A 48,814-nucleotide genomic window follows, 5' to 3' on the forward strand; every position below is an offset into this window, starting at 1 on the left:
GTTTTCCACTTCCGCAGCAACCGTAGCGGGCGGAACAACGGCAGCGATCGGAAGCACAATCGTAAGAAAGGACGGGACTCATGATCTTCCGTAGCATCGAGGCCGGCCTGAATAGCAATGTCGGGTGCAAAAGAAAAAACAACCAAGACAACGCTCTCGCCAGCCGTGGCGTATATGTCGTATGCGATGGCATGGGCGGCGGCAAAGGCGGCGAGCGGGCCAGCGCACAGGTGGCGGCATGTTTCTCGCAGCTTGCCGAACAGCCGTCGCGCAACCGTACGTCCATCGAACATGCGTTGAGCCAATCGCAGCAACAGGTGCTCGAACTTGGCCAGGAGCTTGGCGGCATCGCCGGAACCACCATCACCGGCGTGGTGCTGCCGACTCGCGTTGAAGATAGCGTGCATGAACAAGCCATCGATGAGTACTGCTACATCATCAATGTCGGAGATTCACGCACCTACCATATGCGCGCCGATGCGGAAGGCCATTGGATGGCGGAGTCGCTGACCCGGATCACACGTGACCATTCCGAACGGCAGAACGCCATCGACACCGGCGAAATGCTACCGGACGAGGCGAACCGATGCATACCGCGCAATATCATCACCCAATGCGTCGGCGCTCCTGACGGCATTCAGCCGGACTGGTATGCGGCGCGCTCCACGGGACGTTTCATCATCTGCTCGGATGGCCTGCACGCGCAGATCGATCGGGAACTGCTCGCCGATGTGGCGGCCGCATATGGCGATCCGCAAGTCGCCGCGGATATGCTGGTGCAGTCCGCGCTCGACGCGGGCGGCAACGACAACGTCACCGTGATTGTGCTTGATATATGCGGCAAATCATCGGATTATTCGGCAAATGACGATTGGAACGTCAGCAAAATCGACGATCACGAGGATATCGGCGATTTACAGGAAAGCACATTGCAAACGTTACGTGCCGTCCAATAATGCGCATGTTCCCGCAATGACAATCGTCAATAATCGGATTTGTCACGTTATATCAGCGTATTCAATACAATATTTACAGAACACGAGATAAGGAGATCATGATGGTCGATTTCGATGCCGCGGTGGCGGCCGTGCAGGATCCGAACGCAGATCCCGTGTTTCTGGCGAAAATCGCTTACGAAAATCCGGAATTCGGCGCGAATGTGGTTGCCAATCCGCGTGCGTACCCAGGCCTGAAGCGTTGGGTCGCCCAGTTCGGCGACGAACGCGCACGACAGCAGCTGGTCGCGATGGGGTGGCCGGTTCCACAGGACGGAATCATGCAGCAGGAGGCCGAGACAGCTTCTGAACAGACGCAATACCAGATGCCAAGCGAACGGGCGCAATACCAGCAGCCGCAGCAATCATCGGAAGTGCAATATCAGGCGCAGTACCAGCCGCCGGCAACCCAGCAATGCCAGCCTGAGCCGTTTGCGGCAACACCTGCATCGAATATGGCGAACGATGCTTCGACGGAATACGTCGACCCATATACCAACCCCGCAGACCTGTCTGAAGTGGCTGATTTTTCGCCGATTCAGCCGCAAGAGCCAGTCGCGTCGAATGCTGGTTTCACCGCAGAATTGGCCATGACCACGGAAGATCAGATGCTGATGGCTGAAATCGCAAGCAAAGCTCCGGAGCTGCACCCCTTCCTTGCGCGCAATCCGCATATCTACCCGGATCTGCTCAACTGGCTTGCCAGTCTCAATGATTCCGCCATCAACGCAGCCATCCGTCTGCGACGGTAACCCTTGGTAGAACTTGGCAAAAGCCCGACGAAAGCCGCCAAACAAGGCCTAATAAGGCCTAATAAAAGCCGCTTGCATTGGTAAGCTTTCGTACCATAATATGTTCGTTGCGCCGTCATCCTCATTTATGGATTGACGACGCAACATGTATCGCGGCGCGAAGGAAATCAGCGCTGTTCGAAAGTGAAGAACTGGTCTCCGATACGCACCGTGCAAGGCGCGTCAAGCTTCATCGGCTTGCGTTCGACCTTGATCTCCTCATTGCCTTGAATGATGTACGTGCCGTTGAGCGAACCGTAATCCTCGATCCACAATACGCCATCCTGATCGAAGCTGATCGCCGCATGATTGCGTGAGATGGTGCGCGTCGGATCCTCCAACTTCACGAATTTCGCACCTTCCGGCACTTCAGCGGAAGGCTTGCGTCCCAGCAGCACACCCATATCGACGATCACTTCCTGGCCGGTCTGCTCGTTGTAAAGCACATACTCCAGCCTCGGCTGCTTCATGGTGAATGCCGAAGAGAGCACCGTGCCATCCCAGTCGATGTCATCATCGTCATTGACCGGTTCGACGTCGGACGGTTCCAGCGCTGCGGCAGCCTGTTCCACCGGCTGTATGTTCGCCGCATACGATTCCGCGGATTCCTGCACATTTTCCAATGCTTGGAATGCTTGGGATTCCGGTGATTCGTATGTTGGCTGCGACTGCGCAGCCTCCGCCATGGCGGGCTCAACGAGAGAAGACATTACTGTGGCATCATCGTCATACCAACCTGGTTCAGGTGGAGGCGGATATGGAAGAAAGCTCATACCTTCATTGTAATTTGCCATGCGATTTTGCGATGAAGATATCCGCTCTGCAATACGTACGGTTCCGCAATAGGCTGACTGTTGTCGTAGGGATCGCAGCAACTGCAGTTCCGCATTAAAAATAGTTCCGCATTAAAAAAAATGGGGATCAGCTGTTTCCAGCCAATCCCCATTCATGTATTGAGATGATTTCAGACGTTATGCCATTCCATCATCGCTTTTCGGATCACAGGGTGTCGCCCAAATCCATCTGACCGCCATTGTCGTCCAGGAAGTCATCCGGATTGAAGTCGTCGCCGAGCTTCAGATCTCCGAAGTCGATGTTCGAGAAGTCGACTTCGGACAGATCGGCGTCGCCGAAGGCGGCATCGGACTCGTCGCCACCCAAACCGAAGTTCGGGTAGATGGTGTCGCGAATGGCCTTGTCAGGCTCGACCACGGCGTTACGGTAACGGGCAAGGCCGGTACCTGCCGGGATGAGCTTACCGATGATGACGTTCTCCTTGAGGCCCTTGAGGTCATCGACCTTCTGGCTCAGAGCGGCTTCGGTAAGCACGCGGGTGGTCTCCTGGAAGGAAGCCGCGGACAGCCAGGAATCGGTTGCCAGCGAGGCCTTGGTGATGCCCATCAGCTCCGGACGACCGGCAGCAGGCTTGCCACCTTCCTTCACGGCCTTCATATTGGCGGCCTTGAAGCGGGCCTGATCCACCAGTTCACCCGGAAGAAGGTCGGTATCGCCGGAATCGATCACCGTGATACGACGCAGCATCTGGTGCACGATGACCTCGATGTGCTTATCGTGGATATCCACGCCCTGGGAGCGGTACACGGTGTGCACTTCCTCCACAATGTTCACCTGGGCAGCACGCGGGCCGAGGATGCGCAGGATCTTCTTAGGATCGACGGAGCCTTCGATCAGCTGGGTGCCGGCTTCGACATGATCGCCGTCCTTGACCATCATCGGGGCGCGACGGGTCACCGGGTAGGCGATCGGCTCGACGGAATCGTCGTCCGGCTTCAGGATGACCTGACGGCCGCGCTCGGTGTCTTCCACCTTGACCACGCCAGCGAACTCTGCGATCGGGGCCTCACCCTTCGGAGTACGGGCTTCGAAAAGCTCGGTAACACGAGGGAGACCCTGGGTGATATCGGATGCGGAAGCAACGCCACCGGAGTGGAAGGAACGCAACGTCAGCTGGGTACCAGGCTCGCCGATGGACTGTGCGGCCACGATGCCAACGGCCTCGCCGACATCCACCAGCTTGTTGGTGGCCAGCGACCAGCCATAGCACTTGGCGCACACGCCGCGCTTGGATTCGCAGGTAAGCACGGAACGGGCCTTGACCTCTTCCACGTCGTGGGCAACAAGATCGTTGAGCACGTCCATGGACAGCGCGTCACCGGCCTTGTACAGCACGGTCTCGCCGTCGGCGGGATCGATCACGTCGGTTGCGAGCAGACGGGAGTACGGACCGCCATCGGCGGCCTTGACCAGATGCAGGTTGCCTTCAGCATCACGCTCGCCGACCTTCATCGTCAGGCCACGCTTGGTGCCGCAATCCTCTTCGCGCACGATTACGTCCTGGGAAACGTCCACCAGACGACGGGTCAGGTAGCCAGACTCTGCGGTACGCAGTGCGGTATCGGCCAGACCCTTACGTGCACCGTGCTGGGAGATGAAGTATTCCAGCACGGACAGGCCGTCACGGTAGTTGGACTTCACCGGTCGAGGAATGATCTCGCCCTTCGGGTTAGCCACGAGGCCTCGCATGCCTGCGATCTGGTTGATCTGCATCATGTTTCCTCGTGCACCGGACTGCACGATGATAGCCAGGTTGTTCTTGGAGTCGAAGTGTTCCTCGACCGCCTCAGAAACCTCGCTGGTGCACTTGGTCCACAGGTCGATGAGTTCCTGACGGCGCTCCTCTTCGGTGAGCATACCGATTTCGTAGTTCTCGTTGACCTTGTCGGCTTCGGCTTCGTACTTCTCGATGTACTCGTCGCGCTCGGACGGCTGGATAACGTCGGAGAACGCGAAGGACACACCGGACCACGGTGCGCGGGTGAAGCCCATATCCTTCAGCGCGTCCAGCGTTGCCGCCACCTGTGCGGTGGAGTAACGGGTTGCGATGTCGTCGACGATCTTGCTCAGACGCTTCTTCGGAGCCTGATCGTTCACGAACGGGTAATCCACCGGCAGCGTGCTGTTGAACAGAATACGGCCATAGGAGGTTGCGAAAAGCACGGAACCATCATGGAAGCGCTCTTCCTTCACCACGGCCGGGCTGCCCGGTTCCGGATCGACGACTTCGATTTCGCTCGGCTCCCAGCCCTTCGGCAGCACAAAGTCTTCCGGAAGGCGGATAAGCACCTTGGCCTGCATGTCGATCTCATGCTTGTCGAGGGCCATTTCGGCCTCTTCCAGCGAGGAGAACACGCGGCCCTGGCCCTTGGCACCGTCGATGACGGTGGTCAGGTAGTACAGACCGAGGATCATATCTTGGCTCGGCATGGTCACGGTGTGGCCGTCAGCCGGCTTCAGAATATTGTCGGAAGCCATCATCAGGGAGCGTGCTTCAGCCTGGGCTTCAGCGGACAGCGGCAGGTGGACTGCCATCTGATCGCCATCGAAGTCGGCGTTGAATGCGGCGCAGGCAAGCGGCGGCAGGTGGATGGCCTTGCCTTCCACCAGAATCGGCTCGAATGCCTGAATACCCAGACGGTGCAACGTAGGTGCACGGTTCAGGAGCACCGGATGCTCGGCGATGACCTCTTCGAGCACGCCCCACACTTCGGAGTCGCCGCGGTCCACGAGACGCTTGGCGCTCTTCATGTTCTGGGCATAGTTGAGATCGACAAGGCGCTTGATGACGAACGGCTTGAACAGCTCGAGGGCCATCGGCTTCGGCAGACCGCACTGGTGCATGCGCAGGGACGGACCGACCACGATCACGGAACGGCCGGAATAATCCACACGCTTACCGAGCAGGTTCTGACGGAAACGACCCTGCTTACCCTTGAGCATGTCGCTCAGGGACTTCAGCGGACGGTTGGAGGCGCCGGTGACCGGGCGGCCACGACGACCGTTGTCGAACAGGGAATCGACGGCTTCCTGCAGCATGCGCTTTTCGTTGTTGAGCATGATTTCAGGAGCGCCGAGCTCGATCAGTCGCTTCAGACGGTTGTTACGGTTGATCACACGACGGTAGAGGTCGTTGAGATCGGAAGTGGCGAAACGGCCACCGTCGAGCTGCACCATCGGGCGCAGATCCGGCGGAATGACCGGAATCACGTCGAGCACCATGGCCTCCGGCTTGTTGCCGGTGGTCAGGAAGGCGTTGACGACCTTCAGTCGCTTCAGGGCGCGGGCCTTGCGTTGGCCGGTACCGGTGTCGATTTCCTCGCGCAGCTGCTTGGAAGCGGCTTCAAGATCGAAGTCCTGCAGGCGCTTCTTAATGGCTTCGGCGCCCATGCAGCCTTCGAAGTAATCGCCGTAGCGGTCTTCCATCTCACGCCACAGGTCGACGTCGCCTTCCATGTCGCCCGGCTTCAGGTTCTTGAAGCGGTCGAACACGGCGCTCAGACGCTGGATCTGCTCGTCGAAACGAACGCGGATGGCGGCCATTTCACGCTCGGCGCTGTTGCGCAGCTTGGCGCGTGCGGAGCCCTTGGCTTCGCCTTCGGCCTCAAGTTCAGCCAGATCGGCTTCGACCTTCTTGGCACGCTCTTCGATTTCCGCGTTGCGGCGCTTCTCCAAGTTGGCGATATCGTTGTCGAACTCGTCCTGCAGACCCGGAAGATCCTCATGACGCTGTTCCTCATCGACGCTGGTGACCATGTAGGCGGCGAAGTAGATGACCTTTTCCAGATCCTTCGGAGCGATGTCCAGCAGGTAGCCCAAACGGGACGGAACACCCTTGAAGAACCAGATGTGGGTCACCGGAGCGGCAAGCTCGATATGGCCCATGCGCTCACGACGAACACGGCTCTTGGTGACTTCCACACCGCAGCGTTCGCAGACGATGCCCTTGAAGCGCACGCGCTTGTACTTGCCGCAGGCGCATTCCCAGTCGCGGGTAGGTCCGAAGATCTGCTCGCCGAACAGGCCGTCTTTCTCCGGCTTCAGGGTACGGTAGTTGATGGTTTCAGGCTTCTTGACCTCGCCGTGGCTCCAGTTACGGATGTCGTCGGCGGTGGCCAGGCCAATCCTCAGTTTGTCAAATGCGTTGACGTCCAGCACTCTATTGTCCTGTCTATCGATTCTTAATGCTTAATCACGTTTCATCAGGCTGGTCGCGCCGCGCTGTCAGGCAACGCGGCCAGCCTTGGGATCACTGGAATTCAGGTTCTTCCACAACCTGGTCTTCCTTGGCGGCCGCGTCAGGACGTGCGCCAATGTTGAAGCCCAAATCGTCGGAGGAAGTAGACGGATCGTCGTCCTCGTCCTTCATGTCGATGGCCACGCCTTCGGCGTTGAGCACTTCGACGTTCAGCGACAGGGACTGCATTTCCTTAAGCAGCACCTTGAAGGATTCCGGAATGCCTGCCGGCGGCAGGTTGTCGCCCTTCACGATGGCGCCGTAGACACGCACGCGGCCGTCGACGTCATCGGACTTGGTGGTCATCATTTCATGCAGCGTGTAGGCGGCGCCATAGGCCTCGAGGGCCCACACTTCCATCTCGCCGAAACGCTGGCCACCGAACTGAGCCTTACCGCCCAACGGCTGCTGGGTGATCATGGAGTACGGGCCAGTGGAACGCGCGTGGATCTTGTCGTCGACCAGGTGGTGCAGCTTCAGCATGTACATGTAGCCAACGGAGATCGGCTTCGGATACGGTTCGCCGGTACGGCCGTCGAACAGCACAGCCTTGCCGTCGTCGCCGACCAGCTTGTTGCCGTCACGATCCGGAAGGGTGCAGGACAGCAGGCCCTTGATGGTTTCCGGACGAACGCCGTCGAACACCGGAGTTGCCACCGGAGTGCCCGGCTCGCCCTTTTCGGCGCCCTGCGGAATGTACTTCTTCCAAGCGGCTTCGGCATCCGGATCAAGGGAGATGTCCCAGCCGGCGTGCGCGATCCAGCCCAAGTGCAGTTCCAGCACCTGGCCAAGGTTCATTCGAGAAGGCACGCCCAGCGGGTTCAGCATGATGTCGACCGGAGTACCGTCGGCAAGGAACGGCATATCCTCTTCCGGCAGAATGCGGGAGATAACACCCTTGTTGCCGTGGCGGCCAGACAGCTTGTCGCCCTGGGTGATCTTACGATGCTGCGCGATGTAGACGCGGATCATCTGGTTCACGCCGTTCGGCAGCTCGTCGCCGTCTTCCTCGGCATCCTCGCGAGTGATCTCCTTGACGGCGATCACCGTACCGGTTTCGCCGTGAGGCACGCGCAGCGAGGTGTCACGCACCTCGCGGCTCTTCTCGCCGAAGATGGCGCGGAGCAGACGCTCTTCCGGAGTCAGCTCGGTCTCGCCCTTCGGGGTGACCTTGCCCACCAGAATGTCGCCGGCTTCGACCTCGGCACCGATGCGAATGATGCCACGCTCGTCGAGGTTGGCCACCGCGTCCTCGCCGACGTTCGGCAGATCGCGGGTGATCTCTTCGGCACCCAGCTTGGTTTCGCGGGCGTCGATCTCATATTCCTCGATGTGGATGGAGCTCAGGGTGTCGTCCTGCACGAGACGCTGGGAGATGATCACAGCATCCTCGTAGTTGTAGCCGTTCCACGGCATGAAGGCGATGAGCAGGTTCTTGCCCAGTGCCATTTCGCCCTTCTGGGTGGCCGGACCATCGGCAAGCACGGTACCGGCTTCCACACGTTCGCCGTCGTGGATCAGCGGAACCTGGTTGTAGCAGGTGGTCTGGTTGGAACGCAGGAACTTGGCCAGCTTGTAGGAGCTGGTGGTGCCGTCGTCGTTCATCACACGGATGATGTCGGCGGAAACATACGTCACCACACCCGGCTTCTCAGCCAGAATGACATCGCCGGAATCGACGGCCGCACGCCATTCGGCACCGGTGCCCACCAGCGGGCGCTCGGATTCGATCAGCGGCACTGCCTGACGCTGCATGTTGGTACCCATCAGCGCTCGGTGGCCCTCATCGTGCTCCAGGAACGGAATCAGGGAGGCGCCGACGGAAACCATCTGACGCGGGGAAACGTCCATGTAGTCAACGGAGCTGACGGGCACATCGACTGCTTCCTCTTCGCCGACTCGGGCAAGAGCCTGCTTCTTGACGAAGTTGCCGTTCTCGTCGAGTTCCTGGTTGGCCTGTGCGATCACGTGCTCGGCATCGCGGTCTGCGGTCATGTATTCGACCTCGTCGGTCACATGGCCGTTGATGACCTTACGGTACGGGGTCTCGATGAAGCCGAACGGATTGATGCGGCCGAAGGTTGCCAGAGAACCGATAAGACCGATGTTCGGACCTTCAGGAGATTCGATCGGGCACATACGGCCGAAGTGGGACGGGTGCACGTCTCGCACTTCCATGGATGCGCGGTCACGAGACAGACCGCCAGGGCCCAGAGCGGACAGACGACGCTTGTTGGTGACGCCTGCCAACGGGTTGTTCTGATCCATGAACTGCGACAGCTGGGAAGTTCCGAAGAACTCCTTGATGGTGGCGTTCACCGGACGAATGTTGATCAGGGACTGCGGGGTGATGGCCTCCGGATCCTGGGTGGTCATACGTTCGCGGACCACACGCTCCATACGGCTCAGACCGGTACGCAGCTGGTTCTGGATCAGTTCGCCGACCTGGCGGATACGACGGTTGCCGAAATGATCGATATCGTCGACGTCCACGCGCAGATCCACATCCTGGCCGTCACGCTTGCCCGGGAACTTGGTGTCGCCGGCATGCAGGGTGACCAGGTACTTGATGGTGGAGATGATGTCTTCGCGAGACAGGCTGCGATCGTTGACATCCTTTTCCAGACCAAGCTTGCGGTTGATCTTGTAACGGCCAACGCGGGCCAGATCGTAACGCTTGGTGTTGAAGTAGAAGGAATCCAGCAGGTTGCGGCCAGCTTCCGGCGTCGGGGTGTCGGCCGGGCGGATCTTGCGGTACAGATCGGTCAGAGCCTCGTCCTGGGTCTGCACGGTCTCCTTGGCAAGCGCGTCCATAACCAGCGGGTAATCCCTGAACGCATCGGCGATCTCATCCTTGGTCATGCCGATGGCCATGAGGAACACGATGGCGGACTGCTTGCGCTTGCGGTCCACGCGCACGCCAAGCACGTCACGCTTGTCGATCTCGAACTCAAGCCATGCGCCACGGCTCGGGATGATCTTCGCGCCGAAGACTTCCTTGTCGGAAGTGCGATCCTGGCTGCGGTCGAAGTACACGCCCGGAGAACGCACCAGCTGAGACACGATCACTCGCTCGGTACCACCGATGATGAAGGTGCCGTGCGGGGTCTGCAGCGGGAAATCGCCCATGAACACGGTCTGGGACTTGATTTCGCCGGTGTCGCCGTTTTCGAATTCAGCGTTCACATACAGCGGCGCGGAGTAGGTGTAATCCTTCTCCTTGCACTCCTGCACGGTGTGGCGCGGTTCTTCGAAATACGGATCGGAGAAGGTCAGGCTCATGGTCTGAGCGAAGTTCTCGATCGGGGAGATCTCCTGGAAGACCTCATCAAGACCGGAGGTGTGGGGCACGGTGTTGGTGCCGTTCGCCAGATCCTCCTCGACACGCTTCTGCCAGCGCTCGTTGCCGATGAGCCAGTCGAAGCTGTCAGTCTGTACACCCAACAGGTAGGGTACATCAATGGGCTCGCGGATGGAGCCGAAGTTCACACGGTCCGACGCCTTGTGCAGATCAATATCGTGCTGGTCGGCGCGTGCGATGATGGTGGTGGTGTTCGTCGTAGCCTCAGCCAATGGACGTTCCTTATCGCTCGCTAAATCGTTTCGATATGTTTCCCCGGAAGCGCTCCCATTGGCCACCATATGCCTAGTACGCGGGCGCTTCTTCCTTGTCAGCGTGCCCGCTATATGACACGCATGTACGCAAAGTCATGAGAATAACATATCCTATAGATTTTTATTCAATAGTGACGCCGACCGGATCGGACTTCGCTTTGGGATGCCCTTCAATCGAAAGCTGCGCCGAATACACGCCACGATCCACCTTCGGCAGGGTGGATTGATCCTCCACGCATTCCCTGCCAGTACGCGTTCCCGGCCAGGTGATCGTCTGTTTGACCTCGTCGCCCTTCGCCAACAGACGATAGTCGGTGTCAACGGGGCACACATTCGACTTCCAAACCACATCATCGCCCGATTTGATCGTCAACACCACGCTGGAAGCCGACACATCAACCAAGCAACCAACCTTGCTGGAACCGTCATATTTGACGTCCGTAGTGAAATCCATCGAATCGCCCACACCGAAACTTGACGCCGCAGGAGTCAACGAAAGCGCGACATTGGACGCATCGCAATCCGGCACCCCGCTTTTCTTCTCCTTGGTCGGGGACGGCACTTCCTTACGGGAAATCGCATACACGTCCGCATGATGAATCTCACGATTCACCGCGACAATCCCCCTCGACAGGGAGTACAGGCAAAACACCAGAAAAGAAATCAGCACTATCGCAGCGATGCCGACGACGATGCGACGGCGACGAAATATCGCCTGCTGTTTTTTCGAACGTTTCTTGCCGGATTTCGAGGACGTCTTCTGTGCCATGATTTCACAGTCTAGCGTGCGCACATCCAAAGAACGTCGGCATTCTTCCTTTCATACCGGAAGACGCACATCCGCATTCGGCAGGATTTCGATAAGACCATCCTCATCCAACGATGCGATGCACCGATCAAGCTGGATATGGTCATCCCACAGTCGTTCAAGCGACTTGCGATTAAGGGCGGTCGCACCTTCCGGCAGATTGCGCAGCGCATTCAGCACCAGCCCACGCACCTGACGATCCGTACCTTGGAAACGTTGACGCGGCCGCGTGCGACGTTCCCCCAATCCCGGACGACCATTATGCAAAAACACGCAATGTCCCGAAACAGGGCACGCCTCGCACAACGGAGCCTTTGCCGTGCAGACGGTCGCGCCCAATTCCATAACGGACTGATTCCACACCACTGAAGGACGGTCGAACCGTCTGCATTTTGAGGCATCATCCTGCGGCAACATCTGCTTCGCCAACGCACGTTCCGCAGGTCTTGCGGCGCCGCCAAGCGACTCCTCGCCAAGAAAAACCCTCGAAAGCACCCTGCGAATATTCGTATCCACCACCGCGATGCGCTCACCAAACGCGAAACTCATCACCGCGCTGGCCGTATAATCGCCGATACCCGGCAATGCCAGCAACTCATCGTACGTACGCGGCAGCTTGTTATCGTAATCGGAAGCGACCACGCGGGCGCATTCCTGCAATCGCAAGGCGCGTCTCGGATAGCCGAGCCTGCCCCAAGCCGTGATCACATCCGCTTTCGCGGCATCGGCAAGCGCGACCGCATCAGGCCAGCGTTCCATCCAATCGTTCCAATACGGTACCACACGGCTCATCTGCGTCTGCTGGCTCATCACTTCGGAGACAAGCACGCCCCACGCAGTAGTGCGGCCGAAACGCCATGGCAGGTCACGCGCCGAAGCATGCCACCATTCGGCAAGCGCGTCCGCCACAGCTTCGGCGTTTTCAATTTCGGTATTAGGCTCGTTCGTGTCGTTCATCGTACCTATTCTTGCATTCATGACGAACGAAGAGCATACCAATGACGCGCAAGGCGCAACCGCAGAGGAAGCCAAAGTCGAGAAAATGTTCGAATACGGCTACCGCAAGTCGAATTATGGGCCGGACGAACTCGTGACCGACGCGCACGGCAATCCGATTTCCGTGGTCGACGCGATGCTGTCAGCCGAAGACGCGGCCAAAGCCGAAACCTCCACGCCCCACTTGTGCTACTACTCCCCCCGCATTCCGGGCAATACCGGTTCGGCAATCCGCCTGTGCGCGGTGACCGGCACGATCCTGCATTTGGTGGAGCCGCTCGGATTCAATCTGCGCGATACGAAACTGCGCCGTGCCGGACTGGACTACCACGACATGGCCCACGTGGTATTGCACCCGAATTTTGAGAATCTGGTGGAATCCATGCCGAATTCGCGCATCATCGCGTTCACCGCGCACGCCACCAAACTGTATACCGACATCGAATACAAGCCGACTGACATTCTGCTGTTCGGCCCGGAGCCAGGCAATATTCCCGATCCGATGGATATTATGGCCGGTCCGCACGTGGCCGAACAGGTGCGTCTGCCGATGCGTCCAAGCCTGCGTTCCCTGAACCTCACCAACTGCGCATCCATCGCCATCTACGAAGCCTGGCGCCAACTAGGCTTCGCCGGCGGCCAGTAATCCCTCCCCTGCCTGCCAACTTTCGTTTCAATTCATTACCTTATGGATATTGGGGACGCAGTAGGGCGGGATATTCCATTCGTGACACACTCAAGGCCGTTCGGCCAAGCCTACGGTCCCGAACGGAATATCCCGCCCTACTGCTTGCTATGGCACACAAACCAACGTTGTTGCAAACAAAAAGCAAGCGTCAACCTAATCTGATGTGAAGCGCAACATAAGCGGGGAGCCGGCATGTTCTGTTTCAGACCGTAAAGACTTGGCCTGAGCGGCCCGGAGCGTGTCGGGAATAGAATATGCCGGCTCCCCGCGACCTTCCGCAACCAACGCAACCACTGCGAAAGATGCGTAGGGAAGGGAGAAGCTAGTTTTTGAAGCTGTGGATTGGGGCGGGGATGCGGCCGCCTCGGGTCACGAAGGCTTCGCAGCTGGTCTGGTTGACTGGAATGATCGGCGCATAGCCCATCAGGCCGCCGAAGTTGGCCATCTCCCCTACGCCTTTGCCTTCGACCGGAATCACGCGCACGGCCGTGGTTTTCTGGTTGACCATGCCGATCGCAGCCTCGTCGGCGATGATGCCGGAAATGGTGGATGCGGTGGTGTCTCCCGGAATGGCGATCATGTCAAGGCCGACGGAGCATACGCAGGTCATGGCTTCGAGCTTTTCGATCTTCAGGCAGCCGTTGGTTGCCGCGTCGATCATGTTCTTGTCTTCGGAGACGGGGATGAACGCGCCGGAAAGTCCGCCGACGTAGGAGGACGCCATGATGCCGCCCTTCTTCACCTGATCGTTCAGCATGGCGAGCGCTGCGGTGGTGCCCGGTGCGCCAACCTGTTCGAGGCCGATCTTCTCAAGCACTTCGCCGACGGAGTCGCCTACGGCCGGGGTTGGCGCGAGGGAAAGGTCGATGATGCCGAATGGAATGCCGAGGCGACGGGATGCCTCCTGTGCCACCAGCTGGCCGACACGCGTGATCTTGAACGCGGTGCGCTTGATGGTTTCACATAGGAATTCGAAGTTTTTGCCCTTGGCTTCGTCGAGCGCGCGGGAAACCACGCCGGGGCCGGAAACGCCGACGTTGATGACCGCATCGCCTTCGGTTACGCCATGGAAGCCGCCTGCCATGAACGGGTTGTCGTCGGGGGCATTGCAGAATGCCACGAATTTCACGCATCCGTATGAATCGTTATCTGCGGTGGCGTGCGCGATGTCTTTGATGATGTGGCCGAGCAGTTCGACGGAGTTCATGTCGATACCGGTTTTGGTGGATCCCACGTTGACGGACGAGCAGACGATGTCGGTTTCGCTCAGCGCTTTCGGCAGGGAGCGGATGAGCAGCTCTTCGGCGGGGGTCATGGACTTGGATACGAGCGCGGAGTAGCCGCCGATCAGGTCGACGCCGACCTTCTTCGCCGCATGGTCAAGCGCATGCGCGATTTTCACGAAATCGTCCGACGTTTTACACGAGCTTGCGCCGACCAGGGAAATCGGGGTGACGGTGATGCGCTTATTGACGATCGGAATGCCGTAGTCGCGTTCGATGGCTTTGCCGGTGGATACGAGATCCTTGGCGTACGTAGTGATTTTGTTGTAGATGTTGTCGCAGACTTCGTCGACGCTGTCGGCCGCGCAGTCCAGCAGGCTGATGCCCATGGTGATGGTGCGCACGTCGAGCTTCTCCTGCTCGATCATCTGGTTGGTCTCGTGGACCTCCATGATATTCAGCATGGTTTTTCCTTACGATTAGTACGATTCGTGGCTTCGATTACTTGCGTGGCTCACGTATGCCGCGGATCAGACGCGGTGCATCTTGGTAAAGATCTCCTCGCGCTGGCAGCGGATGCGCACGCCGATCTCCTCGCCAAGCTTGTCGAGATCGTCCACGACCTCGCCGAATTCCTTGTCGGCGTTGGAATAATCCACAATCATCATCATGTTGAAGAAACCGTCGATGATGGTCTGGGAAATGTCAAGCACGTTGACCTGATGTTCGGAAAGGTATGTGCAGACGCGTGCGATGATGCCGACAGTATCCTGACCGACGACGGTGATGATTGCCTTGTTCATGGAACTCCCTAAACGTTAGGTGCGAATATCCAGTTGCCGTCTCGGCGAATTGCCGGACGTGCCCTCAAGTATAGGGAAGGCACGTGCCAAAACACGTGCCTTCCACCTATTTGCCTTACATACTGAGATGACTGCCGGTTACCACCTGCCGCTGTAGCAGCTGTATGTCACCGCCAGATGCCGTCGAGCACACGCACATCCACGCAATCGACCTTGCCGTCGGCAACAAAACGGAACTCGCCATCGCCGTCCGCGCCTTGGAACAGCATGCTGCCGGCCGCTTCGCCGTTGTTAAGGAAGACTTCCACCACATTGCGGTCGAAGAAGATTTCGACGCGACGCACGTCGGTGATGCCGCTATCGAAATCAACGTTGTCCACGACTGTTCCCTTCGTGACCAGTCGGGTCACGCCGTTGCGACGCTGCAGCTGCAATTCCATCGAATTACCATTGGCGGGATTGGTACCGGTCGCGATGAGCATTGTGAAATCGTTATCGTCGGCCAGATGCATGTCCGTGTAATACGCGTTGTTCGGCACAATGAAGAAGGTCCCGTTTTCGTCTGCATGAGCTTCCAAACGATCGCCTAGCAGCTGCTCGTACGCTTCCTTGACAGGACGGCTGGTCAGGCGGCCGTCGCGCACGTGCAGTTCACGTGGTAGCGACATCATACCGTTGGCAATGCACGGCTTTTCCACGCGCATCGCGGGAAAGTCGGTATACCAGCCGAACACGATACGACGGCCGTCGTCGTCGGCAAAGCTTTGCGTGGCGTAGTAGCCGGTACCGAAATCGCACCAATCGCTGTTCCCTACCTGCAAACGTGGGCCATCGGCGGTGTCCTTGAGATCACCAACATACCAACGCACCTGCTGGAAACGACCTTGCTTGTCGCGGTAGTGCATCAACGCTCCGATGGCGACCGTCTTTCCGTCGAGCTGGAACAGGTCAGGACATTCGTAAGTACGCGACAGCTGGTGGCCGAAGTCGGCGAGCACCGGTCCTTCATATTGCCATGTCACGTTGCGTTTGAGCGGTTTTTTCGCGGAGAAGAGCGCCATGGAAGGCACCGTATCCATATTGGGCTTGTCGGTGCCGGGCCTGCCTTGCGGGCCACATGTGAACCAGCCGTCTGTGCCCTGGACGCTGATGCCGGGCGCCGCGGAGGACACGGCACCGGCAGCGAATTCGGCGACCGGTAGATTCGTGGCGGTCACCATGTAAGCGCGTTCCGGATTGATCGCCTCGCCGGACATTCCGGTTTCCACCTTCGGATCGCGGAAATCGAAGCCGAAACCATCGTTAACGCGCAACGCGACCGGAGATTCGACACTCGCATGCACGCCATCCTCACACAAGCATGTGGTCTGATATTCAGTGACGGACGATTCGTCTCCGCGAGTCTCCAAGTGCCGGGTTAGATACAGGCGAATGGCGGCCGCATCATCACCCTTGCAGGGATTGTCATACGCATCCACCGTCACCGCGGATCCGGAGAATGCGCCACCGACGATGCGTTCGTCGATGTGCAGCTCCAGCTGTGGTTCGAGGAAGATTGGCAGATGCGTCCAATGCACCAGATCGCGGCTTACCGCATGGCCCCAGTGCATATTGTCCCAGCCAAAACCATACGGATTGAATTGGTAGAACAGATGGTAGCGTCCTTGGAAACGACACAGGCCGTTAGGATCGTTCATCCAGCGAGCGAATGGTTCGAAATGCGCTGCAGGGCGAGCGAAACGATCATAGATCTGACCCAGCGTCGGCTGAGCATCCCATTCATTGTCGTACGGATTCATGCTGATGAAACGCACGCCTTCATCAAGAAGATTCTCACACTCGGACAAGTACGCGAACCGCACGGTCAGTTGGCGCGCACTCACCGTGATACACACGTTTGTCGGCACCGGAATCAAGAAACGGTGTCGACGCTCGGCCACCGGCATGGCATGGCTGGCGATTTGATGGCCGTCCCCGTCGGTAATGGTGACGGCAGCGTCATCGCCGCATCTTTCGGCGAACAATTCCAGCAGACGGTAGCCGCCGGTTTCGATGGCAACGGAATAGTTGTCAGGCATAATGATCTCCTCCAAAGCGTCACATGATCAGATATCACGTGACTACGCATTGAAAAACTGATAATTGGAAAAACCAAATATGGAAAAAGGGAAACACCCGTCACAACACGATGGAATCGCGTTCGATGATGCGACAGCGCAATGCCGTTTTGCCACCATCTCGTTGTCTCTGCACCGCCATGCCATGATCGGATTTGAGATCTGCTACGGCCTTATCGCCGTCAAGCATGGCAACCAGTTGTCGAATCGCTTCGAAACCCATTTCATAATGGGGCAATTCCAGCGTGGTCAGGGATGGTTTGATCACATCAGTGATGAACGGCTGATTGTCGATGCTGATCACCGACACGTCGGTTCCGATGCGCACTCCGCGTTCTCGCGCGGCTTCGTAGATGAAGGTGGCGCGCACATCGTTGAAACAGAAGATGCCGTCCGGCTTGATTTCGTCGAACACCCGCGCCGCCTCAGCGGCAGCGTTGGTCATCTCCAATACATTGACGACCAACGCCTCATTGAATGCAATGCCAGCTTCCGCAAGTGCACGCCGATAACCAGACAGACGCTCCTTCTGCGCGATAACGGTGGTTGCGGAACCGTAGTAAACGATGCGTCGGCATCCGGCTTGAATCAGACGGTTGGTGGCGTCGTACCCGGCCATCTCATCATCAGGATAGATTGAAGGAACCTTTCCCGCGGCATCCTCACTGTCTACCACCACGGTCAGGCTGCCTTCCAAGGCCTCAGGAATATCCACTTTTCGGTGATACATCATGGCGTATAGGAAGCCGTCCACATTGTATCGGCGTAGGGCGGATATCTCTTGGTCTTCAAGTTCGGCATCGTTGTTGGTGTTTGCGGTGAGCAGAATGTAGCCAAGCTCGCGCGCGGCGTCCTGTGCCCCTTGGAGTACCCGCACCGCATACGGGGTCGTGGCTATCTCATCGGTGACGAATCCCAGAGTATTGGATTTGTTGGTGCGTAGGGTGCGCGCCACGGAATTAGGCTTGTACCCCATGTTCGCGGCGGTCGCGCGGATTTTCTGCGCAACCGCCTTGCTGACGCGATTGTGATCCTTGTTGTTCATGACCAAAGACACGGTGCATACGGAAACGCCCGCTTCCTTAGCTATGTCTTTGATGGATACCAATCGTTTGGACCTGTTCACTCGTTGACTTACTGACGACTGTACCATCTTATCACCCCCTTTTTTACGAACATGTCATGACGTCTGGTTTCGGGCGCAGCCCGTGCTCTGTTCCATGCGATCATGAATGTCCATTCCAGGCAGACGTCCGAACGAATAAATAATCCATGACGTGCAGAACATCGGCAGCGACAAACCGAACACCATGAGAATTCCAGGCCATTGCACCCATACAAGCACGGTGAGGATCAGCAGTCCGACCTGCAGAAGGCTGCATAACGGACGTGCCACAATCATCGCCAGTGTTGTACGAACAATCCAGGCGGGACGCTCTTCATAGTTCGCGCGTACCACCCAAACCAAGGACGAGAACACTGCCAAAACTACGATGATGAGCAGCAGCACGCCGGAAACCATGATGTCGAAATCGCCGCGAGCATGCCAGTTCATCACGTAGTAGTCGACGATGACCACGGCCCAGAGAATAATCAAAGGCCAACCGAAAAGATTCGCACTCTTGACTTCGCTTTTCCAGAAGCCGTGGAACGTCGTCCAAACCTCCTTGGCCCGCATTGAACGGTCCTCAGAAAGCACCCACGCGCGGAACGTAGCCTGCGCAGCCGCGAACGAGGGGAAAACTCCCAGCACGACGGCTCCCATCAGAGTGTGCGCGAGTATGGCCACGTTGACCACGAAAATCGCGACTAGCAGACGGCAGAACTGCTCGTAGGCCACAGAGAAGCGGGCAAGCATAGCGAATCCTTTCTATCAGCTGGCTTTTAGATTGGTTGTCTCTTGTCGGATTGCGTTTGACTCAACCCTTGACCGCGCCGAGCATCACACCCTTGTTGAAGTACTTCTGCAAGAACGGATAGAGCACAAGCAGAGGCAGGGTAGAGACGATGATGATGCCGAACTTGATCTGATCGGCGGCCTGCTGCTGCGCAGCCGCGTTGACATTGGTTCCAGTCCCCTGCGCCACCAGCAGCAACTGCTGCAACACCACCTGCAATGGCTGCTTCTTGTCGTCGGTGATGTAGATAAGGCCCGTCATGAAGTCGTTCCAGTGGCCGACAAAGTAGTACAGACCAATTACAGCCAGAATCGCAGAGCTCAACGGCAGCACAATCTTGAAGAAGTAGCCAAAATAGCTCAGCCCGTCGATCTGGGCCGCATCGAAGAGCTCTTCGGGGATAGAGGTTTCGAAGAAGGAACGGGCCACGATCACGTTGTATACGGAAACCGCGCCAGGCAGTATGAACACCCACATGCTGTTGTTGATGCCGAGGCTCTTGTACAGCAGGTAGTTCGGAATCAGGCCGCCGGCGATGAACATGGTCACGGTGAACAGGAACATGATCACGCGTCGCGGCTTGAACTCGCGACGGGATAGCGCGAAAGCGCAGGGAATGGTCACTGCCATGTTAACCGCGGTGCCGACCACCGAATAGATGATGGTGTTGAGATAACCCTGCCAGATGCGCTGGTTGGCGAACACCTTAGCATAGCCAGCGAAGGTCACACCCTTGGGTAGCAGCAGCACTTCACCGCCGGCCACGGCGTTCGGATTTGAAAATGATGCGATGACCACGAACCACAGCGGGTAGAGCACCGCCACAATGGTCAGGAGCAGTAGCACATTGATGACGCCCGACACCGCCAGGTCACCCGGCTTCTGCTTCTGACGCACGTGCTTGTTCCAGGGAATGTCGTTCTTGTTCTGGGTAACAGCCTCAATTGTTGCAGACATGATAAAACCCTTCTAGAAAATGCTCGTATCGGAAACGCGCTTGGCGATTGCATTCGCGGTGATCAGGAAGATGAAGTTGACCAAGGTGTTGAACAGGCCGATTGCCGTCGAATACGAGTATTGGCCATTGATAATACCGATTTTGTAGGTGTATGTGGCGATGACTTCGGTGGCCGGCATGTTCAGCGAGTTCTGCATCAGATAGATCTTGTCGAAGCCCACGTTGAGTACGGAGCCCATGTTCATGATGAGCAGGATCGCACACGTCGGCATGATCGCAGGAATATCGACGTAGCGAATCAGCTGCAGACGGCCTGCACCATCGATCTTCGCCGCCTCGTACAGCGATGTGTTCACACCGGCGAGCGCAGCCAGGTAGATGATGGAGTTCCAACCAACATGCTGCCAGACTTCAGAAATCCAATAGACCGCGGTGATGGCGCTGGTGGAACCCATCAGTGATTCTTCACCGAAGAAGCGACCGAGAATGCCGGTACCAGGAGTCAGGAAGATGTTGAGCATGGAGACGATGACCACCACGGAGATGAAATGTGGCATGTAGGTAATCGTTTGCACGAAACCCTTGATTTTCTTAGAACCGATCTGATTGATCAGCAAGGCTAGAATAATCGGGAAGATGAAGCCCATAACCAGTGTCCACAAGGAAATGCGGATGGTGTTGGTCATAATCTCGCCAAACAGCGGGTTGTGGAAGAATTCCAGGAAGTATTTAAAGCCGACGAATTTGCCGCCGGTCAGGCCTTTGGTCGGATCGAACTCGCGGAAGGCGAGCTGGATGCCCCACATCGGCACGTAGGAGAACAGTCCCACGAAGAACAATGCCGGAGCGGAAAGAATCCACAACTGCCAGTAGCGACGTAAATGGTCGGCGATGCGATCGAGCAGACCTGGTTTCTTGCGGTCGGGAGCCGCTTCCATCGCCACGGTCCGTGCAGCAACGCCTTGCGATGTTTGTGCACTCATGTTGGTCTCCAATTTAGGATGATTGCTAGGGAACAAAAGTGCGGGGTCCGGCGGTAGTCATGGGAGAGAAACGAACCCATGCGATGGACCCCGCGGTATTGCTTGGCTACTTGGTGTACTTGTCGTACCACTTCTGCCAAATCTTGATGTTGGCGTCGAGGCCGAGGGTCGGTTCGGACACCTTCTTCACGTAGGCGTCCCATTCCTTGTCGATGCCGCCCTTCTGGACCCATTTCGCGATCTGGTTGTTCGCGTAGTTGGAGATGGCGGTGTTGTTGTTCTGCAGGGTGTTGGAGTCCTCGGTATTCGGGCGCACGTAGATCGGGATGACGTCCTTGACGCCGTCGACACGGCTGCGTGCCTCGCGGATGGCCTGGTCGGAGGCGGTGACCTGGTCAGCGTTGGTGTCGTTGACCATCTTCACGTCGTCGCGGATCCAGCCGCCGAAGCGGTCCTGCAGGGCGATGGCACGGGTGTCGGGATACTCGGCGTAAGCCTTCTTCTTGTCGATGGTGTACTGGTGATTGCCATCATCGGAGACGATATCCGGGATGGAACCGAAGAAACCGGCCACGGAAAGCTTCTCGCCATACATGGCGTTGATGACCTTGTAAATGGCGTCCTGGTTAGCGGCGTTCGGGTTGACGGTCAGGCCGGAACCGGAGTAGGCCCAGCGGCAGGCTTCCTGGGAATAATCCCACTTGACCTGGGAGTCGGGCGTGGAGGCGTCCTTCTTCAGCGGCGGCAGGGTGACGTACTGGTCGCCGAGCTTGTCGCCGTATTCGGCGTAGTTGGACCAGCCGAAGGAGACGCCGGTCAGCGCGGTCTTGCCGTCACTGACGGTCTGCGAAGTGTATTGCGAGGCGTCGCGGGTGAGCACATCCTTCGGGACAAGGCCCTTGGCCATGAGTCCGTGCAGGTAGGAGACGACGTCCTTGAGCGCGTCGGAGGTGTAGTAGCTCTTGACCTTGCCGTTGTCCACGTAGTAGCCCTGTTCGGAAGCGCCGCCGCCCATGAAGGCGGTTACCACACCTTCGGAGTTCATCAGAGTCAGCGGGCTCCACAGACCGAAGCCCAAGCTGCGGATGTTCATCGGAACCTCATCGGCCTTGCCGTTACCGTTCGGATCCTGGGTCTTGAAGGCTTCAAGCACGTTCTCGAGCTCGCCCCAAGTGGTCGGCATCTCGAGGCCGAGCTTGTCAAGCCAGGTCTTGTTGATGAACATGTGGGTGCCGGAGACCTCGTAACCCTTGCCACGATCGGACGGCAGCATGGCGATTTTGGTTCCGTCAGTCACATACTTCGCGGCACCCGGCTGGGCCTTGAGGAACTTCTTGGCGTTCGGCATCTTGTCCAGATGAGGCTTCAGATCCTCGAAATAGGTGCTGTACTTAGCCGCATCCACCATGCTGAACAAGCTCAAGCCGATGTCCGGGAATTCACCGGCGGCCATCTTGGCGCTCTTCTGCTGGCCCCACGCGTTGTCGGAGACTTCCTGCCATTTGATGGTGCAGTCGCAGGCGGCTTCCAGATCCTTGGTGTACTGGGTGTCCTGCATCGGATGATCAGTCACGTTGCGACGAACCAGAATGTTGACGATTGGCTTGCCGTTCTCGTCTGTGGTGGCCTGCTTGTTGCCGCAGGCGGCAAACGTCGTGACCATAGTCGCGACTGCAGCTATTGATGCCAACAGGCGAACACTTCTTCGTGCCATGATTAGGCTCCTTCTTCCTTGATGTTTCCTCCTCGTACCGATGTAAGACGCACCGGTACGACCCCGTCAGCCACTTGCTTTGTGGTTGTTTCTTTGCGGTGGTTAACACTATAAATCATTAATCGTTTAATGTCAAACGTTAATCGTTTATTTCAATAGTTAACGTTCTCATCGATCAGACCAACCAGCGCCGCAAACGTAAACTTCGGCTCCATACTGCCGTCCTTGCAGAACACCGGAATCACCCACATCGCGACACGCCGTTAATCGTATAACGTATCGTTTTTCATCAAATACGCGTACAACCCGTCCGTTGTACGCGCAAAAGCGTAGCCGAACAGGACGGCCGCCGAGGCGACAGTCGCTACTTACGAAAGCCGCATTCCTCCTTCAGGAAGAAGGAGAGCACGAGTACGCTCACAGACAGCACCAAACCAAATACGTAGCTGCACCCGGGAGCCGGAGATGAAGCATTCGGCATCGTGCCTGCTGGCCATCGTCGTGAGATAGCTGTGCACCCATCTGGTCCACAGTAAATCATGAAAAACGCGCGTTGGCGCACGTCCTTTTCATGGACGTGCGCCAACGCGCGTTTTTGCATCAGCTTCTGCGATCAGGCCTCACGGCTCGCGGAAGCCGCAGCGAACGCCGGCAAGGCGCGAGGTGCGTTGAAACCTTCCTTTTCGAAGCGGTCAGCAATCTTCTGTGCGATCTCGTGCCCCTGGCCCTTATCCACCAGGGCGATGATGGAGCCACCAAAGCCGCCGCCGGTCATACGCGCACCATACGCACCGTTGGCACGGGCCACGTCCACGGCAATATCCAACTCGGGCACAGTCACTTCATAATCCGCAGCGAGCGAATCATGAGACGCGTTGAACAGTCGGCCGGCCTCGTCGATCTTGCCGTTGGCGAAGGCACGCACGAAGGAGTTGACACGGGCGATTTCGGTGATGACGTGGCGCACGCGCTTCTTCATCGTGTCGTCTTCCAGCTTGTCGAGCGTTTCCTTGAGCGCCTGGAACGGATCGTCGGACTTGGCGATGCTGTCGGCGACCACACGCAGGTTGGCCACGCCGAGGATTTCGGCGGCCTTCTCGCAAGTGGCGCGACGCTGGGCATACTGTCCGTCGTTGAGCTGGTGCGGAGCCTGAGTGTCAAGCACCAGCAGTTCCAGACCGTACTTGTCGAGATCGAATTCCTGCTGGGAGACGTTCTCCAGCGGGCTCAGCTCTGGACGGCAATCAAGACGCAACGCATGGCCGAAAGTGCAGCGCATGGATGCGTTCTGATCGAGCCCACCGGTGGACGCGCCCGCCATGTCGTTTTCCGACTTGATGGCGGCGTTGATCAGCGTCACACGACCGGCATCGGATGCGCCATAACCCAAACCGTACACGTCATCCAACGCCAAGGCGGTGGAGCAGGTCATGGCTGCGGAGGAGCTCAGACCGGATCCGAGCGGCACGCAGGAGGAGAATGCCGCATCGAAGCCCTGCACCGCATCGAAGCCGGCTTCGCGCAATGCCCAGGCAACGCCTACCGGGTAGGCGGCCCAGCCTTCCACGCCACCGGCCTGCAGACCGTCGAGGTCGGCTTCGGTAACGTTTTCGGAGTCAACGTCGGAAACCACGCGCACCTTGGTGTCTTCACGCGGCTTGAGCGCGATGAACGTGCGGTGCGGCAGTGCGATCGGCAGGCACAGGCCCGCGTTGTAGTCGGTGTGTTCGCCGATCAGGTTCACACGGCCCGGTGCGGCCCATACGCCAGCCGGCTCCTCACCGTAGGTGGCACGGAACAGATCGGTCGCGTTCTTCACACCCTCGTCGTGCGAGAGCGGCTCAATGAATTCAACAGCAGTCATTGGTGTTTTGTCCTTTGGGTTTTATTGGCTTTCAGCCTTCGATATCGATTGGTCCGAGCTCGTGGAAGCGCTTGGCGATGAGTTCCGGCGTGGTGTCGGAAACCCATGCGGCCATGCCGGATTCGGATCCGGCCAGATACTTGATCTTGTTGGCTGCGCGGCGGAACGAGAAGAACTGCAGGTTCAGGCGGTAGTTTTCACGGCGTACGTCGTGGATCGGAGCCTGATGCCATGCTGCGATGTACGGCAGGTCCATACCCTTGCCGTCACCCTTGTCGAAGAACGCGTTGCCGCGCTTGAGCAGGGTGGAGTACATGACGGCCAGATCCCAACGTTCCTGGTCGTTGAGCTCGTCGAGGGTGAGCACGTCGCGCACCGGGGCCACATGCACCTCGAGGGGCCAACGGGCTGCTGCTGGCACGTAGGCCACCCAGCTGTGGTTGCGCATGACGATGCGCTCCCCGGCCTCGATTTCTGAGTTCATGAGATCCTTGAGCAGGTTGCCGCCGGTCTTCTCATGGTAGGCTTCGGTCTGCTTGAGTTCGGCTTCCATCTTCGGCGCGATGAACGGGTAGCAGTAGACCTGTCCGTGAGGGTGTGCCAAGGAGACGCCGATTTCCTGTCCGTGGTTTTCGAACGGGAAGATCTGTTCGATGCCTTCCATCTTGGAGATTTCGGCGGTACGGAACGCCCACGCTTCCACGACGGTGCGCAGACGGGAGACCGGCAGGTCTGCCGGCAGACCGTCTTCATCCGGGTCGAAGCAGATCACTTCACAGCGGCCTGCAGCAAGCTTCTTCTCCCACAGCGGGTTGCCGTTGACGTATTCCACGGCTTCGGAACGGCCCGGCACGCGAACCATCGACGGGAAGCGGTTTTCGAACACGACCACGTTGTAGTCGGTGTCCGGCACTTCGCCGTCCTGGTACGGGTCGCCCGGCTTGCGTGCGGCCAGCGGGTTGCCCTTGGCGGTGGCACCCGGTCCTGCGGTGATCGGGCGGTTCATGCGTGCGGTCGCCATAGGAATCCAGTCGCCGGTCAGTGGATCGCGACGCATTTCCGGAGCAGCGTACGGCACTTCCTCACCGGCCGCGTTGAGCTGGTTGGAGAAACGGTATGCCAGCTGACGAGGATCGTTCAGTTCGCGCGTCTTCGCGCCGGAAACGTATTCCGGATCATCGTCGAGGTAGAAGAAAGCGCGGCCATCGGCGAGCGTGGTCGGCGTGATGCGAATGTGCTCCTTCGCGTACTCTCCGGGAGTGTAGTTTGCGAATTCACTCATTATGGTTATTCACCTTCCTGAATAGGCTCGCTCTGGTGTGCCAGCACGAGCTCTTTAACCAAATCCCTTGTTTTCCCGACCGAATCGGGGTCTAGTCCATCATCGGTAATGACCGTGTCCACCTGGTCGAAGCGTGCGAAAAGCGACAATGATGTGCAGCTCCACTTGGTGTGATCGGTCAAAATTATGGTGCGATCGGCAATGTCCATCATTGCCATATCGGTTGCGGCCTCAAGCGAGTTCGGCATGAGGAAGCCGCGCGGAATGGACACGGAATGCGTGCCCAGGAAGACTGTGTTGACGCGCAGGGAGGCCACCACTTTGTCTGCGATCGGGCCTACGAGCGAGTTGGATCGGGTGGTCACGCCGCCGGTCACGATGACTTCCACGTCTTTCGATTCCAGCGCCTGCACCAGTTCCGCCACCGGAATGGAGTTGGTGAGGATGGTGATCCCCGACGACTGCTGTGATTCCAACAGATGTTGCGCGAATACGTATGCGGTGGTGCCGCCGCCGATGGCGATCACGTCGCCGGGTGCCACATATTTGATGGCTTCCTGTGCGATGGCGTCCTTCAATCCGATGTCCATCTGCGACTTTACGGAGAACAGCGGCTCACTCAGCAGCGTGCTGGTGGTGACGGCGCCGCCGTGCACACGCTTCAGCAGACCCTTGTCGGCCAGATCGGCGATATCGCGTCGGATGGTCATGGCGGAAACGCCCAATTCCTTGGACAATGCGGTGATACGCACCGCACCGCGGGTACGCAACCTGCTCAAAATCAAATGCTGACGTTGTGACGATATCATTCGAACATTATCGCACATGTTCACTCAAAATAAAAACTGAGATGAGCGTTTCGCGCGTTTTCCTCACGAAAAAATATACTTGGCACTCCTGTAATCGTTCAAATCGAACAAAAACGAACGTCGACATCCCGTCAGCGAAATCAATCGACGTGTTGCTTTCCTGCGACAAACGGTGCGAGAATAGTGAACCATGACGTATGTTTCTGAGAATTTCTGGCACGATGCGGTGAACAAAGCCACCACAGATCTCTTCACCTTCGGCTACAAGCACATCATCAAGCCGCATTTCGTGTTCAATCAGACGCCCGATGTGGCGCACGACCAGATGATTCAGTTCTGCAAGATCACCAAGAACATTCCGCCGCTGATGTGGGCGTGCCGTGAAATGCTCAACTATTCCGACCCCGTGCTGGAAACCAGCGTGATGGGCGTCGACTTCGTCAATCCGTTCGGCCTTTCCGCCGGCCTCGACAAGAACTGCGAGATGCCGGTGCTGCTCGACAACGCCGGCTTCGGCTTCGAAACGGTCGGATCCACCACGTCTCGTCCGTGCCCCGGCAATCCGAAGCCGTGGTTCCACCGTCTGCCCGAATATGATTCGATGATGGTGCATGTCGGTCTTGCCAATGAGGGTTCGGAAATCGTTGTTCCGCGCGCGGAACAGGCTTGGACGAAGGCGCGCGACATGCAGATTTCCGTGTCGATCGCGCGTACGAATGACGATAAGACCGGCGATTTGGACGAAGGCATCGAGGATTACTGCATTTCGATGCGCCGCACAGCCGGTCGCACCGCCATGGTCGAAGTGAACATCTCCTGCCCGAACACGATGGCCGGCGAACCGTTCAATCAGAGCCCTGAAGCGCTCGACAAGCTGTTCACCGAACTCGACAAGATCGAACGTCCACAGCCCACGCTGGTGAAGATGCCGTTGAATAAGTCCTGGGAAGAGTTCAAGGATCTGCTTGACGTGCTTGCCGAACACAATGTGCAGGGCTTGTCGATTGCGAATCTGCAGAAGGACCGCGCCGGCATGGAGATTCCTCGCGATTGGGAGGGCGGACTGTCAGGTTCGCCATGCTATGAGGCCAGCAACGAACGCATCAAGCAGGTGTACCGCGAGTATGGCGACCGTTTTGCGATTGCCGGCATCGGCGGCGTGTTCACTCCGCAGCAGGCGTATGCGAAGATTCGTTCCGGCTCGTCGTTGGTCATGTTCATCAGCTCGCTGATGTATCGCGGACCGCAGCAGATCACCGTGTTGAAGCGCGGCCTTGCCGAACTGCTCAAGCGCGACGGATTCGACCATGTGAGCCAGGCTGTCGGCATCGACGCCTGATACCGATTATTTCAATCGGCAGCGAGCACCAAATAATAATGCGCCCTGCGACCGCCAACGCGGTGCAGGGCGCATTATTGTTGTTCGATTGTTGTTCGATATTACCTTGGTTATTGGTTGCGTTTAGTATGCGCCACGCACATACTGCGGCTGGTAGGGCGCATCTTCGGTCGGAATACCGAGCTTGTGGGTGGCGCGAAGAGGCCAATTCGGATCACGAAGCGCCGCACGTCCGATTTCGATGGCGTCGGCGGCACCGGATTTCAAAATCTTCTTGGCCTGCTTCGGCTTGGTGATCAATCCGACGGCCGTGGTTGGAATTTCGGCACGCGAGCGCACCTGTTCGGCGAATGGAACCTGATAATCGGGTTTGACGGGAATGGTCACGCCCGGAATCATGCCTCCGGTGGAGACGTCCATCAGATCGACACCGTGCTTCTTCAGGACTTTGGCAAGGTCGACGGTCTGATCGAGATCCCAGCCTCCGGCGGCCCAATCGGTCGCGGAAACGCGCACCAGCACCGGCATGGTGTCGGGGATGACGGAACGCACGGCGTCCACGACTTCGACCAGTATGCGGATACGGTTGTCGAACGATCCGCCGTATTCATCCTCGCGCTCGTTGATCAGCGGATCGAGGAATTGCGACAGCAGATAGCCGTGGGCCGCATGAATTTCCACCGCGTCGAAGCCGATATCATAAGCACGCCAAGCGGCGTCGCGGAACTGGTCGACGATGGCATGGATTTCGTCAACGGTGAGTTCGCGAGGCTTGTCCAACGGCCCGAACGCGTTGGCGCTTGGCCCCACGGTCTGCCATCCGCCCTGCTCTTCCGGCACGCTCTCATGCTCGTATCCGATGGAGAAGCAGCCGGTGGAAGCCTTGCGTCCGGCATGGTTGAGCTGCACCGCCATCGTCGCGCCGGCGGCCTTCGCATCGGCAACGATCCAACGCCATGCGTCCATCTGCTCGTCGGCCCACAATCCCAAGTCGCACGGCGAAATACGACCCTCCGGCGTCACTGCGGTGGCTTCCACGATAACCATGCCGAAACCGCCCATGGCACGTGACACATAATGCTGGTAGTGGAATGGCGTGGGCAGGCCATCCTGGGCCAACGCGGAATACGTGTCCATTGGCGGCAGCCAGATGCGGTTGCGCACGGTCATGCCACGCAAAGTCATAGGATCGAACAGGCCAACCGTGCCATTGGTTTTGGCCTTCTTCGACCGCTTCGCCTTCTTTTCGTCTTCGCTCATCGTAGTAGCTCCCCTCCGGTCGCACCTACTGGCTCCATGCCGATCGGCTGAACCTTCTTCTTGTATTCCCCTTGAGCTTCTCTGGAGATTTCGTGCCATAAAACCGGCACTATCTGCATTCTACGCAGAACGCCCGCCGAGCGTGGCGGGCGTTCATTGATTGTTCACTTCCATTCGCTGAATTGCGGAAGCGTCACTCATCTTCGGTCTGCTGCTGATCCTGATCATCCTGCTGGCTTTGCTGCTGAAGCGACTGGTTCTGCTGCTGAATGATTGTGCTTTGCTGCTGGGTGGCATTCTGCTTTCCACCGCCGATCTTGGTGACCGTGCTGGATGTTGCGGAATACTTGGCCGCAGGCTGCCCATAATCGTTGTCAATCGGCAGCTGTTTGCGTTCCGCATAAGCATTCATAAAGTCACGCCATGCCGGGGCCGCGATGGTGGAACCATCCCAGTAGCTGTGGTACTGGCCGTTGATAGCGATATTCGCAATCGGGTGGCCAACCGGGTTCTGCACGTCACCGACGAGCACGAATGTGGCGATCTGGTTCGGAATGAAACCACCCGTCGTAACTAGCTGATCCTCGTGGGTACCGGTCTTGGCGAAGGTCTTACGTCCATTGGCTAGCTGTGCCACACCGCCTGCGCCGTCAGGACGGACAACGCCTTGATTCATGGCCCAAGCAAGCGTTTGGATGATTTCCGGATCGACCGCCTGATGGCAGTTCGCGGAAGGCACCTTAATATCATTGCCGTCCACATCAGTCACCTGCTTCAGCGCGATCGGATCGCACTGCACGCCATTGGACGCATATACAGCGAAGATGCTTGCCATCGTCAGCGGGGACACGTTGACGTTGCCGACCATCATGGCAGGCACGAATGATGAGGTCTTGTCGAGCGTCTCACCGGTATTCGCATCATGATAGCCAAGTTCAGTTGCGGTATCGGCAATCTTGCACAAGCCGATGATGGATCCCATGGAAGCCTGCGTGGTGTTATGAGACCTTGCCAAAGCCAATGCCGGCGTTTCCGGGTTCACCGTTCCATTGGTTATTGCGTTGGTGACGTTCCACGTATCAGTGCCGCCGGTATAACGATCGCATGCGAACAACGAGGTCGAATACCTCGTGGACGTCTGCAGGTTTTCGTTGACGGAATGTCCCGCTTCCATCCATGCCACCAGATTGACAGGCTTCCACGACGAGCCGATGGAGAAGCCCATGCCGCCGCCGTCTTCTCGATCCACGGCATAGTTCATGGAATCCCTGGTCTGGTCGTTCTGCGCCGCTTCGGTGGCATCATACGTTCGATTCAGACCGAAGCCCAACACTTCTCCGGTACCCGGTTTGACGGACGCCATCACGATTTCCATGCCGGAGGAATCTTCCGGTGGGATGGTGTTGCGCGCGGTTTCGTTCAACAAGGTGTTGGCATCGATATCCAACGTGGTGACGATCTTCAGACCGCCCTCTTTCAGCAGTCTTTCCCTGTCCTCGCTGGTCTTGCCGAATTCCTTGGAATTCAAAATCTTATGCACCACGTAATCGCAGAAATAGCCCGCATCATAGTCCGCGGCCATGCAACCGGTGGAAATAGGCTGGACATCAAGCGTATCTGCGAGCGGAGTATTGACCGCCTCTTGATATTCCGCATCCGAAATATAGCCCTGCTCGTTCATCAGCTGCAGCACGATATTGCGTTGCTTCTCGGATTCCGGCTGGTTCGATTCGACGGAAGGATCGTAAGCGTTCGGATTCTTGGTGATTGCCGCGATGGTGGCGGACTGCACGATGTTCAGCTGATCTGCGGTGGTGTTGAAATACCGCTTCGCAGCCGCCTGCACGCCATAGAGGCTATTGCCGCCAAACTGTGCGATATTGAGATATCCCTGCAAAATTTCAGGCTTGGAATACTGCTTTTCCATTTGCACGGAAATCAGCATTTCCCTCATTTTTCGTGCGATGGTATCTTCCGACGCATGGTATTGTGCGATCGGATCGTCATCCTGCTGCGCCTGCAGGATCAGCACGTTTTTGACATACTGCTGGGTAAGGGAGGAACCGCCCTGATGGTCGCCCTTCATATATGTTTGGACGAACGCGCGGAACACACCCTGCACATCAACGCCGCCGTGAGTGAAGAATCGTCTGTCTTCACGCGCTACCACGGCCTGCTGCATGTATTTGGAAATCTTCTTCAACGGCACGACTTCACGATTCTGATCCCAGAATTCGGTGATTTTCGTGGTGCCATCGGAAGCGTACATGGTCGACTTCTGCGGCAGGCTGGTCACATCAAAATCAATACCTTCGACCGACAGCGACGGAATAACCGCCTTGGCGACGCTGTTCGCGCCGAAAACCGCCGGTAGGAGGAACAAACTGGCGGCCACGCCGCCACCCACACTCAGCGTGATGTAGGCAATCACGAGTGCGAGCACACGTTGAACGGTCAAAGTCTTCTTTTCGGGCATGGTGCCCATTCTAAAGTGGTGGGTCTACTAATCAACCGGCCGATCGCAGCCATCACGGGTTTCTCACAAACAACCGTAAAACTTGAAAAACACTGGAAAACAGTCGAAAATTATCGTCTCGATCGTCGAATAAGCATGCCAGGCTGGTAGATGATGATGGAACGGCCCTCACGCGCAATCCATCCACGGTTGGCGAAATCCATCAGCGCCTTGTTCACCGTCTCGCGCGACGAACCGACCAGCTGCGCCATTTCCTCCTGCGTCAGATCGTGCGGCACCTTCAACCCCGCCTCGACCGGCTCGCCGAAGCGTGACGCCAGATTCAGCAGCGTTTTCGCCAAACGTCCCGGCACGTCCATGAACACAAGCTCCGAAATGCGCTCGTTGTTGTCACGCATGCGATGCGCGAGCACCTGAAGCATGTCGACGGCCACGCGCGGATGCTCGTCAAGCCATGCGAACAGGGCGTCATGCTCAAGCCATACGACTTTCGTGTCACTGGTCATGGCCACGGCGGACGCGGTGCGCGGTCCACCATGCGGATCGAACACCGGAATCTCACCCAGCACTTCGCCGTACGCATGAATGCTCAACAACTGCACACGTCTGTCGGACGATTGCCGGATCAGTTTGACGCGCCCGCGTTCCAGCAGATACATGCGGTGATCGGTGTCGCCTTCGCGGAAAATATAGTCGCCCTTGCTGTATTCGGCATGCTGCAGATGCGGCAGCAGTTCCTCCGCCTCTTCGGAAGAAACCTGCTTGAACAACGCGGTGTGCAGCAACGTCGCGCTTTCGCCACTGGGTCCACTATTGGTCTCGTTTGGCGTAGCCATTTGTCACACCTCCGTTCATAGGCACATCCTCTGGGCACGCCACCAGGCGTGTTGCCGGGCGCGCTGCCGCGGCTTCGAAAGCTTGTTGCGATTCCACATGCCCTCACGGAACACCAAGCTTTCGTAACGTTCTCATTGCCCTTGATATCAGGGGCGGCTTCGACCATCGGGCTACATTGTAACTCGCCTGGCGGCGTCGAGCAGCCGTTCAACCACGTCTTCACGACTCATACCCGTCTGCGAGCGCATTGGATCGACTCGTTTTACCGCTGATTTCACCGCTTTGTCCGACATTTTCTCACGTGAGGTGTTCAATACCCGCCCCATTTTTTCCGCGTCGATATCGTAGGCGAGGGTCACGTGGTGCAGTATGGCGCCAGGCCCTCCCTCTACTGGTGTGAATCGGCGTTGTGCGGCTCCGCCGAGTTTGCCGTATTGCGTGGCGATGTCGTTGAGTCCGGCGAATCGTACGTCGAGCCCGAGTTCCTTAAGCGCGCGCACCAGCCAGAAATCGCAGAGCCGGTATGATTCCTCGATGCTTATGCCTTGGGTGAAATCGAACGGCGCGTACAACGAGTAGGTGATGGTATTGCCCGGTTCGATGAACATCGCCCCGCCGCCGGTGCAACGTCGGACCACGGTGAATCCTTCCTTCTGCGCGACCGCCGTATTGACTTCGTCTTCGAGCGACTGGAATTTGCCGATGACCACGGCCGGAGCGGCCCATTCCCAGATACGCAGCGTGGGTTCGCGTTTGCCTGCCGCCACTTCGCGCGCCCATGCGATGTCGGTTTCCATTTGTTCGTTCGGGTCGCGCGGCTTGTCGTGGATGACGGTCGGTTTCAGGTCCCGCCAGCGTTCCAGATATTCCTCTTGTGTCAGCGCATTATGCATTCCCGGTTGTTCCCCGGAATATTGTTTCGTGGACCTCGCGATATTTCCGTTGCCCGTTGCATCTTCCGCATTACGCGATTCACTGCCTGTGATTGCGCGGAGAAAAGCGATGGCAATGCCTTCTGCCGTCATACCCACCAATCGCACGTTCGGATAGTTCGCGGTAATCGCTTGCAATCGTCGCGTAATGTCGCGTGTGGGCGCGCCTCGCTGGCTTTGCAGCAAGTTTTCCCAATCCTGCAATAGTCGGCGGGAATCCTTGTCATCGCCGTCAAGAAAGAAATCGCCGTCGATCCGACATTGTTCCACGGATTGGATGGAACTTGCACATTCGCGGAAATATGCTGGAATGTCATCAGAAAGCCGGACGGAAACCCCTACGAGTTTGCCGCCCGGCTGCTTGTACAGCCCTCTGCCCATCAATCTTGGAGTTCTTGGCCGTGCCCATCGCGGTGCCAGTTGGACCCGTAGCTGGAGCACAGGATGAGGACGGCTTCGATCAGAGCCCAGATTCCGGAAATGATCGGTCCGATGAGGATGATCCATCCGATCAGGGTCAGCAACAGCTGGGCCACGGCCTTGCCTGTGTATCCCAGATAGAAGTTGTGCACGCCGAGGGTGCCGAGGAACAGGCCGAGCAGGCCGGCGACGATCTTCGACTTCTGCGCGTAGCCATAGCCGGGCTGCTGTTGGGTCGCCTGATAGTAGGTCTGCTGCGCGTAGGTTGGTGGCTGATTGTATGCGGACTGCGTGTATTGGGGCTGAGTCGGCTCCTGATAATAGGGGGCCTGCGCCGATTGTGCGTAATCCGTAGGTCCGTACGTCGGCTGGCCGTAGATGGGCTGTGCAGGTTGCGCAGGCTGAGTCGGCTGCCCGTAAGCGGGAGCGGCCGAGCCATATGCGGGGACGGACGAACCGTAGGCAGCCGACTGACCATATGGCTGACCATTGCCGTACGTACCGCCGGGGATGTTGTTGCCCTGCGTACCCGGGGCATATCCCTGCACAGGCTGCTGCGATGCGTACGGGTTGGGATTGTGCGGCTGTGATGCAGGCTGATTGTAGCCATCCTGCGACTGCCTGTAATCGGCTTGAGTTGAATCGTTCGTCGCGAAATACTCGTCTTGGCCGGAACCGTTGTAATCGGCATTGTTGTCACTCATGGTTTCAACAATATCCCATAATTTGCCTTGTTGCTTTCATCCACCCTGAAAGCAATCCCTGAAATCCCCCTGAATATGCGAGACGCCTGTCGAATTCAAGCATGAACTCGATTTCGACAGGCGTCTCAACAGGCGAACATATCCGGCGCAATCATGCGTTCCGGATCATATGTCACATGCGTGCCAGAATGTCGCGTCCGACCTCGTCGGTGGAGCGGGTAGCGGATCCCAGCTCTTCGATGTCCGCTTCGACGGCCGCATCGATCTTGGCGGCGGCTTCGTCGAAACCGAGATGACGCAGCAGCATGGCCGCAGAAAGGATCGCGGCGGTCGGATTGGCCTTGTTCTGGCCTGCGATGTCCGGTGCGGAACCATGGATCGGCTCGAACATGGACGGGTATTCGTCGGAAGCGTTGATGCATCCGGAAGCGGAGTATCCGACACCGCCGACCACGGCACCTGCCTCGTCGGTGATGATGTCGCCGAACAGGTTGTCAGTGAGGATCACGTCGAAGCGGGACGGATTCGACACCATGAAAATGGTGGTCGCGTCGATATGCAGATAGTCGTGGGAAACTTCCGGATATTCCTCGGCGACCTTATCGACGATGCGCTGCCACATGTCTCCGGCGTTGACGAGCACGTTCTTCTTGTGCACGAGGGTCACATGCTTCCTGCGCTTCATGGCCAGCTGGAAGGCGTAACGCACCACACGTTCCACGCCGTAGGCGGTGTTGATGGAAACTTCGGTGGCCACCTCGTTCGGGGTGCCGCGGCGAACCGCTCCGCCGGCGCCGCAGTACAGGCCTTCGGTGCCTTCACGCACCACGACGAAGTCGATATCACCCGGGTTGGCGAGCGGGGAGGTCACGCCCTTGTACAGCTTGGACGGACGCAGGTTGACGTACTGGTCGAGATCGAAACGGAGCTTGAGCAGCAGGCCACGTTCGAGAATGCCGGCCTTGATACGCGGATCGCCGACTGCGCCCAACAGGATCGCGTCGGTCTTCTTGATGCGTTCCTCTTCCTCTTCCGGAAGAATCGCACCGTCACGCAGGTAACGTTCGGCGCCAAGATCGAAATTCTCGTAATCGAATTCGGCAACGCCCTCGGCCGCCTTCTCCAGAGCCTTCTGAGCCCACGGAGTCACTTCCTTGCCAATGCCATCGCCCGGAATGACGGCGATGGTGTACTTCTTTGCAGAATCACTCATAGCACGCGACTCTAGTCAACGAATCAGCACGTGGACTTAAAACGCTCAACTAATGGACACTCCAGGCCGCTTTCCTGTACGAAACACACGAAAAGCATGAATCATACGAATCTCACAAATCGCACAGCCTAATCAGCTGGTAATACCCATCACGCCAAGACACCAAGCATTCTCATAGGAGATCTCCTCCCACTGCTTGTACCTTCCAGACGTACCCCCATGACCAGCCTCAACCTCAATCTTCGCCACGGCATCCACGCCCGCACGCTGCAGTCGGGCCAACCATTTCATCGGCTCCACATACAGCACACGAGTGTCATTCATCGACGTGGTAATGAAAATCTTGGGAAAAACCGCAACCCGCGCATCATTTGCATCAGACGGCGCATTCTCATACGGCGTATATTCCTTCATATACCGATACACGTCCGCATTATGCAGCGGATCGCCCCACTCATCCCACTCCGTAACCGTCAACGGCAACGACGGATCAAGAATCGACGTCAACGCATCCACAAAAGGCACATCCGCCTCAACGCCCGCGAAACATTCGGGAGCCATATTCGCCACGGCACCCATCAACAGGCCACCGGCGGAACCGCCATCGGCCACCGTGCGAGCAGGCGACGCCAAACCGGCACACTGCAACGCACGCACGGCATCAACGAAATCCTCAAACGAATGCTTCTTATTGAGCAAATGCCCCTGCTCATACCAAGCACGACCCATCTCACCGCCGCCGCGAATGTGCGGTACCGCATAAAGCACACCACGATCAAGCATGCTGATGCGAGACACCGAGAATCCCGGATCCGAACTGATCTCATACGCGCCATACCCGGTAACGAACATCGCCGAATCACACGCGGGCACATCCCTGCGCCACACCAAGGAAACAGGAATGCGCTCGCCATCGCGGGCGGTAACCCACACCCTGCGCTCCATGTATTCGCGCGGTTCAAATCCACCAAGCACCGTGGCACGCCTCAACAGGCGATCCTCGCCGGTCGCCGGATCGATATCATGCAGTTCGCCGGGACGCGTGTAACTGGAGAACGAGTAGCGCATGCGGGGCGCATCATACGAAGGATTGCCTCCCACACCAATCGAATACAAGCGCCGGGTCTCCCCCGGCATCGCATCGGCGGTCGCACCATCCGATGAGGTCATCGCCTTGCGGGAAACCCCATGCACGGCCGACCCCTCGCCTTGCGCGGCGGCCAATTGGTCGAGCGCGCCCCACACTTCGGCACGTTCCTCGTTGATCTCGTCCACCGACTCGTCGACATCCCAATCGTCTTCCAACGCGTGGGGAACCAGCTCGGTGAACTTCCATGGACGCCCCGCAAGAAAATCCTCCGCAGCGGCATCCTTCGTCATCACCGCAATATGCGTCAGGCTTTCCGCCCGGTACTGCAGCGCCACATAATGCCGGTGAATCGAGATCCCCTCAATGCCAAGACCATGCGCACCCTGCAAAATGGCTGGATTGCAGGGATTGGAATACGGTGTGCCGATCGGCATCTCAGAAGCGCCCGGTTCGACTTCGTCGCCGTGCTCGCATCCGTACGGCGAACCGACGGCCACACGCACGCCCTCACCCAAACGGTACGGGGGCTCATGGGAGCGCATGTCGATCACATCGATTTCGAAATTCGGGTTCAACGCATTGTGATAGACCACGGCGAGCGGAATATCCTCACCGCATTCGCCGGCACCTTCGAAACGGCTGAAACTCACGTCGTATTCCACGTCCTGCTCGCGCGGAATGAACGCGCGGAATTCGCCTTCCGGATCGTCGGTAGAAAGCAGCAATACCTCGGTGGTAGTCTTCGACCCGGTGCCGATCACCAGATTGCGTTCGTCGAACGACAGGCCGATGCCAACCCAGAATCGTTCGTCTCGTTCGCGGTACACCTCCACATCGTCGACGATGGGAGTGCCGACGCGGTGCCTCATCACCGCGTATGGACGCCACGCGTCGTCGAGCTTCACATAGAACACCCATTGCGCGTCCGGTGTGAAGCAGGCGCCACCGATGCCCTTGAACACTTCCGGCAGTTCCTTGCCGGTTTCCAAGCTGCGGATACGGAAATCGTAACGTTCGTCGCCGCTGGTGTCGGTGCCGTACAGCATCCAACGTCCGTCTTTGGAAATATCCATGCCGCCGATACGGAAGAAATCATGGCCTTGCGCTTCGGCATTGGTGTCGAACACCACTTGTTCGCCGTCGATGGGCACGCCGATTTCAATGGTTGGCGGATCCCAATCGTCTGCGCCTCGAATAGGCACACGGCATTGCACCGCATACTGCTGACCCTCCTGGGTGCGTACGAAATACCAGTAGCCATCCATGCGTGTCGGCACGGACATGTCGTTTTCCTGAACGTGCGACTTGAGCTCGTCGAACAGTGTGGAGCGTAGGGTTTTCAACGGTTCCATGCGCTGCTCGCAATACCGGTTCTGCGCGGCGACGTAATCCTGCACGTCATGCGATTCCTTGTCGCGCAGCCATTCGTACTCGTCGATGAAGGTGTCGCCGTGGAATACGCGCTCCTTCGGCACACGCTTCGCGATCGGCATCCCGCATTTGTCTTGCACGCTTTCGTCGCTTTCTCGCGCGCCCGTTGCGCCCTGTTCACCCCGAAAATCAGTCATGCACGCGATTATACCGGCATTGCATTCCCAATCCCACGCGGCACGCACCCCCTGCTCCGGGCGTACGAAAAAGTCAGACGCCCATCTGTTGTTTCAGGAACGGCAGCATGGTTTTCATCAGATTCGAGCCGGTCGTTCCCGTGAATACCGGAACATCGGTGACCGGGATCGGCTGCGTGACCGCACGCCCCGCAACGGTGCCGAGATTGCCGGCGACTTCGCGTGGAGACAACTGCCGGATGCCGATCGCCAGCACACGCCCTGGGTATCGGCGTGCGATCGTGGCGTACGTGGTCGGATCCCTCTGCCCGTCATCGCCGATCAGAATGAACTTCATATCAGGAAAATCAGCCATCAATTGTTCGGCATACTCGAGTTTGTGCTGCACTCCGGAAGGAATGAACGTTTTCGGGCGAGGATCGAGGTCGCGCAATAGCAGCGGACCTTCCGGAAAACCATGGTTGGCGATGAAATGCCGGATCGAGCTTTCCACATTCCATGGCGATGTCGACAGGTAGAAGAACGGCGCGTCCGGGAACATGTCCGCAATGCGGTTGAACAGCAGGTTCATGCCCGCAACCGGCATTTTCTTCTTTGGATCGAGCAGCAGCAGATTGTAGGCGGCTTTCATCAGGCTTGGCGCCTGCGTGACCATAATGGTGTCGTCCACGTCGGAGATCACGCCGACTTTCGTACCGCTGGGAATGGTGAACAGGTTGGCTGTGACCGGTTTGCGGCTGCGTACCTTGTATGACACGTCGTGCACGCCCGGTTCGAGCGAATGTTCGGCCACGAGATCGAGATATCCTGCGGAATCGGAGGCTGCGAATTCACTGGAGACATTGCGCTGCGCGTCCACTTCGTCGTGCACTTCGGACGCGCCCACCTGCACGGTTTCGAGGGGCACGCCGTCGATGGCGATGCGCACCTTCGTATGCGGCGAGGGGATGGTGAGCATGGCACGGATGCCACGGGTCAGACGACCCGCCTGACGTTTGAAGGGCCCGTACACGGTTCGGCAGATCAGTCGAGAGTAATGTTCGGTGCCGTAGCCGACATATGGTTCCACGCGCGGATACCAGTTGAGATTGAGCACCATGCTTGTTGAGAACGTCACCCACTTGTTGAACGCTCTGGTAATGGTGCGGCGGAACAGTCGTGTCAGCGGAGGCTTGACTTCGATGCGTTCGTGTTTCGAAGCCGCGTCGAAGGTGGTGACCACCTTGCGTGCGGGAATGGGCACAGTCGGCATGTCATCTTCGGATATGGAATCCGGTTCACGCTGGGGCAACGGCTGCGGTTCGGTCATAACCCCACTATAAAGGCAATTATTGAATTACCTGGTACCCCAGCGTGAAAATCAGGGATTTTTCAGGGAATACCGATGATTTCCCATCCAATTTCCCGAATCGTGCCGTTCACTGAGCCACGATGTTGGCGTATTCCTCGGAGGAAAGCAGTCCCGGCTCGTCATCCTCAAGTTCGATTTTGAAAATCCAGCCTTCGCCATACGGGTCACCCGTTACGATGCTTGGATCGTCGGCGGCCTCGTTGTTCACATAGCGAATCACGCCGGCCACCGGAGTGACCAGCGGCGTGACCGCCTTGGAGGATTCCAGTTCCGCCACCTCGTCGCCCGCCTGTACTTCGGTGCCGACTTCCGGCAGATCGATGTACACGAGTTCGCCAAGCTGGTCGGCCGCATATTCGGTGATACCCACCATGGCCGGCTCGGTGGAAGCATCCACCCACACATGCTCGTCGGAATATTCAAGATGCTCAGGCACATCCAGATTCGGCTTGTTATCGTTTTCTTCGCTCATGAAAGCTCATTCTACGTCAATCGTATGTATTTCCCTAGAGCAGTGCCGAAACTTGTTACGGGAGGTCGTGGCCGAGCCATTCTTCGATCATGTAGCGGGCGATGGTGGCCTTTCCGGGAGCTTCCATACGCCCTGCCACCAACTCGTTCATGTATTCGTCGCGGGTCACCCAACGCGCCTGCAGGGTCTCGTCGCCGTCCACGCGCACGTCGGTGGTGTTGGCCACGCCTTTGAACGCCATCATGAGCGATGCGGGGAACGGCCATGGCTGCGATCCCAAGTATTTGAGTTCGCCGATGTCTATGCCGACTTCCTCTTTGGCTTCGCGCCGGCAGGCATGCTCCAGGTTTTCTCCGGCTTCCACGAAGCCGGCCGATACGGAGTACAGTCCGGTGTTGCGCCATGCGCTGTTGTGTTGCAGCAGCAGACGGTCCTCATGGTCCACGATCGCCGTGATGACGGCCGGTTCCACTCTGGGGAACAGCAGTCGCTTGCCGTCCGCTTCGCTGGTGCAGCGTTGCGCCCATCCTCCCAACGCCGGTTCGGTCGGAGCGCCGCATGTGGGGCAATGACGTTGGCGCGCATGCCATACGCCCAGCGAGATCGCCGTCGTGGCCTGGCCTGCTTCGCGCGCGCTGGCATGCGGTGCGAATCCGCGCAGATCGACCCAGTCGAATCGTTCCGCAGCGCTTTCCAGCAACGATTTCGACGTTTTCGCTTCCGGTTCGTGCTGTTCGCCGAACGCATCGTCCGCGCCCATATGCTCGCTGCTTGCGACCACCGTCTCCGCGGCTTTCACGCGAGACACGTCAACGGCGACCACGTGTTCGTCGCGTTTGCCGCCATACGATCCAAGGAATATGGCGAGCGCCGTCGGATGCGTGTGCAGTTCCGCCGCCACGTAGGCGCCGGGCAATTGCGCGAGACGCATATGCACGTTGGCGTAGTCCGCGATGGCTCCCTGTCCGCGCGGCACCGCCACCATGCCGTCTTTGACGAGAATGACCTTCGTGTCCGGCTCCAGCAGCGCCGTGTCGAACAGGTCGGGTTCGTCGCGTCTCGAAACCTCATAGTCGATATCGCCTTGCGCAAGTGGCAGGAACGGCAGTGCCTGGGTCAGCGCCAGTGGCGAGAACACGCTCATCGATTGCTTCTTTCCTTGAATACGATTGATAGAGCGGATATTTTTTCTCTATTCCGTATTTTCTTTTCTATTTTTTTATATCTTTTTTGTATTTCTGATTGCGATATTGACGGCAGCGGCGGAAAATACCGGCTACTGCACCCTGCGCACCAGCGCGAGCAGCGCGTCGGCAACCGCCTGCGGATGCTCGTATGCGCTGAAATGCCCGCAATCGAATACCACCGTCATATCCGCGCTCGTGCCTGTCATCGCATCGGCGATCGGCGTCATCACGCTCGGCGGGCTCGACGGATCCTTGTCGCCGCAGATCACCGCAACCGGTGCCGTAATCGCAGGCAACACATCGTTCAGATCCGGGCGCCCAGCCGCCATGCGCTCACGCCATGCGATGCCTTCGGCAGGCTGTTCGTTGATCCACGTCGTGAACTGTTCACGGTAGGCGGCCGACTGTTTGATGGTGGAATCCTCAGGTGTGGATGCCGCAAATCCCATCACCGGCTCATGCGTGCCCGTCGATTCGCATGCTTCGGCGATCGCGATGCGCTTCGCGCGCATCTGCGCGGAATCCGCCGCGGCCTTCGTGTCGCACAATGCCAACGCGGCAACAGCTTCGGGGTGCAGACGCTGAATGTCGAGAACCAGATAGCCGCCCATCGAAAGGCCCGCCCAAATCGCCTTGTCGTAACCGGCCGCATGCAACATCGCGACATAGGCGTCGGCCATATGGTCCAAACCGTTCGGGAAAGCGCCGTCCGCGTCTTTGCCGCCACTGGTCTCATCGGAAGGAATCGGCCCTTCTCCCGCACCGGGCATGTCGGGACCCCAGATCGGGAACCGTTTCACACCATGTTCCACAGCGGCCGCCTCCAACGCCTCCGCACATTCGTCCCACATGCGGTGGTCCACGGGGAACCCGTGCACCAGCACCACGGGAAGCCCCTCGCCCTCGCAATACACGTTATTATGTAATTCGATCGTCATCGTCTCACTCCGTTCCTCTCCCCTATATTGCCTATGTATCTATCGCTTGCGCTGCCTGCATTCGCAAGCTGCCACGCGCTTTCCTGGCGCCCACGGCCGACCGGTTTCGACGTCAACCATAAGCCTGTCGGCTACCTGCCGGCCCAAGCGATCGCCTGACGCACAATCGTGCCATATCCGTTGCTCATCTGGTTTATGAAAGTGTCGAGGATCTCGCTGTTCGGGTTGACCCATTCCACGTCAAGCGTCTCATCCTGCGGCTTGCAGTCGCCCGCGATCGGCACCACGTAGCACAATGCGATCGCATGCTGGCGGGAATCGAAATAATCGGATAGTCCCGGCGTCGGGAAAAACTCGGCCACGGTGAACGGCTGCAGACTCACCGGCAGCTGCGGCAACGCGATATCGCCCAAATCCTTGGCGATATTACGCGCCACGGCCTCACGCAACGATTCGTGATAGAGCACGCGCCCGGCAATCAGCGTTCGCTCGATACTGCCGTCGTCAGACACGCGAAGCAACGATCCGACCTGTGAAACACGCCCCAGATCATCGGTGCGCACCGGCACCACAAGCACGTATGGAATCGGCATTTCGCCGCGCATACGGTTGATTTCGCCGGAAGCAAGCCATCCTGGAGGATTACCTATTCCGCGAATGAAATCCTCCGGCGTAATGTCGTCGAATTCTCCGCGACGACGGCCTGCATCGAAATCGCCCTCGTCGGGCACTTCATCATTCATCACTGGCATAGTCCCATTATCACGCATCTTGTGTGAATTGGCTGGAAAAGAATGCGCCGAAAGACGATTCTTCTGACAGCGGATATTGCATATGCCGGGAATGCGGCGGGTTGGGACGCAGTTATATACTCCAAAGCAATCGCATACGAGGGGCGTAGCCCGTCACGCGCGTCGATGGAACGAACAGCAAGGAGCAATCATGGCAACGCATGCGGTCACTTCGCAGGATTTCAATCAGGTCGTCGAATCCAACGATCTGGTATTCGTGGATTTCTGGGCAACCTGGTGCGGTCCGTGCCGTGCGTTCGGCCCGACGTTCGAAAAGGCAAGCGAAGCGAATCCTGACATTTATTTCGCGAAGGTCGATATCGACCAGAATCCGGATCTCGCCTCCGCCGCCAAAGTGCAGGCCGTGCCGACCTTGATGGTGATCAAGAACCAGCAGATCGTATTCCAGCAGGCTGGCGCGTTGCGCGCGTCGGATCTGGACGATCTGATCGCCCAGGCCAAGGAGCTGGACGTCAATGCGGCCGCTGCCGAAGAGGCTACGGAACAGGCGCAATAAGGCGAATATCAAAGGATTGCAAAGGTGCCGTTCGATGGCGAAACATCAACGGCACCTTTTTGCTTTGCATGCCCGCTTTGCCTGCCTGTTACATATGCGCTCGCCCGGATTCCATGGCATGGAGTAGAATGTCGCGTTGGATATGCGCTTTCCGGCGAAGCCTGAAGTGGCGGCGCACCGCATGCCGTGCATGTGTGAATTCGTCGAGGATCTGAACGCGCGTTTAGGAGCAGAATGGCTAACCACAGCAAGCACGCCCGATCGTCTACCTTCGCCATGCCGAGCAAGTCCTCGCTGGTGAAGATCGCCGCAACGGTCGCGGCGGTGGGCCTGTTGGCTACCGGCGGCATTGTGTCGCGCAATCTTTACACCTCCGCGGAGCAGAACACGGCCAATCAGGTCACGGCCTTCTCCGTCACCGATTCCGCCGAAGCATCCCGTGGCAACGCCCGTGAGCTGCTCAATGGAGACACCTCGTATGTCACCGTGAAGATCAACGGCAAGTCGCGCGTGGTGCCCGGTACCAATTTCACCGACGTGAAGTCCGTGCTCGACGCGGGAGACATCACGCTCGAACCGGAAGACACGGTCTCCCCTTCGCTCACCACCAAGGTGGATGAGAAGACCGTAATCACCATTCAGCGTGCCGGCGCAAGCGTTGAGGTTTCCGACACCGCCATCGGTTTCAATGTCGTCAAGAAGGAAACCTCAAGCCTGCCGGAAGGCCAGGAGAAGGTTGAGACGGAAGGCGAAGAGGGCGTGATGGAAACCACGAACCTCGTAACCAAGTCCGGCGACACCGTTGTCTCCTCCAATATGATCAGCTCGTATGTGAAGAAGGCTCCGGTCGACAAGGTCATTCTCGTCGGCACCGGCTCCACTTCGTCGTCGTCCTCCAGCGCTTCCGCGTCGATCGGCACCACTGTGCCGGCGGGCGAAATGCAGCAGTGGGCTCACGATTATCTGCTGTCGAACGGCTACACCGAAGCCGATTTCACCGCCACCGTATACATCATCACCCACGAGTCCGGCTGGAGCGTCACCGCAACGAATCCGAGTTCGGGCGCCTATGGTCTGCCCCAGGCGTTGCCTGGCAGCAAGATGGTGAGCGCGGGCGCCGATTGGGCCACCAATTATCAGACTCAGCTCAAGTGGTTCTGGGGTTATTGCGCGCAGCGTTATGGTTCCATTCAGGGAGCCTACACGTACTGGCTGGCCAATCACTGCTATTAAATCGCGATTGATCATCATTGATTGATTCGATGATGATATAGTTTGAGCTCCGTAATATTCGAAGATATTACGGAGCTCAAACTATATTACGATCTTAAATATCACTGGGATATCGCCGATTTCACAGGGCATTGTTGGAACCGATCACCGTGGCTTCCTTGACGTCATCGATCTTCCTGCGCCTGCGGCCGCCGTGACCGGCCTTCGGACCACGCTTGCCGACGGTGCCGCTGCGGACCCCGTTCTTGGCATCGAAGATGATCACGCGCTCATCGCTGTGATATTCGCCGTCCAGAGCGAAGAAGGCGATCTTGTCTGCAGGCACTTCCGGGAAGGTGAAGAACTTCTGCGTCGCAACGAGCAGGTCAAGGTTGCGGGTGGTGACGGAAGACGGCGTATCGGCGTTCGGAGCATTGAACTGAAGAGCGAAATCGTCATTCTCATCGCATACCTGGATTGCGAACTTGCCGCGCTCGTAATTCACCAGCAGCTTGACGTATTCAGGACGTCCGAGAACTTCGGAAACACCCTTGGAAAAACGAACGGATTCAAGCATGACCGTCATGGTCAACTTGCCACCAGTTCTTTCGCCAACTTCTTTGAAACCATCAAGAACGGACATGTAAATCCTTCCTTTATTGTAAATAACTACGTGAAATACTGTACCTCATTGTTAAGAATAAAACGAATCGAATCTCTGGGAATATATTCATATTTTCAAGAACACAACATAATACGAAAAAACATACCGCAGACCATGCTTGTCTCAATGAGAAATTCGATACGGTTCAGCCAGCGCACTTCCTAAGCCAACTCGATGAGCACACCACCCCTTGTCGCCCGACGGTTTTCTGCTAAAAACAGATGTGGCAACCCCTACCTCACCCCCGCACTACGGGTTGCGCAAATTGCAAATACTTTGCAGCACAGTTTTCCAATCTCATATAGAAAGCGCTGAAATATCGTGCTTTATGCATGCATATCATTTGCAAAACGGTTCATATAGGGGCTATCTTGCACAACTATCTTTTGCAATCATTTTCATTTTTAAAATGATTTTCTCAGTAACGATTTTCATTGAAAATCCGCCATTTTTCAGCATCTTTTACACTCCAACCGGGATAGAATATACACTACACGGTTGCAGTATTGCAAACGCTATCAAAGAAGATGGAACCCCCGTCGCAAAGCAGCGGCCACGATAACGGAGCCACAAGCCCCGATACCGGCCCAAACACAAGAAAAGAAGGATCAGGAAGGTCAATGAAACATCGGAAACCAACTCCCGCCTGGCAGAAGCTGGGCCTGCGCGTCAGCAAGAAGCTGGCGGTGGGCGCCACAGCCCTTGCCACAGTTTTCGGCGGACTGGCAGTCGCCAGCGTCTCCGCACAGGCGAGCACCGACCGTAACAGTTATGCGGACACCGTAGGCAACCCGACTTTCGAAGCAGCACGCAAAAAGTACGGTCTGACCAAGGAGATGAAGAACGGCGCCATTCTGCACGCGTGGATGTGGTCGTTCAACACCATCACCGAACATATGGATGAGATCGCCGAAGCCGGTTACACCTCCATTCAGACCGAGCCGATGAGCAAAATCAAGGTGAACGACGCCAACGGCAAGAAATTCACCGAAAATTGGTATTACGTGTATCAGCCGACGAACACCTCCATCGGCAACTTCGTGGTCGGCAGCGAAGACGACCTGAAAGCCATGACCGCGGCAGCCCACGCGCATGGCATCCGCATCATCGTCGACGTTGTGGCCAACCACTTCACCGCCGACTGGAACGCCATCGACTCCGACTGGCAGAAGAGCGAATATTTCCATGCGCGCAACTCCTGCAGCGGCTCCGGCGGCGACAACATCGATTATTCCAACCGTTGGCAGGTGACGCACTGCCACCTGCTGGGCCTATGGGATCTGAACACCGCCAATCCGGAAGTCGCCAATCGTATGCACGACTTCCTGAAAACCGCGGTGAACGACGGTGTTGACGGCTTCCGTTTCGACGCCGGCAAGCACGTCGAACTGCCGAACGAATTCGACGGTTCGCAGTATTGGACCACCATTCTGCAGAACGGCTCGCAATACCAGTACGGCGAAGTGCTGCAGGGCGATTCCGGACTGGATTACAAGGCGTACGCCAACCTGTATGCCAAGTATGGCGAAGGCGGCGGCGGAGCCACGGCCTCCGACTATGGCAAGACCATCCGTTCTGCACTGTGGAGCAAGAATCTCAATGCGGGCAATCTTATGAGCTTGCGCAACGGGGGCGTCAACGACGATCAGCTGGTCACTTGGGTGGAGTCGCATGACAACTACGCCAATGGCGACAAGGAATCCACGTATCTGACCAACGATCAGATACGCTTCGGCTGGGCCGTGGTCGGCGCACGCGCAGGCGGAGCGCCACTGTTCTTCAACCGTCCGAAGGCCTCCGGCGGCAATCAGCCCCAGTTCGCAGAAGCCTCTCAGCTGGGCGACGCCGGCGATGACATGTGGAAAGACACGGCTGTTGCGGCCGTCAACCATTTCCGCAATGCCATGGACGGCGAGGCCGAATACCTGCGCAACTGCGGTTCCGAACAGAACAACAACTCCTGCCTCATGGTGGAACGTTACAAGACCGACAACAATGCCGGCAATGACGGCGTGAGCATCGCCAACATGGGCGGCGACCAGAATCTGGCCGGCACTCCGACCAAGCTTGACGACGGCACGTACACCGATCAGGTGAACGGCGGCACCATCACCGTTTCCAACGGCAAGATCACTTCCGGCACCGCCAAGGGCGATGCGGTGAGCGTGTACTTCAACACGAGCGTGAAGGAATCCGTTTCCGCGACCGTCAGCAAGAAGTTCTCCTCCAACACCATCAAGGTGACGCTGAACGCCAGCAATGCCACCAATCTCACTTACTCACTGAGCAATGGCAAGAACGGCTCCTTCGTTGACGGCGACTCGCTCACCATCGGCGGCGATATGGAGATCGGCGATTCCGTCACCCTGACCGTCAAGGGCACCGGCGCCGAAAGCGGCGAAGCGCTCGAGTTCACCGCAACCTACACCAAGGTTGAGGTTCAGGCGAACACGATTTATGCGACGAAGCCTTCCGGCTGGAGCAAGATGTACGCGTACGTGTACACGGGCGACGGAGCGACCGCGAAGAACAACGCGGCCTGGCCGGGCGTGGAGATGACCGCGATGGCGGCCGCCGATTCGTGCGCCAAGGCCGGCACATACAAGTATGAGGTTCCGGATTTGGGCGAGGGCACCTATCGCGTGATCTTCTCCAACGGCAACGGCTCGCAGATGCCGGGGGCCAGCCAGCCTGGTTTTGAATTCTCGGGCAAGGTGAGCTGGGATGGTTCGTCCGCCTCGCTGACAGCCATCACCTGCACGGCAACGCCTCCGGTTATCAAGACCGCGGACATCACCTTCAGCGCCACGGCCGACCTCAAGACCGGCGAGACCCTGTACGCGGTCGGCGACTGGGGCCAGGGCAAGGGCAAGACCTGGACCCGCGCCGGCGGCGTCAAGCTCGCCAAGAACGGCAACGCGTACACCGGCACCACCACCATGACCAAGGGCCAGGCCATCACCGCCCGACTGATCAAGGTCGACGCGAACGGCAAGACCACATGGGACGAGATCGGCGACGTCAAGGCCACCGCCGACAAGACCAAGACCGTGGACCTCAAGTGGACCAACGCGGTCGAGAACACCGTGGACATCACCATCAACGCGGCCGCCGACCTCAAGACCGGCGAGACCCTGTACGCGGTCGGCGACTGGGGCCAGGGCAAGGGCAAGACCTGGACCCGCGCCGGCGGCGTCAAGCTCGCCA

37 protein-coding genes (1 of these 37 running past the window's edge) are annotated in these 48,814 nt (G+C 57.9%); 8 read left to right on the top strand and 29 right to left on the bottom strand.

From position 1 onward, the window contains the following. The 3 genes from KSY55_RS07430 to KSY55_RS07440 form a co-directional block, all read left to right on the top strand. On the top strand, window positions 1–84 hold the 3' end of the coding sequence (locus KSY55_RS07430; protein ID WP_217749661.1) for a transglutaminase domain-containing protein. The gene continues 2,400 nt to the left of window position 1, outside the view; only the last 84 of its 2,484 coding nucleotides appear in the window; its start codon lies off the left edge, out of view; it ends in the stop codon at window positions 82–84. Next, window positions 81–956, top strand: a complete 876-nt coding sequence (locus KSY55_RS07435; RefSeq protein WP_117793415.1) for a PP2C family serine/threonine-protein phosphatase — start codon at window positions 81–83, stop codon at window positions 954–956. The genes KSY55_RS07430 and KSY55_RS07435 overlap by 4 nt, the downstream gene beginning before the upstream one ends. A gap of 98 nt (window positions 957–1,054) precedes the next feature. Then, the gene (locus tag KSY55_RS07440; protein WP_217749662.1) at window positions 1,055–1,747 is read left to right on the top strand and encodes a hypothetical protein; all 693 of its coding nucleotides are present in this window, start codon (window positions 1,055–1,057) and stop codon (window positions 1,745–1,747) included. Between the two features lie 167 nt (window positions 1,748–1,914). On the opposite strand, the gene KSY55_RS07445 is transcribed toward KSY55_RS07440, so the two are convergent. The 5 genes from KSY55_RS07445 to KSY55_RS07465 form a co-directional block, all read right to left on the bottom strand. Continuing rightward, window positions 1,915–2,559 carry an FHA domain-containing protein gene (locus tag KSY55_RS07445; RefSeq protein WP_217749663.1) on the bottom strand — a complete coding sequence of 215 codons (645 nt, stop codon included), beginning with the start codon at window positions 2,557–2,559 and terminating at the stop codon, window positions 1,915–1,917. Window positions 2,560–2,785: 226 nt separating this feature from the next. Further along, the gene (locus tag KSY55_RS07450; protein ID WP_004221340.1) at window positions 2,786–6,799 is read right to left on the bottom strand and encodes a DNA-directed RNA polymerase subunit beta'; all 4,014 of its coding nucleotides are present in this window, start codon (window positions 6,797–6,799) and stop codon (window positions 2,786–2,788) included. Window positions 6,800–6,890: 91 nt separating this feature from the next. Then, window positions 6,891–10,451 carry a DNA-directed RNA polymerase subunit beta gene (gene rpoB / locus KSY55_RS07455; RefSeq protein WP_034879555.1) on the bottom strand — a complete coding sequence of 1,187 codons (3,561 nt, stop codon included), beginning with the start codon at window positions 10,449–10,451 and terminating at the stop codon, window positions 6,891–6,893. Between the two features lie 163 nt (window positions 10,452–10,614). Then, window positions 10,615–11,262 carry a hypothetical protein gene (locus KSY55_RS07460; RefSeq protein ID WP_217749664.1) on the bottom strand — a complete coding sequence of 216 codons (648 nt, stop codon included), beginning with the start codon at window positions 11,260–11,262 and terminating at the stop codon, window positions 10,615–10,617. Between the two features lie 51 nt (window positions 11,263–11,313). After that, window positions 11,314–12,258 (bottom strand): A/G-specific adenine glycosylase, encoded by a 945-nt coding sequence (locus KSY55_RS07465; protein ID WP_022244854.1) that lies wholly within the window; start codon window positions 12,256–12,258, stop codon window positions 11,314–11,316. A gap of 19 nt (window positions 12,259–12,277) precedes the next feature. Here KSY55_RS07465 and KSY55_RS07470 point away from each other — a divergent pair, with 19 nt between their 5' ends. After that, complete coding sequence (locus tag KSY55_RS07470; protein ID WP_004221334.1) at window positions 12,278–12,943, top strand: tRNA (cytidine(34)-2'-O)-methyltransferase; 666 nt, start codon at window positions 12,278–12,280, stop codon at window positions 12,941–12,943. 364 nt (window positions 12,944–13,307) lie between these two features. On the opposite strand, the gene KSY55_RS07475 is transcribed toward KSY55_RS07470, so the two are convergent. The 11 genes from KSY55_RS07475 to KSY55_RS07525 all read right to left on the bottom strand — a co-directional run bounded on the left by KSY55_RS07475 (window position 13,308) and on the right by KSY55_RS07525 (window position 26,636). Next, a complete protein-coding gene (locus KSY55_RS07475; protein ID WP_055063821.1) occupies window positions 13,308–14,672 on the bottom strand; it encodes a PFL family protein in 1,365 nt (454 codons plus the stop codon). 66 nt (window positions 14,673–14,738) lie between these two features. Next, window positions 14,739–15,011 carry an ACT domain-containing protein gene (locus tag KSY55_RS07480; RefSeq protein WP_034879504.1) on the bottom strand — a complete coding sequence of 91 codons (273 nt, stop codon included), beginning with the start codon at window positions 15,009–15,011 and terminating at the stop codon, window positions 14,739–14,741. Between the two features lie 167 nt (window positions 15,012–15,178). Beyond that, window positions 15,179–17,089 (bottom strand): GH32 C-terminal domain-containing protein, encoded by a 1,911-nt coding sequence (locus KSY55_RS07485; protein ID WP_065439741.1) that lies wholly within the window; start codon window positions 17,087–17,089, stop codon window positions 15,179–15,181. A 100-nt stretch (window positions 17,090–17,189) separates the two neighbouring features. Then, the gene (locus KSY55_RS07490) at window positions 17,190–18,281 is read right to left on the bottom strand and encodes a LacI family DNA-binding transcriptional regulator (RefSeq protein WP_117612318.1); all 1,092 of its coding nucleotides are present in this window, start codon (window positions 18,279–18,281) and stop codon (window positions 17,190–17,192) included. Window positions 18,282–18,308: 27 nt separating this feature from the next. Next, complete coding sequence (locus KSY55_RS07495) at window positions 18,309–18,986, bottom strand: YesL family protein (RefSeq protein ID WP_065439743.1); 678 nt, start codon at window positions 18,984–18,986, stop codon at window positions 18,309–18,311. Window positions 18,987–19,047: 61 nt separating this feature from the next. Continuing rightward, window positions 19,048–19,983, bottom strand: a complete 936-nt coding sequence (locus KSY55_RS07500; RefSeq protein WP_039199151.1) for a carbohydrate ABC transporter permease — start codon at window positions 19,981–19,983, stop codon at window positions 19,048–19,050. A 12-nt stretch (window positions 19,984–19,995) separates the two neighbouring features. After that, window positions 19,996–20,967 carry a sugar ABC transporter permease gene (locus KSY55_RS07505; protein ID WP_081291206.1) on the bottom strand — a complete coding sequence of 324 codons (972 nt, stop codon included), beginning with the start codon at window positions 20,965–20,967 and terminating at the stop codon, window positions 19,996–19,998. Between the two features lie 106 nt (window positions 20,968–21,073). Continuing rightward, window positions 21,074–22,681 (bottom strand): extracellular solute-binding protein, encoded by a 1,608-nt coding sequence (locus tag KSY55_RS07510; protein WP_065439745.1) that lies wholly within the window; start codon window positions 22,679–22,681, stop codon window positions 21,074–21,076. A 613-nt stretch (window positions 22,682–23,294) separates the two neighbouring features. Beyond that, entirely contained in the window at window positions 23,295–24,545 is a 1,251-nt protein-coding gene (galK, locus tag KSY55_RS07515; protein WP_004221309.1) for a galactokinase, read from the bottom strand. A gap of 31 nt (window positions 24,546–24,576) precedes the next feature. Continuing rightward, entirely contained in the window at window positions 24,577–25,827 is a 1,251-nt protein-coding gene (galT, locus tag KSY55_RS07520; RefSeq protein ID WP_118287629.1) for a galactose-1-phosphate uridylyltransferase, read from the bottom strand. 5 nt (window positions 25,828–25,832) lie between these two features. Further along, a complete protein-coding gene (locus KSY55_RS07525) occupies window positions 25,833–26,636 on the bottom strand; it encodes a DeoR/GlpR family DNA-binding transcription regulator (protein ID WP_033524326.1) in 804 nt (267 codons plus the stop codon). Window positions 26,637–26,826: 190 nt separating this feature from the next. Between KSY55_RS07525 and KSY55_RS07530 the strand changes: the two genes are divergently transcribed. After that, entirely contained in the window at window positions 26,827–27,975 is a 1,149-nt protein-coding gene (locus KSY55_RS07530; protein ID WP_004221302.1) for a quinone-dependent dihydroorotate dehydrogenase, read from the top strand. A 123-nt stretch (window positions 27,976–28,098) separates the two neighbouring features. Here the strand turns inward: KSY55_RS07530 and KSY55_RS07535 are convergent, their stop codons facing one another. The 12 genes from KSY55_RS07535 to KSY55_RS07590 all read right to left on the bottom strand — a co-directional run bounded on the left by KSY55_RS07535 (window position 28,099) and on the right by KSY55_RS07590 (window position 43,175). Beyond that, window positions 28,099–29,235: an NADH:flavin oxidoreductase/NADH oxidase gene (locus KSY55_RS07535; protein ID WP_118269304.1), complete on the bottom strand. Its 1,137-nt coding sequence runs from the start codon at window positions 29,233–29,235 to the stop codon at window positions 28,099–28,101. 193 nt (window positions 29,236–29,428) lie between these two features. Next, window positions 29,429–31,720 (bottom strand): transglycosylase domain-containing protein, encoded by a 2,292-nt coding sequence (locus tag KSY55_RS07540; protein ID WP_118269305.1) that lies wholly within the window; start codon window positions 31,718–31,720, stop codon window positions 29,429–29,431. A 101-nt stretch (window positions 31,721–31,821) separates the two neighbouring features. Next, window positions 31,822–32,547 carry a Crp/Fnr family transcriptional regulator gene (locus tag KSY55_RS07545; RefSeq protein WP_004221295.1) on the bottom strand — a complete coding sequence of 242 codons (726 nt, stop codon included), beginning with the start codon at window positions 32,545–32,547 and terminating at the stop codon, window positions 31,822–31,824. Window positions 32,548–32,718: 171 nt separating this feature from the next. Continuing rightward, window positions 32,719–33,861 carry a lipoate--protein ligase family protein gene (locus KSY55_RS07550; RefSeq protein WP_004221294.1) on the bottom strand — a complete coding sequence of 381 codons (1,143 nt, stop codon included), beginning with the start codon at window positions 33,859–33,861 and terminating at the stop codon, window positions 32,719–32,721. Then, window positions 33,861–34,604 carry a TM2 domain-containing protein gene (locus KSY55_RS07555; protein ID WP_118269306.1) on the bottom strand — a complete coding sequence of 248 codons (744 nt, stop codon included), beginning with the start codon at window positions 34,602–34,604 and terminating at the stop codon, window positions 33,861–33,863. Before KSY55_RS07555 ends, KSY55_RS07550 begins: the two co-directional genes overlap by 1 nt. 172 nt (window positions 34,605–34,776) lie before the next feature. Further along, window positions 34,777–35,817: a 3-isopropylmalate dehydrogenase gene (locus tag KSY55_RS07560; RefSeq protein ID WP_065437350.1), complete on the bottom strand. Its 1,041-nt coding sequence runs from the start codon at window positions 35,815–35,817 to the stop codon at window positions 34,777–34,779. Window positions 35,818–35,949: 132 nt separating this feature from the next. After that, entirely contained in the window at window positions 35,950–38,400 is a 2,451-nt protein-coding gene (locus KSY55_RS07565) for a S9 family peptidase (RefSeq protein WP_117612367.1), read from the bottom strand. Window positions 38,401–38,548: 148 nt separating this feature from the next. Continuing rightward, complete coding sequence (locus KSY55_RS07570; RefSeq protein WP_004221286.1) at window positions 38,549–39,784, bottom strand: App1 family protein; 1,236 nt, start codon at window positions 39,782–39,784, stop codon at window positions 38,549–38,551. Between the two features lie 109 nt (window positions 39,785–39,893). Next, window positions 39,894–40,298 carry a glycine cleavage system protein GcvH gene (gene gcvH / locus KSY55_RS07575; protein WP_004221283.1) on the bottom strand — a complete coding sequence of 135 codons (405 nt, stop codon included), beginning with the start codon at window positions 40,296–40,298 and terminating at the stop codon, window positions 39,894–39,896. 55 nt (window positions 40,299–40,353) lie between these two features. After that, complete coding sequence (nudC, locus tag KSY55_RS07580; protein WP_095279490.1) at window positions 40,354–41,442, bottom strand: NAD(+) diphosphatase; 1,089 nt, start codon at window positions 41,440–41,442, stop codon at window positions 40,354–40,356. Window positions 41,443–41,574: 132 nt separating this feature from the next. After that, a complete protein-coding gene (locus KSY55_RS07585; RefSeq protein ID WP_055063880.1) occupies window positions 41,575–42,423 on the bottom strand; it encodes an alpha/beta fold hydrolase in 849 nt (282 codons plus the stop codon). A 131-nt stretch (window positions 42,424–42,554) separates the two neighbouring features. Continuing rightward, window positions 42,555–43,175 (bottom strand): NUDIX hydrolase family protein, encoded by a 621-nt coding sequence (locus KSY55_RS07590; RefSeq protein WP_034879491.1) that lies wholly within the window; start codon window positions 43,173–43,175, stop codon window positions 42,555–42,557. A gap of 190 nt (window positions 43,176–43,365) precedes the next feature. Between KSY55_RS07590 and trxA the strand changes: the two genes are divergently transcribed. Both trxA and KSY55_RS07600 read left to right on the top strand, forming a co-directional pair. Continuing rightward, window positions 43,366–43,731, top strand: coding sequence for a thioredoxin (trxA, locus tag KSY55_RS07595; RefSeq protein WP_004221272.1), 366 nt, complete (start codon window positions 43,366–43,368; stop codon window positions 43,729–43,731). 234 nt (window positions 43,732–43,965) lie between these two features. Beyond that, on the top strand, window positions 43,966–44,964 hold the full coding sequence (locus KSY55_RS07600; RefSeq protein WP_004221269.1) for a G5 domain-containing protein: 999 nt from the start codon (window positions 43,966–43,968) through the stop codon (window positions 44,962–44,964). Window positions 44,965–45,085: 121 nt separating this feature from the next. Here the strand turns inward: KSY55_RS07600 and KSY55_RS07605 are convergent, their stop codons facing one another. Further along, window positions 45,086–45,586, bottom strand: a complete 501-nt coding sequence (locus KSY55_RS07605; protein ID WP_004221266.1) for a hypothetical protein — start codon at window positions 45,584–45,586, stop codon at window positions 45,086–45,088. Between the two features lie 641 nt (window positions 45,587–46,227). On the opposite strand from KSY55_RS07605, the gene KSY55_RS07610 reads away from it, so the two are divergent. Then, window positions 46,228–48,814, top strand: a 2,587-nt coding sequence (locus KSY55_RS07610; RefSeq protein ID WP_217749665.1) for an alpha-amylase family glycosyl hydrolase, incomplete at its 3' end; no start/stop codon positions are given.

It is taken from the genome of Bifidobacterium sp. MSK.13.1, assembly GCF_019131435.1.
Taxonomy (GTDB): domain Bacteria; phylum Actinomycetota; class Actinomycetes; order Actinomycetales; family Bifidobacteriaceae; genus Bifidobacterium; species Bifidobacterium pseudocatenulatum.

Excerpts from the sequence above, each read along its gene's own strand:
- KSY55_RS07435 (WP_117793415.1), top strand. The coding sequence starts at position 81 with ATGATCTTCCGTAGCATCGAGGCCGGCCTGAATAGCAATGTCGGGTGC.
- KSY55_RS07440 (WP_217749662.1), top strand. The coding sequence starts at position 1,055 with ATGATGGTCGATTTCGATGCCGCGGTGGCGGCCGTGCAGGATCCGAAC.
- KSY55_RS07445 (WP_217749663.1), bottom strand. The coding sequence starts at position 2,559 with ATGAGCTTTCTTCCATATCCGCCTCCACCTGAACCAGGTTGGTATGAC.
- KSY55_RS07460 (WP_217749664.1), bottom strand. The coding sequence starts at position 11,262 with ATGGCACAGAAGACGTCCTCGAAATCCGGCAAGAAACGTTCGAAAAAA.
- KSY55_RS07465 (WP_022244854.1), bottom strand. The coding sequence starts at position 12,258 with ATGAACGACACGAACGAGCCTAATACCGAAATTGAAAACGCCGAAGCT.
- KSY55_RS07470 (WP_004221334.1), top strand. The coding sequence starts at position 12,278 with ATGACGAACGAAGAGCATACCAATGACGCGCAAGGCGCAACCGCAGAG.
- KSY55_RS07475 (WP_055063821.1), bottom strand. The coding sequence starts at position 14,672 with ATGCTGAATATCATGGAGGTCCACGAGACCAACCAGATGATCGAGCAG.
- KSY55_RS07480 (WP_034879504.1), bottom strand. The coding sequence starts at position 15,011 with ATGAACAAGGCAATCATCACCGTCGTCGGTCAGGATACTGTCGGCATC.
- KSY55_RS07485 (WP_065439741.1), bottom strand. The coding sequence starts at position 17,089 with ATGCCTGACAACTATTCCGTTGCCATCGAAACCGGCGGCTACCGTCTG.
- KSY55_RS07490 (WP_117612318.1), bottom strand. The coding sequence starts at position 18,281 with ATGGTACAGTCGTCAGTAAGTCAACGAGTGAACAGGTCCAAACGATTG.
- KSY55_RS07495 (WP_065439743.1), bottom strand. The coding sequence starts at position 18,986 with ATGCTTGCCCGCTTCTCTGTGGCCTACGAGCAGTTCTGCCGTCTGCTA.
- KSY55_RS07500 (WP_039199151.1), bottom strand. The coding sequence starts at position 19,983 with ATGTCTGCAACAATTGAGGCTGTTACCCAGAACAAGAACGACATTCCC.
- KSY55_RS07505 (WP_081291206.1), bottom strand. The coding sequence starts at position 20,967 with ATGAGTGCACAAACATCGCAAGGCGTTGCTGCACGGACCGTGGCGATG.
- KSY55_RS07510 (WP_065439745.1), bottom strand. The coding sequence starts at position 22,681 with ATGGCACGAAGAAGTGTTCGCCTGTTGGCATCAATAGCTGCAGTCGCG.
- galK (WP_004221309.1), bottom strand. The coding sequence starts at position 24,545 with ATGACTGCTGTTGAATTCATTGAGCCGCTCTCGCACGACGAGGGTGTG.
- galT (WP_118287629.1), bottom strand. The coding sequence starts at position 25,827 with ATGAGTGAATTCGCAAACTACACTCCCGGAGAGTACGCGAAGGAGCAC.
- KSY55_RS07525 (WP_033524326.1), bottom strand. The coding sequence starts at position 26,636 with ATGATATCGTCACAACGTCAGCATTTGATTTTGAGCAGGTTGCGTACC.
- KSY55_RS07530 (WP_004221302.1), top strand. The coding sequence starts at position 26,827 with ATGACGTATGTTTCTGAGAATTTCTGGCACGATGCGGTGAACAAAGCC.
- KSY55_RS07535 (WP_118269304.1), bottom strand. The coding sequence starts at position 29,235 with ATGAGCGAAGACGAAAAGAAGGCGAAGCGGTCGAAGAAGGCCAAAACC.
- KSY55_RS07540 (WP_118269305.1), bottom strand. The coding sequence starts at position 31,720 with ATGGGCACCATGCCCGAAAAGAAGACTTTGACCGTTCAACGTGTGCTC.
- KSY55_RS07545 (WP_004221295.1), bottom strand. The coding sequence starts at position 32,547 with ATGGCTACGCCAAACGAGACCAATAGTGGACCCAGTGGCGAAAGCGCG.
- KSY55_RS07550 (WP_004221294.1), bottom strand. The coding sequence starts at position 33,861 with ATGGGCAGAGGGCTGTACAAGCAGCCGGGCGGCAAACTCGTAGGGGTT.
- KSY55_RS07555 (WP_118269306.1), bottom strand. The coding sequence starts at position 34,604 with ATGAGTGACAACAATGCCGATTACAACGGTTCCGGCCAAGACGAGTAT.
- KSY55_RS07560 (WP_065437350.1), bottom strand. The coding sequence starts at position 35,817 with ATGAGTGATTCTGCAAAGAAGTACACCATCGCCGTCATTCCGGGCGAT.
- KSY55_RS07565 (WP_117612367.1), bottom strand. The coding sequence starts at position 38,400 with ATGCCGATCGCGAAGCGTGTGCCGAAGGAGCGCGTATTCCACGGCGAC.
- KSY55_RS07570 (WP_004221286.1), bottom strand. The coding sequence starts at position 39,784 with ATGACCGAACCGCAGCCGTTGCCCCAGCGTGAACCGGATTCCATATCC.
- gcvH (WP_004221283.1), bottom strand. The coding sequence starts at position 40,298 with ATGAGCGAAGAAAACGATAACAAGCCGAATCTGGATGTGCCTGAGCAT.
- nudC (WP_095279490.1), bottom strand. The coding sequence starts at position 41,442 with ATGAGCGTGTTCTCGCCACTGGCGCTGACCCAGGCACTGCCGTTCCTG.
- KSY55_RS07585 (WP_055063880.1), bottom strand. The coding sequence starts at position 42,423 with ATGACGATCGAATTACATAATAACGTGTATTGCGAGGGCGAGGGGCTT.
- KSY55_RS07590 (WP_034879491.1), bottom strand. The coding sequence starts at position 43,175 with ATGCCAGTGATGAATGATGAAGTGCCCGACGAGGGCGATTTCGATGCA.
- trxA (WP_004221272.1), top strand. The coding sequence starts at position 43,366 with ATGGCAACGCATGCGGTCACTTCGCAGGATTTCAATCAGGTCGTCGAA.
- KSY55_RS07600 (WP_004221269.1), top strand. The coding sequence starts at position 43,966 with ATGGCTAACCACAGCAAGCACGCCCGATCGTCTACCTTCGCCATGCCG.
- KSY55_RS07605 (WP_004221266.1), bottom strand. The coding sequence starts at position 45,586 with ATGTCCGTTCTTGATGGTTTCAAAGAAGTTGGCGAAAGAACTGGTGGC.